Genomic DNA, 57,671 nt, shown 5'->3' on the forward strand with positions numbered 1-57,671 from the left:
CTGGGCTCATCCGGAGCGAGCGACCTCTTCCAGATTTTACGCGACGGAAAGCCGCGCACCCGTGCAGAACTGGCGCACCTCACCGGGCTCGCCCGTTCGACGGTCGCCCTGCGGATGGACTCCCTGACGCAGCTCGGTTTGGTGGGGCCGGCTGCCGATGCCCCCTCCACAGGTGGGCGCCCGTCGTCGCAGGTTGCGCTGGCCACCGGGACCAAGGTCGTGCTGGGCGTCGACATCGGCGCCTCGCATGCGCGCATCGTGGCGAGCGATTTGACCGGGCGCCCGCTGCTCGACGTCGTCGCCGAGATTGAGGTCTCTCTCGGCCCGGAGGCGGTGCTCAATTGGGTGATCGAGGCCGGCGACGCGTTGGTGCGAAAGGCCGGGCATGACCTGGGCGATCTGCTGGCGATCGGCATCGGCCTACCTGGCCCGGTCGAATATAGCAGTGGTCGCCCGATCAACCCGCCGATCATGCCGGGTTGGGATCGTTTCGACGTGCCCGGCTGGTTGCAGGCTCACTTTGACGTACCGGTGCTCGTCGACAACGACGTGAACATCATGGCGCTCGGTGAGCGAGAGGCGGCTTGGCCTGATGTTGACCACCTCATCTTCGTGAAGGTGGCGACCGGCATCGGCGCCGGGGTCATCTCCGGAGGGATGCTGCAGCGCGGCGCCCAAGGAATCGCCGGTGACATTGGGCATGTCCAGGTGGCACGTGGCATCGACGTGCCCTGCCACTGCGGAAACCGCGGCTGTTTGGAAGCGTTGGCCTCCGGACCCGCGATCGCGGCAGCCCTGCGGGCAAGCGGCCTGGAGACGACAACTAGCCACGACGTTGTCGAGCTCGTCAAGCTCGGCAATCTCGAGGCAATTCAGGCCGTGCGGCAGGCCGGGAGGGACATGGGCGAGGTTTTGACCGCCTGCGTCAGTCTGATCAACCCGTCAGTTATCGTGATCGGCGGGTCGATGGCCCGCGCCGGAGAACAGCTGATTGCCGGCATGCGCGAGGTCGTGTATACCCGGTCGATGCCCCTGGCGACCCAGCATCTGCAGATTGTTCCGTCGACAGCCGGTGCGAATGCCGCAGTGCTTGGCGCGAGCATGCTGGCTATTCACCATGCGCTGTCGCCGGCCAGAGTCGACGCAATGGTGCTTGAGTTGCTGGAGTCCGGGGTCGAAGAGCGGTAACCCCGAGTCGTCGAAATGGCCGTGGGTAAACCTGTGATGTTCGCGACCGCGGCGTCGGGCTCGCCGGTCGCGGCGCGCACGTTTCCGGCGAGCTTTCCGGCGGTCGACCGCCGAGCCCTGGTCGCCGGGCGCTGACGGCGGTTGCGAACGGCGGATGCCGCGGCGAAGCTTTTCGCCGTGGCATCCGCCGTTTGTGTCAGCGCGGCGCTCGCCCAACGCGGGAGAAGCGGTCTCCAAAAACGACATCGGGCGATGGATCGACGCGGCCACGCCAATCGTCCTTTGCTGCCATCCTTTCCTGCCAAGTTGACTAGTTACGCAACCATTCGAGAGTGATTGTCATGAGGGGCAATCGTTACGCGGTCATTGATTGTCGGCTTTTGCTTGACCTCTTGTCATCTTTTGCTTGACTGGCGCTGAAAGTTCTCCTACATTCATATTTGGATTCGTGCGCACGATCTCGTGAGCGCAGAAATCGGCATCTGAAACCGACGGAGGTCTCATGCTCGGCAAGGTTCACAATGGCGTGGCTCGATGGCTCGCCGCATCACTCGTAGCGCTGCTCACGATCGGCGTCGTGGTCGGTGGGGCAGCTACTGCCCAGGCGCACGACGGCGCCCACGTGCTGATATTCACCAAGACGACCCAGTTCAGGCACACCGACGCGATCGACAAGGGCACACCCCTGATCACCGCCGCGCTCGAGGCCGAGCACATGGAGGTGACGCACACCGAGGACTCGGCGATCTTCAACGACGCAGACCTCGCCGGATTCGACGCGATCATCATGTTCCAGACGTCGGGCGACCCCTGGAACTCCGACCAGAAGGCGGCGCTCGAGCGCTACCAGCGCGCCGGAGGCGGCATCGTCGCGATCCACAACGCGACCGACATGCGCGGCAACTACCCCTGGTGGGACAACCTCGTGGGCTCGTTGATGCCAGGTCACGCGGCGACCGGGACCGACCCCGGCCAGCCTGGAACGGTACGCATCGAAGATCACACCCACCCCTCCACTGCGCACTTCGAGGAGAGCCGCTGGGATCGTTCCGACGAGTGGTACAACTTCTCGAACAACGTACGCGGCACCGCACACGTGCTCGCCTCGATGGACGAGTCGACGTACACCGCCGGCGGCAATGCCATGGGCTACGACCACCCGATCTCATGGTGCAAGCCCTATGACGGCGGTCGCACCTGGACGACCGCCATGGGCCACTTCGGGTCGCATTTCGAAGAGCCCGCACTCCTCGCGCACATCGTGGGTGGCGTGAAGTACGCAGCCGGCGTCGAAGCAGGCGACTGCGGCGGCACCGTCTGGGAGAGCTTCGAGAAGATCGCCCTCGACCAGAACACCTCGGCACCGTTCGCGATGGACATCGCCGAAGACGGACGTGTCTTCTACACCGAACTCGTGCGCGGACAGGTTCGCGTCGTCGACCCCGCGACCAACAAAGTGACTACCGCCCTCGAACTCGATGTCTACTCGGGCGGCGAAGACGGACTGCTGGGCATCGCCCTCGACCCCGACTTCACCGAGAACGGGCAGCTGTACCTCTACCGTTCCCCTGACGCAGCGGACAACTCCGACCCGTCGAGCTTTTTCAGCCGGGTATCCCGGTTCACGATGCAGAACGGCGTCATCGACCCGGCATCCGAAGAACTCATCATCGAGGTCCCGGCACGCCGGCTTCCCGATGAGCCCGGCCACACCGGCGGCGGTCTCGACTTTGACGCCGACGGCAACCTCTACCTCGGCGTCGGCGACGACGTGAACCCGCACTCCGAGCCGTCCGGGGGCTACGCTCCGATTTCGACTCGCCCGGGCACGTTCCACGACGCTCGTGCGACTTCGGCGAACACGAACGACCTTCGCGGCAAGCTTTTGCGTATCACGCCCAAGTCGGATGGGCCCGGCTACACGATTCCCGAGGGCAACCTGTTCCCCGAAGCCGACGACACCGACGACAAGACGCTCCCCGAGATCTACGCTATGGGCTTCCGCAACCCCTTCCGGTTCTCGATCGACCAGAAGTCAGGAGCGATCAGCCTCGCCGACTACTCTCCCGACAACAGCAACGACGCACCCTCCACCCGCGGCCCCGCTGGAATCGCTGAGTGGAACCTCATCACCTCGCCCGGAAACTACGGCTGGCCGATGTGCATGGGCGACAATGAGCCGTTCCGCGATGTCGAATACACGACGAACCCCGTCACGGTCGGCGACTACTTCGACTGCGCCAACCCCGTGAACGACTCGCCCCGCAACACCGGCCTCACCGAGCTGCCCGCAGCCCGCGCCGCCGACATGTGGTACGGCTACAATCGCTCGTCGGTGCCCGAGGTGATCGCTCAGGGCGGCGGCCTCGCCCCGATGGGTGGCCCCGTGTACAACTTCGACCCGGCGCTCGCGTCAGACACGAAGTTCCCGGCGTCGTACGACGGCAAGCCCTTCTTCTACGAGTGGGCGCGCAACAAGATGTACTCGATCCAGCTCAAGGACCCGGCGGGTACCACCGGATCGCAGGTCGAGAAAGTCACGCCCTTCCTTCCGCAGGAGGAGTTCCTCGCACCCATCGACTCGAAGTTCGGCCCTGACGGGTCGCTCTATCTGCTCGACTGGGGCGGCGGTTTCGGTCGAGACAACCCGAACTCCGGTGTGCACCGCATCGACTACATCTCGGGGTCGCGTTCGCCAATGGCGCGCATCACGACCGATCACGACACCGGCCCCGCGCCGCTCGCCGTGGCATTCGACGGCGCGAGCTCGTCCGACCCCGAGAATGCCGCGCTCGCCTTTGCGTGGGACTTCGAGGGTGACGGCACGGTCGACGCGACCACGCCGCAGGCGACGCACACCTATGCGACCGTCGGCGCGTTCGACGCTCGCCTGACGGTGACCGATCCCGACGGCAAGACCGGCACGACGACCGTCCCCATCACGGTGGGCAACACCCGGCCGAGCGTGCAGTTCGCGCTTCCGCCCAACGGGTCGTTCTTCGACTTCGGAGACGAGATCTCCTGGGACGTCGACGTGACGGATCCCGAAGACGGCACGGTCAACGGGGACGACGTCATCGTCCAGCCCGCACTCGGGCACGATGAGCACGCCCACCCGACCACCCCGCTGAAGGGGTTCACCGGCAGTACCGAGACGACCCTCGGCGGACACGCGCCCGACGAGGACATCTTCTTCGCGCTCGACGCGCGCTACACCGACGGCGGCGGCGCAGGTGGCGAGAACCCTCTGACGGGCTCGCAGACCACGCTGGTGTTCCCCAAGGTGAAGCAGGCCGAGTTCTTCGACTCCGCGTCTGAGAACATGACGACCGCGCCGAGTCGCGATGTCGAGGGCATCCCGAGCGATCGCGTCATCGTAGGCGGAGACGGAGCATGGGCGCATTTCGAGCCCGTGAGCTTCCACAACATCGATGACCTTGCGCTGCGAGTTTCGGCGGTCGCCGCTGGCGGCTCAATCGAGCTGCGCAAGGGTGCCGTCGACGGCGAACTACTCGCGACCGCAGAGGTGGCAGCGACCGGCCCGACGCGCTTCACCGACGTCACCGTCGACGTGAGTGCGTTCCCGCAGGAGACGCTCGACCTCTACCTCGTATTCCGGGGCACCGAGATCAAGCTCAACTTCCTCGAGGCGATCGGGCAGGGCTCGTCGCCCTTCACGACGCCGACGGTGGCGATCACAGCTCCCGCGCAGGATGTCGAGCTGGAGCCCGGCCAGGACGTCACCGTCGAGGCCACAGCGGCCGACACCGGCAGTGACGTCTCGCAGGTCGAGTTCTTCGTCAACGGCAAATCAATCGGCGTCGACGAGAGCGCACCGTACTCGACTGAGTGGGCGACGCCTGAGGAGGGGCTCTACGAGCTCACCGCAGTCGCCACCAACGCTGACCGAAAATCGAAGACATCGCGCATCGTGCTGGCTCAGGTCGGCGAGCTGTTCGGAGACCTCGTGCCGTTCACGAATGCAGACGGCACATTCGAACGCATTGGTGATGGCCGTTTCCGCATCATCGGCGCGGGAGACGACACCTGGCAGGGTGTCGACGAGTACTCGACGCTCTACGCGCCAGCCGGCGGCGACGAGGACTGGGAGGCGGTCGTGAAGATCGACGCCCAGCAGAACACGAACGGCTCGGCCAAGGCCGGCATCATCGTGCGGAACGACATGACGCAGCCGGGCACTTCACCCGGGTACGCGATGGTCGGTATTCGCCCGACCGGCGGCGTCGAGTTCCTCTCGGACCCTGACGGCAACGGGCAGCTGAATGCCTCGACCGCCGGTGGCACCACCAGCTACCCCACCTGGGTGAAGCTGAAGCGCAGCGGTGCCGACTACACGGCGTACTTCTCGAAAAACGGCACGACGTGGACCCAGGTCGGCGGCACCGTCAACCTGACCGGCGCAGCAGCCACGCAGGACGTGGGCATGTTCATGATGTCCCACGCCTCGGGGGTGGGCACGGTCGACTTCGCGGACTTCGCGATCGATACCGATCCGCAGGTTCCCCAGCCGACTGCTCCGCTCGAGCCGCTGATGTGTGTAGCTGCGCCGCTCTCCGACGAGTTCAACGGTCCTGCGATGGCACCGACCTGGGGCCTTCGCACCGCTGAGAACGCCACGATCACGCAGTCCGCTGGTGCGCTGAACCTGCCGGTCACGGCGGGCGACATCAATGAGGCGGAACCGGGTCCGGTGAGCTTCGCGAGCAAGCCGTTGCCTGCCGGCGCATGGGAGGCGACCACGAAGATCACGCTGGCGCACACCTCACACTGGCAGTGGGCCGGACTCGTCGTGCACCAGAACGACAACGAGTACAACAAGCTCGGGTTCGTTCGCAACCAGGCCGGTGGACGGTTCGTGGAGTTCCAGACGGAGACGGGCGGGTCCCGCACCACACCCGCACAGCCCGCACTGCCGTCGAACTTCCCGACGACTATCCACCTCAAGCTGACCAGCAACGGGACGACCCTGACGGGCGCGTACTCGGCTGATGGCGTGACGTGGACGGCCCTAACCGGACAGCTGCAGTTGAAGCAGAACGCCCGCATCGGCATCATGGCCGCCGGCGACCTCGGCACCGCGCCGGTGTCGGCAAAGGTCGACTGGTTCCGATTCAGCCCCGAGCCAGCAGCCAGCGGGCCTGTCGCACCCGGCGACGAGTTCGACGGCACGGCGCTCGACGGCTGCCGCTGGGGTCAGAGCGTGCGGTACGACTCCAACCACGCCAAGGTCGCCGACGGACACCTGAAGATCACGACGCAGCCGGGCGACATCAACGGTGCCAACCCGCTGTCTCCGCGCAACTTCATCCTCACTAAGGCTCCCGAGGGTGACTGGGTCGCGACGACGAAGTTCAAGGCCCCGCTGAAGCACCGCTATCAGCTGGCCGGACTCATGATGTGGGCCGATGACGACAACTACGTCAAGGCTGATATCGTCGCCACCAACAACCCCGGCAGCGCGCTCGACCTTCGCGCCGAGCTCGCCGGCGAGTCGAAGGCCGCGGGTATCGGCAACCACTTTGTCAACATCGCCGATTCGACCGAGAGTGGGTACTGGTACATCCGGGTCACCAAGACCGGCGACGTGTACACGGCCGAGGTGAGCGACGGCGGCGTCAACTGGACGCCGATCGGCGCCACCGGTATCACCTTCGACCAGCCGCTGCGCGGTCTGGGCCTGATGGCGATCGGTCCGGAGCAGGAGGAGCCGGTGGTCGTCGAGTTCGACTCGTTCGAGCTCGTCGGCGACCAGGAGGACACGACGGCGCCGACCACGACCCTCTCGTGGACACCGGCGGAGCCAGCCGGTGACAACAACTGGTACCGGACCGCACCGAGCTTCGCGCTTGAGGCGACCGATGCCGACGGTTCCGGGGTTGCCTCGACCGAGTACGCCATCGGTGACGCAGAGTGGACGGCGTACGACGAACCCGTCGCGCTGACCGGGCAGGGCGAGATCGTCGTGACGTTCCGCTCGACCGATGAGGCGGGCAACGTCGAGGCGACCGGATCCGCGACCGTGAAGGTCGACACGATCGCGCCGACCACGACCGCGGCGGTCGACAACGTCGACGGAGGTGTGCAGGTGACACTGGACGCAGCCGACGAGTCGTCGGGCGTGGCAGCAACCGAGTTCCGTCTAGACGGCGGCGAGTGGACGGCGTACGCCGACCCCATTCTTGTCACCGTCGCCGGCGCGCACACGGTTGAGTACCGTTCGACGGACACGGCCGGGAACGGCGAATCCGACCAGTCGACCGGTTTCACGGTCGTGGGGGACTCGTCTCCTGTTGCTCCGGTGATCACGTCGGGTGATCCTGGTGCGGGCACAGTTGGTTCGGCGTATTCGTTCACGGTTGTTGCTTCGGGCAACCCGGCGCCGACATTCTCGGTGACGGCGGGGAAGTTGCCTGCTGGCTTGGGCCTGCACGCGACGACGGGTGTGATTTCGGGTAAGCCGACGTCGGCTGGGTCTGCGACGTTCACGGTCACGGCCAGCAATGGTGTTGGTTCGCCAGCGGCGAAGAGTTACACGGTCGTGGTGAGTGCTCTGAAGCCGACGGTCAGCTTCGATTCGCAGGGCGGCAGCAAGGTGGCCGCGGTGAGCACGAACTACAACACCGTGATCAAGGCGCCGAAGTCTCCGACGCGCACGGGTTACACCTTCGCGGGTTGGTACACGAAGGCGACCGGTGGCAGCAAGTGGAACTTCAGCGCCAAGGTGACGTCGAACGTCACTGCGTACGCCCACTGGACCGTGCAGAAGCGCACGGTCACGTTCAACGCGCAGGGCGGCAGCAAGGTGGCCGCGGTGAGCACGGACTACAACACCGCGATCAAAGCGCCGAAGTCGCCCACCCGCACTGGTTACACCTTCAAGGGTTGGTACACGAAGGCGACCGGTGGCACCAAGTGGAACTTCACCGCCAAGGTGACGTCGAACGTCACCGCGTACGCTCACTGGACGGTGCAGAAGCGCACGGTCACGTTCAACGCGCAGGGCGGCAGCAAGGTGGCCGCGGTGAGCACGAACTACAACACCGTCATCAAGGCACCGAAGTCGCCCACGCGCACGGGTTACACCTTCTCGGGTTGGTACACGAAGGCGACCGGTGGTACCGCGTGGAAGTTCAGTTCGAAGGTGACGGCCAACGCCACCGCGTACGCGCACTGGACGGTGCAGAAGCGCACGGTGACGTTCAACGCACAGGGCGGCAGCAAGGTGGCCGCGGTGAGCACGAACTACAACACCGTGATCAAGGCGCCGAAGTCGCCCGCCCGTAGCGGCTACACCTTCTCGGGTTGGTACACGAAGGCGACCGGTGGCAGCAAGTGGAACTTCACCGTCAAGGTGACGTCGAACGCCACCGCGTACGCTCACTGGGCGAAGAAGTAACCCACCGGATTCGGACGGCCGCCTCACCGGAGGCGGCCGTCCGATCCAACCCAGATCGGATGAGATACCCTCGACACCGACCCATCCGGTTGGTGTCGAGGGTATTTGTACGGGTGGAGATCCCGGAGCTCAAGCGGTGCGCCGACGGATCGACGCACCGCGACTCGACTCTCGCATCGACCGGTGCCCCATCGACGACGTACTCCCCGCAGCGCTCGCCTTCGCCCTCGCTGGCGCCATGCTCCTCATCGTCGGTCGCCGACGGCGCGCGACATCGATGGCGGATGCCGCGACGACTCTCGCTTCGTCCGCGGCATCCGCTCGCTTTCGACGGGCGGCCTACTGGTTCGAGAACGCGGCGTCGAGCGAGGCAGTCGGCCTCGGGAACAGCGTCGAACGGATGAATCCGACCGCCTCGGCGGCACCGTGCACGCGGTCCATTCCCGCGCCTTCCCACTCGACCGAGATCGGATCCGTGTAGCCGATCAGGCACGAAAGCGACCCCGGCGGGACCAGCCGGGTTACCGACCTGGTCGCGGCGGGGTCGCCGCGTGACGTCTACTGTCTGGCGTCTACTGCGTTGTGAAGGCGGCGTCGAAGCTGGCGGTGGGCTGCTTCCAGAGCAGCGAGCGGATGTAGGCGAGCGCCTCGGGTCCGCCGTGGAGACGATCCATGCCGGCGTCTTCCCACTCGATCGAGATGGGTCCGGTATAGCCGATCGATTCGAGCGCGCGAAATGAGTCTTCCCACGGCACATCGCCGTGACCGGTCGACACGAAGTCCCAACCACGGCGAGGGTCGCCCCACGGGAGGTGCGATCCGAGCACGCCGGAGCGGCCGCTCTGTGGCCGCATTCGTGTGTCTTTGCAGTCCACGTGATAGATACGGTCTTGGAAATCCCAGATGAAGCCCACCGGGTCGATGTTCTGCCACATCATGTGGCTCGGATCCCAATTGAAACCGAAGGCAGGGCGGCGGCCGATGGCCTCGAGCGTGCGCACGCTCGACCAATAGTCGTAGGCGATCTCACTCGGGTGCACCTCGTGGGCGAAGCGCACACCCTCATCGTCGAACACGTCGAGAATCGGGTTCCAGCGGGTGGCGAAGTCGTCGAATCCTGCGTCGATGACCGAGGCCGGAACGGGCGGGAACATTGCGACATACGGCCAGATCTTCGATCCGGTGAAACCGACGACGGTATCGACGCCGAGCTTGCGGGCTACGCGGGCGGCGCGCTTCATATCGTCGGCGGCACGTTGCCGCACGCCCTCGGCCTCGCCGTCGCCCCAGGTGTACGGGCGCACGATGGCCTGGTGCCGAAAGTCGATCGGGTCGTCACAGACGGCTTGGCCGGTGAGATGGTTCGAGATCGCGTAGACCGTGAGCCCATGACGGTCGAGAATCTCAAGCCGCGAGCGCAGGTACGAGTCGTCTTCATCGGCGCGCTTGAGGTCGAGGTGATCGCCAGACGCCGCGATCTCCAGACCGTCATAGCCCCAGTCGCTCGCGAGCCGGGCCACCTCCTCGAAGGGCAGGTCGGCCCATTGGCCCGTGAACAGCGTGACGGGGTGGGTGGATGTCGCGGGCTCAGTCGACCGGTCAGTCATTGGGCGTCCCTTTCATTCTGCAAGGCGTTGAGGTAGGCATAAGAGTCAGCGGCGAGTGCGTCCTGGGTTCTGGCAAGTGGCCGCCACACCGAAGCGGCGACGGCGATCGTGGCGTTGTCGCCGGTGAAGCTCTCGAGCCCGAGAGGCCCGCGGTAGTCGGCGTCATCGAGCGCATCAAGAAAAGCAGACCAGTCAATGTGGTCGTCGCCGACAGCTCCGCGGTCGTTGCCGCACACTTGCACATAGGCGAGGTGCGAGCCCGCACGGCGGATGGCGTCGCCGATGTTCTTCTCTTCGATGTTGAGGTGGTAGCTGTCCAGGGCCAATCCGAGCCCGGCGCCGAGCAGGGGGTCGAGTGCCTCCAGTGCCTGATCGACGGTGTTGATCAGGCTGGTCTCGTACCGGTTGAGCGGCTCGACGGCCAGGCGGATGCCACCGCGTTCGGCCCGGTCGACAAGGGGCTCCAGATTGGCACGCAGTTCTTCGTAGTACGCGGCGCGTTCGACATCCGTCATTCGCCAGGTGCGCCCGGTCGCCGCGTAGAACGGGCCGGCAACGATGCTGGAACCGAGGATTTCGGCAACTTCGATGCAGTGCGTGAGGTAGTCCTGCGTCGCGACGATTTCATTCGCCGACGCGGCGAGAAGGTTGCGACCGGCTCCCATTGCACCGACAACAACGGGGAGCAAGCCGTGCTCAGTGAGCACGTCGCTGGCCCGTTCTGGCGACCAGTCTCCTGGTGTTTCCACCGGCAGCTCAATCGCTCCGAAGCCGAAGGCGGCAGCCTTGGCGGCCAGCAGTTCGAGTGATGAATCGGTGAGCGGGCTGGTCCACACCCAGGTGTTCACTCCGAGAATGCGTCGCATGCTGCCTCCTTGCAGTTGTTGACAACGTGGGTTGAGCCTGTCGAAACCACCGTAGGGGTTTCGACAGGCTCAACGTGGTTCAGGCTCCTTACGGAATCTGGCGCTCCTGCCAGATGGTCGGGAATCCGGCGAGGTCTTCTCCGCCGAACTTGGCGTAGTGGCCGTCGGGCATCCCCTCGTTGGCGGCGAGGTACTGGTCGACCTCTTCAGCCTGGATCGGGTTCTGCGGCAGCACCCACTCCTTGGGAACCTCTTCGCCGGCGAAGATCTTGGCGGCGGCGAGCAAAGGCGTCCGCCACTGGAAGTTGGAGTAGACGGGAGCGAGACCGGTGAGGCCCGTTTCCTTCCACTTGCGCAGGAAGCTCATCTCGTCTTCACCGGTCATGACGGGGTAGTCGGCTCCGGCGTCTTCGAACGCTTCGATCGCTGCAACGGCGCCGTCACCGGCATCCATCCACACTCCCGCGACGTCGCCCTTGGCGAGCTCATCGGAGATGATCTTCTTGATCTCCGCCGGGTCTGCTCCGGTGAAGTAGTCGGTTGCCTCGATGCCGGCCTCCTCGAAGATGCCCTCGGCGGCTGCCCAACGGTGCTCGAGTACGTCGACACCGGGGGCGATGCGCAGCGCGACGACCTTGTCACCCTTCTTGAGGTTTTCAACGAGGAACTCAGAGGTGTCGATGCCCCACGCGAATCCACCAATCGGGTGGATGAACGTGACGGGGCAGTCGGTCTGCACGCCGCGGTCGAACACGATCACCGGCTTGGCTGTGTCACAGGCACGCTCGACGGCCGGGGTCATTGCCGCCGTGCTGTTCGGCGAGATGACGAAGAAGTCGCAGTTGCCCTCGTTGATGAAGTAGTCGATGTCAGCGATCTGCGTGTCGTCGCTGTCCTGCGCGTCACGGGTCTCCATTTCGCTGATCGCACCGGAGGCCTGAAGCGCCTTCAGCTGTTCGTTCATGGTGATCCAGCCGGTCTGGCGCCACGGGTTCGAGATCGAGGCGTTGGAGAAGCAGCCCTTCTTCGCACCCTCAGCCTTGTACTGGCTGGTGTCGACCATCTCCGCGTTGATGTACTGCAGATAGGGCTGACCTTCCGGGCCCTCTGGAGTAACCGAGCGTTCGGCGTACTGCTTGTCGAAGAGTGCCTGGTCGAACCATTCCACCTCCTCCACGGGTGCGGCGGATTCTTCGCTGCCGGCGTCGTTCGGGGCGCTCACGCCTGGGTCAGTCGTGCAGCCGGCCAGTGTCAGCAGCGCAAAAGCTCCGATCATGGCGGACGCTACGTGCATTCGTCGCATCACAAACCTCCTTGGTTGTGTGTGTTGTGGCCCTCGGCGTGCGCCCGATCAGCGCTCAGAGGGAGGTGAGTTGCAGTGTGAGTCGCGCCCACCATCGGGCGCTCCTCCTTCTCCGGTGTGCGGGAAGTTTGTGTGGGGCGCGCACGGCGGCGCGAGCGGAAGGTTGTGGCCGAATAGGCGACGGCCGCGATGATGATGACGCCCTGGATGGCGTCACGGTATGTGGAAGGAACGCCGGCGAAGTTGAGCAGCGTGAAGAGGGCTTCGAGCGCGAAGGCACCGGCGACCGCTGCCACGACCCAGCCGCGGCCTCCGCCGAGTACCACGCCGCCGAGCACAACAGCCGTGATTGCGATGAACTCGTAGCCGCGTCCGACCGAGGGATGCACACCGGCGTAGCCGACCAACAGAATGCCGGCAATGGTGGCCGAGAGCGAGGAGATGATGAAGGTGCTCGTCTTGACCCACCAGCTGCGCACACCGGCGTAACTCACGGCAGTCGGATTGTCGCCGAGGGCGATGATGGTGCGCCCGAACGGACGCTTGGTGAACCAGATGGCCAACGCGAGAACCGCGGCCAGGATGAGAACCGACCAGGGGATGAAGTCGAGAACCGGCACATCCCGGATGCCGCCGCGCCCGATCTGCCGGAATCCGTCGGCCGGATTGCCGGTCGCCGCGCCGCCCGTCCAGAACATGACGGCGCCGAGCAGAGCAAGCATCATGCCGAGAGTGACGATGAACGACGGGACCTTGAGGAAGGAGATGATGAGGCCGTTGATGAGGCCGATGATGGCGCCGAAGATGAACATGAAGATCAGCACGGGGACCGTGCGACTCTCGTCTTGTCCGACCAAGTTGCCGGCGATCACGACCTGCGCGGTGACGAGCGAGCCCATCGACAGATCGAACTCACCGCCCACGATGACGAAGTATTGACCGATGGCCACGATCGCGATCGGAGCGACGCGCTGAATGAAACGCATCAGCTGCCCGGGCTCGGCGAAGTTCGGGTTCAGGATCGTGATGGCCACGAGCAACACCAGGAGAAGCAGGAAAACTGCGCCCCGCGGGCTCACCAGAATCTTCAGCGCGTTCATGCCTGGTCTCCCACGGTTGAGATGAGTTGTGTCGAGACGCTTGCGGGTGCGGAATCCGGCGGTGTCGTTCCCGCTGTCCCCTGGCCGACAGTTGCGTTGGAATCAGTCGACGAGCCGTTCGGGCCGAATCGAGCACGACGCTGCTCGACCTGACGGCCGGCGTAGACGGCAACGGCTGCGACGATCACGATGCCGCGCACGACATCCTTCATGAACGGGTTGACCTGCATCACGCTCATCACGTTGTCGAGAACGGCAAAGATCGCGACGCCGCCGATGGTGCCCCAGATGGAGCCGCGCCCTCCGGAGAGCAACGTTCCGCCGAGCACGACCGCGGCGATCGAGAGTAGATCGTAGCCGCCCTGTACCCCGACTGTCGGGCTACCGACGCCGAGCCGACTGGCCAACAGCAGGCCGGCAAAGGCGGCCGTGACCGAGCAGAGCACGTGGGCGAGGATCACGGGATTGGAGGTGCGGATGCCGCTGAGCCGCGCCACCTGCTCGTTGCCGCCGACGGCGAACATGTGATTGCCGACGCGGGTGCGGCTGAGGAACAGGGACCCGAGGAGTGCGACCACGAGCATGAGGATCGTCGAGACGGGAATCGGGCCGACCCCCGTCGCACCGATCAGCTGGAACTCCCAGGGCACGTTGCCGCTGGTTCCCTTGTAATTCGTGTCGAGATAGCCCTTGACGATGAGTCCCATGCCGAGGGTCGCGATGAAGCCGTGCACCTTGAGCTTGGTCACGATCAGGCCGTTCGCCAGGCCGATCAGCGCGGCGACGCCCACCGCAACGGCGACGGCCATGCCGATGTTGGCGGGATTTCCCTTCATCAGGTCGGCGGCGAGCAGGCTCGAGAGGCTGATCACAAAGGGCACCGAGAGATCGAGCGAACCACAGAGGATCACGAGAGTCTGACCGATTGCCACGAAACCGAGCACGCTCATCCCGGTGAGGATGTCGCGGATGTTGCCGGCGCTGAAGAAGCTGCGGCCGACGGTGGCGACGAGAATCGTCCCGATCAGGATGACGCCCAGCAGCGCCAGATAGACGATCATGGTGGAGTTGAGGCGCCCCGATCGGCGTCGTGTGGTGACCGCGTTCATGCCCGTGTCCCTTCGTGCGCTTCGTGTGCGGATGCCGCGGCGCCTGTTGCCGCCGAGAGCACCTGTTCTTCGCTTGAGCCGGTCGGGAGCTCGGCCACGATGCGGCCGTCGTGCATCACGAGGATTCGATCTGACATGCCGATTACTTCGGGTAGCTCGGACGAAATCATGAGAATCGCAACACCGTCCCGAGCGAGCTGGCGCATGAGTTGGTAGACGGCGATCTTGGCGCCGACATCGATGCCTCGAGTCGGCTCGTCGAGCAGCACGACCCGTGGCTTGGTGGCCAGCCATTTGGCGAGCACCACCTTTTGCTGGTTTCCGCCGGAGAGAAACTGCACCTCTTGATCGAGGCCTTGCGAGCTGATCTCGAGCGAACTGAGCACGCCGGGGATTTCTTTGCGCACGGCAGCCGTGCGCCGAGAGAAGACGCCTCGGATCACCAGAAGCGCGTTATCAATCACCGATTGTCCGAGCGCGAGGCCCTGGGCTTTGCGGTCTTCGGTGATGAGGGCGACGCCGTGCTTCACGGCCGAACGTGGGCTGCCGATGCGCACTGGCGTTCCGTCGAGGGCGACCGTCCCTCGGCTGAACGGCGCGGCACCGAAGATTGCCTCGACAAGTTCGGTGCGCCCGCTTCCTTGCAGGCCGGAGACGCCTACGATTTCGCCGGCGTGCAGTTCAATGTTGATGTCGTCGACGAAGCCGTTGCCGCCGTCGGTGACGGCCAAGCGGAGTTCCCCGACCGTGGTTCCCTCGACGGCGCCGGGGAAGAACGTCTCGATCGAACGGCCGACCATGCGACGCACCAGCTCGTTCGTGTCGAGTTCGGAGGCCGGGCCGCTGCTGACGAGGGCGCCGTCTTTCAGTACCGTGATGCTGTCGCAGAGATCAAAGATCTCCTTGAGGCGGTGACTCACATAGAGAATGGCCACGCCTCGAGCCTGCAGGCGGCGGATGATGCCGTAGAGCAGCACGACCTCGTGATCGGCCAGCGCAGCCGTCGGTTCGTCCATTGAGATGACCCGGGCATCGTAGCTGAGCGCTTTCGCGATCTCGACGATCTGCTGCTCGGCCACGGTGAGACTGCCGACTCGGGCCGTCGGGTCGATGAAGTCGATGCCGAGCTCGTCGAGCAGCGCCTGGGTGGCACGAACCATGCCGCGTTGGTCGACGAAGCCGCGCGAGCGCGGCTCGCGACCGAGATACACGTTCTGCGCAACGCTGCGATCGGGCAGCAGGGTGAATTCCTGGAACACCGTTGCGAGGCCGGCCTTCATGGCTTGTATTGGGTGGCCGAACGTCACCGGCTCTCCAGCGAAGGTCACCTCGCCGGCATCCCGCTCATAGACGCCGGCGAGAATCTTCATGAAGGTGGACTTGCCCGCGCCGTTCTCTCCGACGAGGCCGTGCACCTGGCCCGGCATCAACTCGATACCGACGCCCTTGAGCACGGTGACTCCGAAGAAGCTCTTGGTGAGGCCAGAAGCGGTGAGGATCGGGGCGGTGTTCGCGCCGTTCTGCTCGCTCATTCGGCGACCTCCACCCATGCTCCGGACGCCGCAGACTCGAGAACAGCGGCGGTCACGCGCACGGCGCGTAGCCCGTCGGCGAATGTCGGCAGGCCAGCGGGGGGAGCGTTCGGTGTCAGTGCCGCGGCGTAGCTGTCTGCGACGAAGGCGTTGAAAGCGTCTTGGTAGCCCATCGGGTGACCGGCGGGCACGACGCTGAGCCGGGAGGCATCCGGGGTCAGTGCCTCGGTGTCGCGCAGGATATGTTGCGAGCCGGTACGACGACCGAGCCACAGCTCGTCCGGTCGCTCTTGGTCGAAACGGATGCTCTGCTCGGTTCCGGCGACCTCAAGCACGAGGCTGTTCTTACGACCGGGAGCAACCTGGGAGATGAGCAGGGTGCCGACAGCGCCGCCGCGCAGCTCGACGACGAGGGCCACCAGGTCTTCGGTGGCGATGTCACGATTGCTGGAGCGATCGCCGTAGACAGTGCGGGTTGTGGCGTTGAGTCGGGCGATCTGGTCGCCGGTGACGAATTCGAGCAGATCAACCAAGTGCGAGCCGATGTCGGCAAAGGCTCGAGACGGACCGCCGAGTTCAGCGCTGACCCGCCAGTCGTCGGCGAGGGGCTCCGCCAGCCAATCCTGGAGGTAACCCCCACTGATGGTGAGCAGTCGGCCCGTCTCGCCGGACTTCACTCGGGCACGGGCCTCGCGCACCATGGGGTGAAACCGGTAGACGAAAGGAACTGTCGCTGTGAGCCCGGTTTCCACGGCACGGCGAGCGAGCACGATCGCATCCTCGACCGATGTCGCCAGTGGCTTCTCGCAGATCACGTGTTTTCCTGCGTCGAGCGCGGCAAGGGCGAAGCCTGCGTGGGTCGTGTTCGGCGTGCACACATGAATGACGTCAATGCCGTCGTCGGCCAGGAGTTCCTCGACCGAGTCGTGAGACCGAGTCAGACCGAGGCGCTGTGCTGCCCGTTCGGCGCTTCGGGGACTTGAGGATGCGACACCGGCGAGCTCGGCGCGGGCGGTGCGGGCGGCCCGACTATGCACGGCGGCCATGAAGCCAGAACCGATGAAACCCGCGCGCACGATGGCAGTGCGACCCGCAGACTGGGCTTCTTCCGCTGGGGTGGTTGCTTCCGCGGAGGCGGCAGAGTCAGTGACGGTCTTTGTCATGGGGAGAGTGTGGCACAGATCAGTCGACTTCTGCTAGATGAGAATCAAAAGTAGTTAGTTTAAAATCATCTTCTTTCGGTTTTGGTGATGTAAGTCGTGATCTGGTGTGCGAATGATCGACCGGTCGAGGTCGATGTGGCGGTCTTCGCTCCGCGAAGGGGAACCAACGGTGCGCTCGCTCGTCCAGGCGATTGGCGGTGCGCTCGCCGCGGCGAGCCGGGCCGCGCGAACGTTGTTGGAGATGAGAACCTCAGCTATGCCGACTACCTCGGGAGCATCCGTTCCAGCCCGACCGCTTCATTCTTCAGGGTCGCGGCAATACCCTGAACTATGAACCACATCCCGACGAGGTCGCGCGCCTCGGCTACGACCGCGACGACATCCGCCGCGCCGTGACTGAGATCGTGCACACCTCGACAGGGATGCGTCAATGACGACGAGAAAGGGTAACTGATGAGAATCATCGTGCTGATGAAAGAAGTACCAGATACCTGGGGTGATCGCACCCTGGATCTGGAGACCGGTTTGCTGAATCGGGCCGCGAGCGACCCCGTGCTCGACGAGATCACGGAGCGAGCGCTCGAGGTCGCGCTGACCCATCGTGACAGTCACCCCGACGCCGAGGTCGTTCTGCTCGCGGTCGGCCCGACCGCAACAATGTCGACCAGCCTGCGCAAGGGGCTCGCCATGGGTGCCGACCGCGCCGTGCATGTTGCGGATGACGCCTTGATCGGCGCCGACCTCACTCTGACGGCCGAGACCCTCGCCGCGGCCATCCGTCGCATCGGCTTCGACCTCGTGGTCGCCGGCAACATCTCGACCGATGGTGGCGGCGGGGTGCTTCCTTCGATGGTCGCCGAACTCCTCGGCGTCACCGGTGTGAGTTCGCTGAGCTCGGTCACGATCACGGAGGCCGGCGTCTCGGGACGTCGGAACACCGAGGTGGGAAGCGCCGAGGTGAGCGCAGCCCTTCCGGCCGTCATCTCGATCACCGAGGCTCTTCCCGACGCTCGTTTCTCGAACTTCAAGGGCATCATGGCCGCCAAGAAGAAGCCGTTCGAGACCATCGGCCTCGCCGAGCTGGGCGTTGTCGTCGACGAGGCCACTCCCCGTTCCATCGTCATCGCGGTCTCGCAGCGCCCCGCGCGCACCGCGGGAATCCGCATCACCGATGACGGAGACGCCGGGCAGCAGATCGCAGACTTTCTCGCTCAGAACCAACTCATCAAAGGACGCTCAGCATGATCGACTACCCCACGAACTCCGTTCTTGTGCTCGTCGACGTCTCGCCGTCTGGCCAGCTCCGTTCCAGTGCGGCCGAGGTGATCGGTGCGGCATCCGCCGTTGGCACCCCCGTTGCCCTGGCCGTCGCAACGCCGGGCAGCTCGGCCCGGCTCGGCGCGGAACTCGCGGCGCTCGGCGCCACGCGCGTACTGGTCGTCGAGTCGACTGAGCTGGCCACGGCCGTGGTCGCACCGCTGGTCGATGCGCTCGCGGCGGCTGCGGCGGCGGTCACGCCGGAGGCTGTGCTGGTGTCGAACTCCATCGCGGGCCGGGATGCCGCTGCGCGCTTTGCGGCGCGTTCCGGCTCGGCACTGGCGACAGACGCCGTCGGCGTCTCGCGAGACGAAGAGGGAGTCGTTGCCCACCACTCGGTCTATGGCGGGGCATACTCCGTCGACTCGGCCGCGACCGCCGGGGCGCTCGTGATCACGCTGCGCCAAGGCTCGTCGAGTGTGCGCGCCACGGCACAGACCGTCGAGGTTGAACTGCTCGAGGTTGCGGCATCCGGCGCCCCCGATGCCGTCGTCGTCAGCTACGAAGAGAGCGTTGTTGCCTCGTCACGCCCCGAATTGCGTGGGGCAGAGGTGGTCGTCTCCGGTGGCCGCGGAGTGGGATCCACCGAGAACTTCGCACTCGTCGAGAGCCTGGCCGATGCGCTCGGCGGAGCCGTCGGAGCGTCGCGGGCAGCCGTCGACGCCGGGTACGTGCCGCAGACGATGCAGGTCGGCCAGACCGGTGTGACAGTTGCTCCGCAGCTCTACATCGCGCTGGGCATCTCCGGGGCCATTCAGCACCGGGCTGGAATGCAGACGGCCAAGACCATCATCGCGATCAACAAGGATGCCGACGCGCCGATCTTCGAGATCGCCGACTTTGGTGTGGTGGGCGACCTATTCACCGTCGTCCCTCAGCTGGTCGCCGCCATCGAAGCGAAGCGAGGCTAGTTCATGGTGAGGCAGGGGCTTCCTCGAGTTGCCGGTGCTGCAGGTGGCGAAGCGGCGGCGGAGCGGGTTTCCGCCGCCGGACCGGCGCAGAGTGACGCGACGGATGATGCGTCACGCTCTGCGACGAACCCAGCGGGGGCTGCCGCGACGGATGCCGGCACGACGGGTGTCGCTGCGACGGATGCCGGAGTAACGGATGCTCAGGCGACGGCGCCCGCCGCAACGCCGCCTGCACGTGCAGGCGGGCGCCGGGGTCTGCCTCGCACTGCCAGCACCGACACCGCTGCCCCCGGTGACGCCGGAGATGCCGGAGTGGCAGAAGCCGCCACTGGACCTTCTGCCAACAGTGGTACTGCGGCCGACATCGGTGTCGCGGCAGCCCCAGCTGCACCTGGCCGGCGTCAGGGAATGCCACGCCCGGCCGCCGCTGCGAGTGCGCCCGCCACCTCCCCTGCCTCTTCGACGCCTGGCGTCCCCGCTGCACCCGCTGCATCCGCTGCACCCGTCGTGACCTCCCCGGCCGCCGTCGCGCCGTCGCAGCCCGTGGTGAAGATCACGACGCCAGCGGCACCGGCCACGCCGGTCGACGGTGCGAAATCCGGTCGCAGCCGGCTCGTACGCGGCGGGATGGTGGCCGTGGCACTCCTCGTGCTCATGGCGGCCGTCGTGCTGGTGGCGAGGTGGCTCGTCACCCTTGAGCCCGTGCAGGGCTTTCTCGCCCAGTACCCGGGTGAGAGCGAACTCCCGCACGGCGCCCCGGTCGGCATTCCGGCCTGGCTCGGCTGGCAGCACTTCTTCAACGTCTTCTTCATGGTCCTGATCATTCGATCGGGCTGGCAGGTACGCACGCAGCGTCGCCCCCCGGCATCCTGGACGCCGCGCTGGGGCGCGAATCCGAAGAAGATCAGCATCACCCTGTGGTTGCACCAGTCGCTCGACATCCTGTGGCTGGTCAACGGGGCGATCTTCGTGGTTCTGCTCGCCGCTACCGGTCAGTGGATGCGTGTCGTCCCGACGAGCTGGGACGTCATCCCGAACGCTCTCTCCGCCGCCCTGCAGTACGTCTCGCTGGACTGGCCGACGGAAAACGGCTGGGTCAACTACAACAGCCTGCAGGTGCTCGCCTACTTCGTCACGATCTTCATCGCGGCACCGCTGGCGGCGGTGAGCGGATTCCGGATGTCGGCCATGTGGCCGGCGAAGGCGAAGAGGCTGAGCAGCGCGTACCCGATCGAGGTGGCGCGGGCCATGCATTTTCCGGTGATGCTCTACTTCGTCGGTTTCATCGTCGTGCACGTCACGTTGGTGCTTGCGACCGGTGCGCTACGCAACCTGAACCACATGTACGGCGGTCAGGATGCGGTGAACTGGTTCGGATTCTGGATCTTCTTCGCCTCGCTGCTCGTGATCGTCGGCGGCTGGTTCGCGGCTCGCCCGCTCGTGCTGGCGCCCATCGCCTCGCTCTTCGGCAAGGTCGGGCGATAGCGGTACCTGAAAACTCCGATTCCAGTTGGAGGCGCTAATCTGCGCCCGCAGAGGACGGCGCCGACGACTCCGGCCGCCGATGTTCCCAACCCTGCAGATTTCAGCGGCGGCTCGAGTCGTATCGCGACCGTAGCTTTTGGGTCACCTCATGAGCATGATTCAGAAGTAATCTGCCTAGTTCTGGTTGTCGATCGTTGCCATAGCGGGATTCAACTCCCGTAATGCTCAGCGCCCAGTTTGGGTTTCCAGCTGCGTCAAAGATTGCCGCCCCCATACCCCAGCTGCCCGCGAGGACCAATCCAGAGTTAAGCGCCCACCCCGTTTGCCGGGTGCGATCGATGCGCGACATCACCAACGCACGCGAATGCTGCGGTCCCCAGTCCTCCTTGAGATCATGTCGTGAGAAAAAGGCAGCCACGTCGTCATCAGGCAGGTAAGAAATTATCGCGAGGCCGGCCGATGCAACACCCAACGGGAAGCGCATACCTTCATAAAGAACGAACGATCTGAGGGGGAAACTTCCCTCTTCCCGCACAAGGCAGACCGTTTCATCGCCCCTGCGCGCGGTAAGGAAAGCGCTCTCGCCCGTTTCGCGCGCAAGCGCGCGTACGCTCGACGCTGCAAGGTCGGTGATGTCGTAGCGTGCCGCGGCGACTGAGCCCATCAGATACAGCTCAGGACCAAGTACCCACCGTCCGAGCATTTTGTCGTGATCAACGAAGCCTTCAGTGGCGAGCGATATGAGGATACGGTGCGCGGTCGGTCTCGTTAGCTCGGCTTGCGTCGCGATGTCAGCAGTGCTCATGCCGCGGGGTGAATGCTTACTGACGATCCGCAAAATACGTGCAACTCGAGAAACCACTTGCGCGCCCTGAACAACCATGCCCGCTCCTTTGTCCACTATGTGACCATGGTAGGCGTCGTTGATCACAATCCGAGCGGAATTGGCGTATTTCGCGCTGCGTGAGCTTGACTACTCATGTGTCCACTAAGTGGCGCGATAGTCGACAAGGGAGTGCGATGACAAGCTGGTTTACCTCAGCGACTGAGGCGATCGCTGGGTCAGTCTGTGACGGAAGCGTGATCGTGGTCGGGGGCTTTGGCCTGAGCGGCAATCCGACGGACCTCATCGAAGCTCTCCGTGACACTGGTGCCAAAGACCTCACGATCGTCTCGAACAACATGGGCATCGACGGACAGGGGCTCGGCCTGCTTCTAGAGAATCAGCAGGTGGCAAAGGTCGTCGCGTCTTACGTCGGGGAAAACAAGCTCTTCGCCCAGCAGTACTTGAATGGCTCACTCGAGGTCGAGTTTGTGCCGCAGGGCACACTCGCCGAGCGCCTGCGTGCTGGGGGAGCAGGCATCCCCGGCTTCTACACCGCGACCGGTGTCGGAACCCTCGTCGCAGAAGGCAAGCCTCACGCCGATTTCGACGGTAAGACCTACGTGCTTGAGCGCGGCATCGTCGCAGATGTCGCCCTCATCCACGCGCACACCGCGGACGCCGCCGGAAATCTCATCTACCGACACACCGCGCGCAATTTCAACCCACTGGCCGCGACGGCGGGGCGAGTCACGATCGTCGAGGCAGAGGTCATCGCGGATGAGTTCATTGATCCGAATATCGTCGTGACACCCGGCATCTTTGTGAACCGTCTCGTGCAGTCGCGCCCACGGGAAAAGGAGATTGAACAAAGAACGACACGGCCCCGAGGAGAGATCAGCGCATGAGTTGGACGCGAGATGAGATGGCCGCGATCGCGGCCCTCGAACTGATTGACGGCGAGTATGTGAACCTTGGTATCGGCATCCCGACTATGGTCGCAAACCATCTGCCGCCCGGGGTTAATGTGACGCTGCAGAGCGAGAATGGGCTCCTCGGCATGGGACCGTTTCCGTTCGAGGGTGACGAGGACGCCGACCTCATCAACGCAGGAAAGCAGACGATTACCTTGGCACCCGGAGCGAGCGTGTTCGACTCCGCTGCCTCCTTTGCTATGATCCGCGGCGGACACGTTCGTACCGCGATCCTCGGTGCACTGCAGGTAGCGGCGAACGGCGATCTCGCAAACTGGATGATCCCCGGCAAGCTCGTCAAAGGCATGGGTGGCGCGATGGATCTGGTCGCCGGCACGCCTCGCGTGATCGTCATCACCGACCACAATTCGAAAGACGGCAGCCCGAAGATTGTCGAGCGGTGCACCTTGCCGCTCACCGGCGCGGGAGTCGTGCAGAGAATCATCACCGATATTGCTGTCTTCGATGTCGTCGACGGCTCACTTGTTCTTCGCGCCACGGCGCCGGACGTCACAATCACGCAGGTGCGTGAGCGAACCGGCGCGGCGTTTGCCATTGAGCTCAGAGAGGCGACGTCATGAGCGTGGTCATTGCGTCTTTCGCCCGCACCCCATTCGCGAAGTACCTGGGCGCCTTCGCGACAGTGCCCGCGACGGTCCTCGGAGCACACGCGGCGCGGGCCGCGCTTTCACGTGCAGGCGTCTCCGGTAGCGACATCAACCGAGTCATCGTTGGCCAGGTCGTGCAAGCAGCTGCAGGCCAAAACCCCGCACGCCAAACAGCGGTTGGCGCCGGAGTGCCGTTGAGCGTTCCCGCCAGCACCATCAACGCGGTGTGCCTCTCCGGCATGCTCGCAATCACAGACGGTGTTCGTCTCATCGAGAGTGGCGAAGCCGATATCGTTCTCGCGGTCGGCCAGGAATCTATGTCCCTGGCGCCCCACGCCCAAATCGCCTCTCGCGCGGGCACGAAGTTCGGCGCGATTCAACTCGCCGACACGCTGGAGCTCGACGGGCTGTTCGACGCCTTCGAGCAGAGATCAATGGGAGCGTCGACGGAGTCGCAGAATGAGCCGCTCGGAATCACGCGGGCGGAGCAGGATGCGTGGGCTGCACGGTCGCACCACTCTCTCGCGGCATCCGTCGGATTTCTCGCTGAGGAGATCGAGCCGTTTACAGTTGACGGTCGCAAACCGGTCACGCTCGCATATGACGACGGGCTACGCGCCGAGACGACAGCCGAGTCCCTTGCCAGGCTGCGGCCCGCGTTCGGTGCCGGCGGTACGATCACCGCTGCCACTTCGTCCCAGCTCACGGATGGTGCCGCTGCAGTCGCGCTGATGCGTGAGTCGCTCGCTTCCGAGCGTGGCGTACAGGCACTCGCTCGGATCGTCGCGTCGGCCTTCGTCGCGGGACCCGACGTGTATCTTCACGCTCAACCCTCGAACGCCATCGTGGCTGCGCTGGCTCGCTCTCGTTTCGAAACGACCGACTTGAGTGCGGTCGAAATCAACGAGGCGTTCGCCGCCGTAGCGGTTCATTCGGTGCGTCAGCTCGGAATTGATCGAGGCATCGTAAACACGCACGGGGGCGCGATCGCCCTCGGACATCCGATCGGCGCATCGGGTACACGGATTGTCGGTCACCTAGCGCGGCGACTTGCCGCACTCGGCAGCAGCACCATCGGGGCTGCCGGCATTTGTGGTGGAGGCGGCCAAGGCTCCGCGATCGTGCTTGAAGCAATCTAGGCAAAGGTGATTGACGTGAGAGCGGATGTTCGAGCTGAGTCCGAATCTTCGGCGCGCATTTTCCGGGCGCTGTCCATTTCGCCCACTCGAGTCGAGATACTACGCCAAATAATCGACCAACAGGAGGTTTCCACTGCTGACATCATGTCAAAATTTGGGCTGACCAGAAATGGCGCAAGGAGCCACCTTGTCTCGCTCTCCACGGAGGGCTTGATCACGTACCGCCGCTCAACACATCCAAGAGGTAGCGGCCCAATAACCTACTGGCGCCCCGATGTCGATGAAGTTGCGCTCCTCCTCGACGAGCTATCCCTCTACCTTCACTTGCCAAATTTTCGTTGATGCTTCGAGTCCTAATTCACCGGATCGTGTAACGGCCGTCGATCGCAAGTGTGTGGCCGGTGACCAGCGAGGATGCGTCGCCCAGGAGGTAGGCGACGCCTCCGACGACCTCTGACGGGTCGCCGAAGCGCCCGAGCGGAATCCGGGACAGCAGTTCATTTGCCCAGTCGCCCCGTGCCAGTGTGGATGCCGTCAGCTCGGTTCGAACGAAGGTGGGAGCGACAGCATTCACCCGAATGCCTGCGGAGGCCCATTCCAGCGCCAGGTTTCGAGTCAGTTGGGCGACGGCCGCTTTGCTGGAGCCGTAGGCCGCACGCTCTTCGATGGCGACACTGCCAGCCTGCGAGCCGATGTTGACGATCGATCCGCGGATGCCCCGCACGACCCACTGCCGCGCAACGGCCTGCGAGGTGCAAAACAAGCCGCGCACGTTGGCGGCTTAGACCGAATCCCACTGCTCGGGCTCGAGGTGCAGCGCCGGCGCCGGCGCGTTCACTCCCGCGTTGTTCACCAGTAGGTCGATCGAAATCCCCGACTCGAACAGGGCGTCGACCGACCGGCGCACCGCAGCCACATCCGTTACGTTCAGCATGACCGCAGATGTTCCGTAGCGCTCGGCGATGGTCGTGGCGCTCGCGGCATCCCGCGACGTTCCATAAACCGTTGCTCCGAGTTCCTGCAGTCCGTCAGCGATGGCGAGACCGAGACCGCGGCCGGCGCCGGTGACGAGCGCACTGTGGCCGTCGAGTCGAAAGTTGATAATGGGGTCCTTTCTGGCGAGGACAGAGCGCATCCGGCCGCTGGAGTCCAACATTAGCGACGGATGCGCTCTGTCTCTTGTTCACCGAGTGGTCAGACGGCGGCGGTGATCCAGTCGAATCCGGTACCGCGGTACTTGGCCACGCGGACATCACCGGAGCGGGCGTGCCCTTCGAAGCGGCGCGGCCGATCACCTCGCCAAGCATGGCGCTCGACTCGGTGTTTGTGACCTCCTGGTAGGTCACGGTGCGGAGGTACTTACCCACCCACAATCCACCGGTGTAGCGGGCGGCGCCTCGTGTTGGAAGCACATGGTTCGTACCGATGGTCTTGTCGCCGTATGAGACGCAGGTGCCTTCACCGAGGAATAGCGCGCCGTGGTGGTGCATGGTTTCGAGCGCCTCGCGGGGGTTCTCGGTGAGGATCTGCACGTGTTCGAAGACGTATTCGTCCGCGAGAACAAATGCATGGGCCTCTACGACGTGGATTTCACCGAAGTTGCGCCAGGCGGGTTCCGCGAAGTCTCGGGTGGGCATGTCGGGAAGAATGCGCTCGATGTGACCGAGCACTGCGTGCGCGAGCTCATTGGAAGTGGTGATGAGCACTGCGGGGGAGTCGGGGCCGTGCTCGGCCTGGGAGAGCAGGTCGACGGCGACTATGAACGGGTCGGCCTTGTGGTCGGCGATGATGAGGACCTCGGTCGGGCCGGCGGACAGGTCGATGCCGACCTCGCCGAAGAGCTGCTCGCCCACCTTTGCACCTCCGCTGAGGTTGGCTCTCGCGGTCGCTGTGGAACACGACCCCCAGTGGGTGGTCTCTGTTCAAGAAGCCACCGTCGGTTGCCATGTCGAGGGCATCGGTGATGATGCTCGCACGCATCTGCTCCGCGAGCTGCCAACCCACGACCATACGTGAACACAGGTCGATCACAGTCGAGAGATACAGCCAACCCTCGCCCGTGCGCAGATAGGTAATGTCGCCCACGAAACGGATTCCAGGGGTTCTGGTCTGGAAGATGCGTTTGAGCCTTTCGCGACGATCCAGCAGCCCGGAAGCTTGCACCGTGGTCGTCTTCCAGGCCCGTGGTTGCAGGGCCAAAAGCCCCTCGGCGTGCATGATCTTCGACACCGTGCGAACCGCCACCGGGGTGGCATGCCTGCCCAGCTCGCGCACGATTCGGCGGGCGCCGTAGCGTAAGTTTGTGAGTCGTGAATACGTTCGTCACCGCTGTCGTTAACGAGGCCAGGCGGGCGGCCTGAGCGGATTCTTCCCGCGTCGTGTTCTCGCAAAACGTCGAACGGGAGACACCGAGTAGATCGCACATGAATGTGATGTCATAGCTGGCCTTCTCTTCCAAGATGAGAGCACATTTCTCGCTCAGGGTTGCATCTTGGCGAAGAAGGCCGCGGCTTTTCTAGGAATTCGTTTTCCATCCGCAGCCGCGCGTTTTCGGTCAACGCTTCCTTCAATTCAAGAGCCTGCGCCGGGCTCAGCGCCGGGCCGGGGCGGGCCTCGTTCTCGGTATTGAACTGCTTCACCCAGACGTCCAACGTCTGGTCCGTGATGCCCAGCTCATCGGCGACCTGTTTGATCGGTCGGCCCGTGGACACCACAAGCTGCACCGCTTCCGCGCGAAACTGGGGCGAAAACGTTCGCTTCATTCGTTTTTCACTATTCGACACAACTGTCAACTTCCTCAATCACGAAACCGTGTCCAAGATGTTAACGCCGGCCGAAAATAGGGCCAGAACAGTGAAGCACCCCAAGAGCAGCCGCTGCATCCCATCAGGGGTGCCTTGGCCGGCTCGCTCAGACAAGGTCCAGGAGTTCTTCCGCTCCTCGTCCGAGAGCAGGCCACGAATGTAACTGATCGCGTTGTTCCGCGGTTCCGAGCGTGCAAACTCGCCCAATCAACCCGCGGATCTCCTCGAGGCCCCGCGCCCATTCCTGTGTCTCTGCCACCCAAATATCATCGCTCACCCGTCCTGATTAACAGGATTCACGACCAAAGTCCGATTAAAACGCCGATACAGCCAAGAATAAGCGCGACTGTAGTACTAGGTCCCACCGAGACTCGCCGCGCTGAAAATCCTCATCTACGCCCGTGCGTGCGAATCCGTTGAACCGATTGACGCGTGCGCGAAGCGATGTGGGATCAACGTTGATCGCTGCCGCCAAGTCTTCAAGCGTGCCAGTGGTATGCATCGACTCCACGCCCTTGAACGATGACAACGTACATGTTCGACCACCGTTGGTCGACAACCGAGTGAAATTACTTCAAGAAGTACGAACGAGCGGAGTAGGGTTAGTTACTCAACAGTAACGTTGACGTCGCAGGGAGCTCTCATGTTCATGGTTAGGTCGGCTGTTCGATGATTGATATCGCGTATGCGGAGGTGCCTTTTCTTGCGGATCGGGACCTGGGGTGCTCTGACTGGATGGATGTGGAGCAACAGCAAGTCGACATGTTTGCCGACGCCGTCGCTGATCATCAGTGGATTCACGTCGACCCAGTGAAGGCAGCATCGGGGCCGTACGGTGGGCCGATCGTGCACGGCTACCTCGCGCTCGCGCTTTTCGAGCCTCTGTGGCGCAGTGTGCTCGCGGTGCGCGGCGGGCGATCAGGCGCCATGCTCACCGACAAAGTGCGATTTCTGTCACCGGTGCGAGTGGGATCCCGCGTGCGGCTTGCGGCATCCGTTAGTTCGATTTTGGCGACCGCTGACGGCTTTCGGCTGACTGTTGCTGCTCAGGTGGAGATCCAGGGTATGGAAAAGCCAGCACTAGCGGTGCAGTGCCGTAGGGACGTCTTGCGGGATGACCCGATCGCCAGCTGACGCTCACCATTGACGGCCGGTGTGACGCTCCCACTGCGCTTCGATCGTGATGGGACGGGCCACGACGAAGCCCGCAGGAAGAGCGGCGGCAAGTAACAACATCCACAATGCGAGTGCGGGCGTCCACGATCCGGTCAGGTCGTGCAGAATGCCGAAGCCAATGGGGAACAGAGCCGCGATCAAGTAACCAATGCTCTGAACGAAGCCGCTCAAAGCAACCGCGGTTTCGGCTGAGCGGACTCGCATTCCCAGCAGCATCATCGTCATGGGGAACGTCGTGGTGGCAAGGTTGAGGAGAACGATCCACAGCCAGGTGTTCCACGCGGGCACCCAGATCAATCCTGCGACGCCGATGAAGCCGCAAGCGAGCGACACGAGGAAGAGCGGGAGCACTCTGTTTGACCGCGTCATGATGATGGGTGCGAGAACTGACGTGACCACCGCGACGAGAGCGAAGAGTGCGAGCATCACGCCACCGGCGGCAGGGGAAAAGCCGACGGTGTCTCCCAGAATCGCCGGTATCCATGCAAAGGTGCTGTAGGCGATCCCTCCCGCAGTGGCGAAGACGAGAGTGAGAGCCCAGGCGAGTGGCAGTCGCCACAGTCGCCCGAACGCGCGAGTGTCGATGGGCGTGGGGGAGCCTTCTGCCGGGGATGGGTGTGCAGCACGTCGGCTGCGCACGATCAGGATAATCCACGGAATGACTGCCGCAGCGGCGAATATCGCCCACATGCCCATGGAGAACCGCCAGTTCGCGGCATCGGCGACAGGGACGGCAAGCGCTGCGGGGAGCATCGTGGAGAGCGCCATGGCTACGGTGAAGGCGGCCGTCAGTAGCCCGATTCGATCGGGGAAGTATTTCTTGACGAGTGCGGGCAGCAGAATGTTGGCGACGCCGAGCGCAGCGAAGAGTCCCAGAGTTGATCCGAGAATGGTTAGTTCATCGTTGGCCAAGCTTCGTCCAACGAGTCCGAGCGTGCCTGCGGCCATCGCCATCCAAGCAAGTCGATCGAGACCCACAAAACGCTCGATTATGGGTGTCAGCAACCCGAAAATTGCATAGCAAGCAAGCGGAGCAGCGCCAATCAATCCGACGACCAGCGTCGAGATAGGGAAGTCAGCGCGAACGTGTTCGACCAGGGGTGAGAACGATGCCACGGCGGATCGGAGCGAGAACGCGTACAGCAGAATGCCGAGCAGCGCGGTAATCCTGCCGCGCCATCGTGGGCCGAGATTTGGTGGCGTCGTGTTGGGTCGCGTCGCTGTCATTTGCGTATCAGCGATTGTTTCATTGGACGCTCCCTTGCGTGATTTCTCTAAAGGTGAACCACTCGCTCAGGATTGCATCAATCTAATTCAACGTCAATGTTGATTGATGGCACGCGGAATTCATGTGCTCCTACGTGCCGCATGTCGAACAGCCTCGACCCGGAGTGCTGGTGGTCAACTCAGGCGTTGACTGCACTGACGTACAGTGCTACGTTGAACTCAAATGGGTGTCCAGCGTCGGAGCCCGCGAAAGGGTTTGCGGACATGAGCAGTAGTTTGATCGGGTCCTCTGAGAATGAATGGGATGCCGACTTCATCGTTATCGGCAGCGGGGGTGCCGGGCTGACTGGCGCTCTGACGGCCGCGATCAAGGGTCTTCGCGTGATCGTTCTTGAGAAGACGAGCCTGATCGGCGGAACTACCGCCGTCTCGGGAGGAACCTCATGGATACCGAACAATCACCTCGAGGCTGGAGTTGGCGTTGCTGATTCGCGCGAGGAGGCACTCGCATACCTCAATGCGTGCATCATTGGGGTGGGCGACCCCACTCACATCGATGTGCTCGTAGATCATGGTCCCGAGGTCATCAAATTCCTTGAAGAGGAAGGCGGCATGGAGTTTCTCGCAACGCGTCCCGGCGGGTCGAGCATGGACTACCGCTCGTGGCTCCCTGGCGCGAAGGTGGGGGGTCGCGCACTGGTCGTCGGAAAGACCGCGACCGCACCATTCGGTGAATTCGCCAGCAAGCTGCGAATCACACACACGTCGGCATGGACATTTGATCCCCGTGACTACAACTCCGAGGCAATGCACCTCGATGCGCCCGGGGCGCAGCGCCCGGGCGCAAGCGTATTCGCTCCACCGACGGGCGAGGAAGATGCAATACCCGCGAACCTCGCACGCGGTGCGGCGCTCGTTGCCCAGTTGGTGCGAGGCGGACTGGCTCATGGCGTAGATTATCGCGTCGATGTTCGCGCTGAAGAGATCATCGAAGAGAACGGTCGTGCAGTGGGCGTTCGCGTATCGGGGCCGGACGGTGAAGCGCAGGTTCTTCGCGCATCAGCTGGCGTACTCGTCGCCACGGGAGGCTTCTCCCACGATGAGGAGCTGAAGCGTCTGTGGCTTTCGCGTCGCATCCAATATTCATGCGAGCTTGAGTCGAATAGTGGTGACGGTCACCGGATGGGCATGGCGATCGGTGCACAAACCGCAGGGATCGGTGACGCATGGTGGATGCCTCATTTGCCGCTCGGCTCGGACAACTCGATCGTGAATACGGCAGGAAGTCGCGAGGATCGGGCGCTTCCCCACGTCATGATCGTGAACGACAAGGCCAAGCGCTTCATGAATGAGTCCATCAACTACCACGACGTCGGTAAGTACTTCGATTCCGTAGTGGGCGGTTGGGAGCAGAACTTCCCTGCGTGGCTCGTGTTCGATGGCTACGCAGCCAGGCGCTATGCCGTGCTGGCTTGGAAGGTGCCAGCGGAGGGCGCACCAACACCCGACTGGCTGCGGATTGGCGCCAGTCTCGCTGATCTTGCGCGTGAAATGGAAGTCGACCCGACGGTTTTCGAGGCCACAGTAGAACGATTTAATGGTTTTGCGCAGGCTGGTGTGGACGAGGACTTCCAACGCGGAGAGACCGCTTATGATCGCGCATGGGGAGACCCGGCCAACCTACCTAACCCCTGCCTCGGCGCGCTTTCCGAAGGTCCTTTTTACGCGGTGCGCATGTACGCAGGAGCGCTCTCCACGCGCGGTGGACTCCGCGTTGATGACAAGGGACGGGTATACTCAGCCGCCTCGCAGCAACCAATTCCGGGGCTGTATGCGGCGGGCAACTGCTCGAACGGCGGTCCGACGTCCTGCTATCCGGGCCCTGGCGCTACGCTCGGTGCGGCCTTGACGTTCGGCTATGTAGCAGCAATGGATGCGGCTGACTCCCTCGCTCCCGTCGAAGGCTCATAGGCGCTGCTCCAACGCAACCGTGTGACGGTGCCGAGGAGTTTCATTTGGATCGAAGCCCTGACCAGGAATTTCAGTGACGACGGCCGTCACGTCCCGGGCCTGTGACGCTCGTCAACGCTCGTCAACGCTCGTGTAGAATCTGCAATAGACACATATAGCGTTGCTTTCAACGCTCGATATCCCGCCCGAAGGAGTGCGTTATGTCCCAGTCGACCGCCCCCACCTCAACTCTTCCCACGTTTGAGCAGCGCAAGCGAGCTCGGCGGCGCCTACTCGGTGGCGCGGTTGGCACGTTTGTTGAGTGGTACGACTTTCTCATCTACGGACTGACTGTTCCCGTCTTTGCGGCGCAGTTCTTCGGCGACAGCAATCCCACGGTGGCATTGCTCAGCACTTTCGCGATCTTCGGCGTAGGTTTTCTGGCTAGGCCGCTCGGCGGGATCATGTTTGGCTATCTGGGCGACCGCATCGGACGAATCAAGGTGCTCGCCATCACCATCCTTCTTATGGGTGTGGCCACCGGCCTGATTGGCTTCCTTCCGATCTATGCCAGCGTTGGCATGTTGGCTCCCCTCCTGTTGCTCGTCCTGCGCCTCATTCAGGGGTTCTCGACTGGTGGAGAGCATTCGGGCGCGCTGAGCTTCGTGGTGGAGTCTGCGCCGCAAGGCCGTCGCGGCTACTGGATTGCCATCGTCTACTCAGTCTCGATCCTTCCCGGGGTGCTCCTCGGGTTTGGTCTCATAGGCCTTCGCTCGTGGATCGGCGAGGACGCTTATCTGGAGTGGGGTTGGAGACTTCCGTTCTTCCTCGGGGCAATCCTGGCTGTCATCGGCTTGTGGCTCCGTATGCGTCTTCGCGATCCTGAGGAGTTCACGCGAGCGCAGGAAGAAGAGGGTGTCACCAACCCGTTGAAGGCTGCGATCACAAAAGAATGGCGCTCGCTCCTTGTAGTGCTGGTGATCCTCATTCCGAACCTGGCCGGTTACTACTTCCTCGTGACGTATATGTACTCGTACGCAATTACGACCGTTGGTGTAGACCCCAACATCGCGCTGTTGTCGAACACAATTGCGTCAATCGTGATCATGGTGGGCTCGCTCTTCGGCGGCAAGCTGGCCGACAGAATCGGACGCAAGCCGCTCATGATCACCGGCGCGATTTGGATGGCCGTATCGGCTTTCCCGGCCTTACATCTCTTGAGTTCCGGAACCACGGCAGGAGTCATCTTCGCGCAGATTCTCGTCGCCGTCGGAGTCATGTTCTACGTTTCCGGGGCAGTCGTAACCATGCTCGAGCTGTTCCGTACCTCTTCGCGGTATTCAGCGCACGGTCTGTCGTATGGACTGGGCACGGCAATCTTCGGAGGCGCGACGCCGTTCGTTGCGACAGCGCTCGCATCGTCCATGGGTCCGATCGCACCGGCCATCATTCTCGTCATTGCCGGCGCCCTGAGCCTGGCCGTCCTCATCTTCACCCCGGAGACACGAGACGTGAGTCTTTCTGAGGGTGCTGTTCAGTTCAACGCGGAGTGAGCAGCGGAGTGACATGGCGACCGTAGGAATCCTCGGAGCCGGCCACGTGGGATCGGCGCTCGCGAGAGCGCTCATCCCGCGTGGCTACGAGGTTCTTTTGAGTAACTCGCGGGGGCCAGAGACGCTTCACTCGCTGGCGGCCGGCATCGGCCCGAAGTGCCGAGCTGTCCGAGCCTCTGAGGCTGCCTCACTCGCTGACTGGGTCATCGTTTCGGTGCCGCTTCATGCGCTTGAGAAAATACCCGTCGATGAGCTGTCTGGAAAGATCGTGCTCGATACGATCAACTATTACCCGGACAGAGACGGGCGTGTTCGAGCACTAGATCGTGCCGAGGTTTCTACGTCAGAGCTTGTTCAGCGCCACTTGCCGGGTGCATCGGTAGTGAAGGCGTTCAACCATATGCGCGCGCAGGACGTCCTTTTGCAGGGGCGCTCGTCCGACAGTGCGCGGCGGTGGGCGCTCGTCGCAGCGGGGGATGATCCTCTGGCAGTGGGACTGGTTTGCGAGCTCTACGACGAGCTCGGCTTTGATTCGGTCGTGATCGACAGCCTCGCTGAGAGCTGGCGGATTGAGAGCGACCAACCGGCTTATCAGCGCCTTGAGGGTGCCAGCAAGCTGCGAGAGGAATTGGCGCTGGCATCCCGCGCATCACGGTTTGCCAGCGACACCCTTACATAGAAGGTATAGGTGGGTGTGCGCGCAGCGCCATCAGCCGGTTGGCACCGCTGCGAGCCCGATCGCCTTTTCGCGGAGATCACGCTTATTGACCTTTGTGGCAGACATTGGCCACTCATCAGATTTCATGAAGTAAACGGCCCGGGGGATCTTGAAGGTTGATAGTTCTCCCCGGCAGAACGAGATGAGGTCAGAGGCGTCGACACTCGTGCCTGGAACGAGTTCGACAAAGGCGACCGGTACCTCATCGAGTTGATCGTCGGGTACCCCGACAATCTCAGCTGTGACGACGTTGGGGTGTCGACAGAGAAACGCCTCGATCTCAATCGCAGGAACATTCTCACCACCGACTTTCAACATGTCCTTCACTCGCCCGTTGTAGACCATGTGGCCCGATGCGAGGTGCGTGTAGAGGTCGCCCGTGTGTACCCATCCGTCGGCGTCGATCGCTTCTGCGGTGCGCTCTGGGTCCTTGAAGTACCCATCCATGACGGTGTATGTGCGTACGAGCAGCTCGCCGCGCTGGCCGTCGGGCAGATCTGCTCCGGTGTCTGGATCCGTGACGCGAACTTCTGCGCCCGCAACGAGTTTCCCCGATGTGGTCGCCCGCATCTCGCCGGAGTCGTCTTTAGTCGATATGCAAAACCAGCCGGTTGTTTCGGACATTCCGCCCCCAGATACCAGGGCAGCGTTGGGGAAGAGTTCGAGGAGTTCTCGCATCTCGATTTCTGGGCCTACTGTCCAGATCGAGCGGACCCAATCGAGCTCCGCGGCGTCGAAGCCCGTCGCAGTGCGCAGCGCTCGCATGGGCGGCATAAAACCACTCCACAGTGAGTTTGCGCGCCACTTTCGGATGCTTTCCAACGCTCTATCTGCGTCCAAATAGATATCAGTGATGATTGAGGCCCCAGCACTCACTCCGAACACGAAAACTTGGAGCGCTGCAATATGGAACAGAGGCAACGGAACCCACATGATGTGTCGGTCGTCACCATGGTCATCTGGCAGTGCATCTCCGATGCGTGCCGTGGAGCCGCGGACGATTGCTTCATGGCTAATTACGCAACCCTTCGGGTTTGATGTTGTACCGGAGGTGTACATGATGAGGGCAGGATCAGCCACGCGAACGCGAGTGCGCACAGAATCTACTGCTTCAGCCGAACTGCGAGAAATTGTTTCGTCGAATTGGTCTCGACCAAGCGCGCAGCCCTCGCTCCCGCCGCGCAACATGACGATATGCCGCAGTAATGGAGCGTCCTCGAAACGGAGTGGGTGCGCGCCATCGCAACTCTCGAGCCCGGGGAGGGCGCCTTGCAAACGATCGACAAAATTGACCCGAGGTGCGATCCGGTCTGTTGTGAGGATGAGCTTCAGCTCGGCGTGAGGCACGAGGTATGCCAACTCGCGACTGGTGCTGCGCACATTCAACGGGACGACCACGGCGCCCACAAGCGCGGCGCCGAAGAGGGCAGTCACGTACTCGGGAGAGTTCGGCGCGAGCACACCGATATGGTCTCCGCGTTGAATGCCGAGCCCGAGGAGCCCGCGCGCTACGCGCACAGACTCCTCGAAGAGCTCTTCGTACGTGAGATCCTCCGCAGGAAATGCGATCGCAGGTATCGCGGGCCAGCGCTGGGCAGTGCGTACCAAAAGATCTCCGAGCGGCACGGCTTCACTTCTTACGACCCAGTCCATGTCATCTCCTCGTCGAGAACATTTGGAGCCTCGCCAGAGAGCAAGGCTTACCAACCTCAATCTACGTTGACGTTGACTATTTCTCAAGAGTAGAGGGATTACTGGTGGCCCGGTCTCTGCGCGGTGTGGAGAACGTAGAGGTTTAAGCGAGTAGATCCTCGATCGATGCGGCTGCATGGATGCCAGACCCGCCCGAAAAAAGTACTCCGACCCGCAGAGCCTCCTTGAGTTCTGCGGGTGAGGCTCCTTGCGAGAGCGCGATGGACGCGTATACGCGCATGGCTTCTGCGCTTTTCTGCGCGGTCAGTAGGGCGACGACCATCAGCAACTTCTGGGTTCGTGAGATGGCTCCGTCGCTTAGGCACGTGTCTCTCCAAGCGAGGTAGGACGCAAACAACTCGGGATCGCGCTTCGCATAGGCGACGTGGGATTCAGGTAATGCCGCTCCAACCTCGGACAGCATCGCGTCGATGGTTTCGGATTTTTCTACCATGGTGTTGTTTCCATTTCTTTTGTAGTTCTCTGCTTCGTCCCTACAGCGCGTCGGCTCTCAGGAATACTGGCGCACCTATCCAGCGATTCGCTGGCGGATCTGCATGGCGACGTGCGACCTCAAATGCCGTGTCGTCCGTAGCGAAGCTGCCGCGCCGCCAGGAGTTCCCTGCTCGCAAAATCTTGCTGGGTCACGTCCGCAACAGCGCGCCACCCCCCCCGTTTGGTGGGCGAATGAAAATTGGTTTGCGTCAGCCAGTGCAGGTTGGCACTAGCTCCGGACGATGCTTGTCCTGACTGTAGCGTCGTTGTTATCGTGGGTCAATCATTGTGTTGACGCACAAGAATTTGCCTCAGTGCCTTCGGGTGAGGCTCGAAAGGATCCAAAATTATGAATGGGAAGCGGCCACCCGGTGCGTTTAGAATCGATCCCGCGTTCGCCTCCGCCCTCGCGCAGAGAGACCAGGTAACGGAGCATGAAGTTGATCCGATGTCGTCGATTCCAGCTCTTCGCGAGCGGGCGGCCAAGCGCTATCCCTACTTTTCTGCGCTGATTCCGGAACGACAAGGCGTAAGTAGATGGGATGCAACGGGTGTTCGCCCCGATGGATCGGAGATTGCCCTGCGCTGGTACTACAACGAAACCGACACATCCGTCTCGATGACGGCCGGAGTTGTCTACATGCACGGTGGCGGAATGGTCCTCGGAGAGCTGTCTTACTACGACCGCATCATCGAGCGGTATGTCGAATCCAGTGGGGTGCCGATGCTGGCGGTTGACTACCGCCTCGCACCCGAGAATCCTTTTCCGGCTGGCATGGATGACTGCGTCATGGGGGTTCGGTGGTTGATAGACAACGCGGAACGACTTGGCGTGGACCCTGATCGCATCGCAGTCATGGGCGACAGCGGTGGCGGCGGGCTCGCCGCGAGCGCGGCGCTCTTCTGCCGCGATCATGGGCTGAGTCTCTCCGCCCAGTTGCTGATTTATCCGATGCTCGATGATCGAACAATCCGACCGGACAAGTGGCTAGAGCCATACATTGGTTGGAATTATGGCGACAATGCTGCGGCTTGGAGTGCAGTTTTGAGCGCCCGTGGTCAAGATCAGCAGAATATGCGCTACGCCGTCCCGGCCCGCGAGGCTCATTTGGAAGGGCTGCCTCGCACATATCTCGATGTCGGGGAGTTGGACATATTTCGGCGGGAGGTGTTGGAGTATGCAACTCGTCTGACCGACGCTGGCGTCTCGACAGAACTTCACCTTCATCCTTCAGTGCCGCACGGGTATGACCTCGCGGCGCCGCAGATCGAGCTCACGCGACGGACGCTCGCTGATCGAATCCGTATGTTGCGAAGCCTCTAGGCATACTGCCCGGAGAATTTGGCTGACGCGCTGACGCGCTGACGCGCTGACGCGCTGACGCACTGACGCGCTGACGCGCTGACGCGCTGACGCGCTGACGCGCTGACGCGCTGACGCGCTGACGCGCTGACGCGCTGACGCGCTGACGCGCTGACGCGCTGACGCGCTGACGCGCTGGCGCGCTGGCGCGCTGACGCGGAGCCGTCGTGGCGTGGGAGCGCCCATCCCTCGGCGCCGCGCTCTGGAATCAACATCTGGACGGATGCGGCGCGCCAACTCTTGACGCAGATCTAATAAACGAATATGTTGACGCTGGACGTTGGGGTCAACGAGTTTGTTGATTTCTGCCGAAATTGTCTAATCACATGATCGTCAAAGGAGACAGCTAAGTGAGTAAGAACATCGAGAGCGAGCGGCGAGAAAATGCTAGGTCCGGTTCGCCGGACAAGACTAAGACGGCGATCGCCGCGTCCATGGGAACGATGGTTGAAAACTATGACTTCCTCGCCTACGCCACTGCCTCGGCACTATATTTCGGGACCGTATTTTTCCCCGATAATGATCCTGTCATCGGAACGCTTCTCGCATTCGCGACTCTTGCCGTGGGATTCGTAGTACGTCCACTTGGTGGCATCATCGGCGGATACATGGGCGATCGCTATGGCCGTAAGCCGGTTTTGGTAACGGCTCTTGTCGTCATGGGTGTCGCGACGGCAGCCATCGGCTTGCTTCCCACATACGAGAACGCTGGTATTTTGGCACCGATTCTGCTGTTAGTACTACGGGTTGTGCAGGGGTTGTCGTTTGGTGCCGAGTGGGGCAGCGCAGTCACCATGACGTACGAGCATGCACCTTGGCGTCGGCGTGGTTTCTTCACGTCGATCCCGCTTGCAGGCGGGCCTCTCGGCGTCGGCTTGGCGAGCATAGTGTTCCTCGCTTCTGCGTCTCTACCTGGCGACTGGGCTTGGCGAGTGCCGTTCCTGGCATCGACGGTTCTGATCGTCATCGGACTCATCATTCGTGTCGGAATCAGCGAAACGCCGGAGTTTACGACCTTGAAAAAGGACGGAAATGTGGTCAAGAATCCACTGGCCAAGGTTCTCCGAGAAAATTGGCGAGATATTCTTCGGATCATCGCAATGCGAATCGCGGAAGGAACGGGCTACTACGTCATTGCGACGTACCTCCTGAGCTATGTCACAAGTAACGAACTCGTCACGCGTGATGTCGCCTTGACGGGATCCCTTATCGGTTCGGCTGTGGCAGTTTGCCTGATCTGTTTCATCGGACGCCTCTCCGATACCGTGGGACGCAAGCCAATCTATATCGTTGCCTGCCTTGGTGTGATTGCATACGCATTCCCCGCGTTCGCGCTGGCTAACAGCGGGAGCCCCTTCCTCATCGCGCTGGCGTTCGTCATCGGGATTGGCGTTGTGTGGGCGATGTTCGGGGGTGCCCAGGGTGCATGGTTCTCTGAGCTCTTCAGCACCGGCGTGCGAAGCTCCGGTGCCTCTCTCGGCTATCAGCTTGCACCTGTCATCACAGGATTCTCGCCCTTCATCGCAGCTCTACTCGCAGCGCAGTTCGGCTGGGTTGGCCCTGCCCTTCTGATGGTCCTCGCCGGACTCATCGGGCTCGTAGGGGTTCTTACAACGCGAGAGACCTGGGGTGCAGAGCGCCGAGCGCAGGTTGACGCCTTCATTGCTGGCGTAGATGAGAGCGTGCTCGAGACTTCTCCGCAGAAGTAGGTAGCAAGCCTTGCTGCATGGATGAATGTCCCTCTTTAGCGCGAGTTCCGCGAGTCGATGAATGGGGAATGGCAAATATTGGACGCAAGCATTGAAGCTGGGCCCCTCACGCAGGTGAGGGGCCCAGCTTCAATCGCAGAGCGCGCGAATGTTGTGTGCCTGGCGCGTCGAGGTCGGTACAGCAGGTCAGGTCAGGCGGGCTCGCGGTACTCGAACGACGTTGAGTCATCTGCCGCGGCCAGTAGTTCTCGCGCCCTGGCTGATCCCTTCAGCGCCTGGTTTAGCCGGCGGCGTACCAGCCATTCGCCGTCTGTCGTGCGCGCGAATTCCCGCCGTGCTGCGACGGATCGAAACACTCGGAATTGACCCTCAGCGTGCTCGATTGTCAACGAATAGTTAGTCGCAACGGCTCGATCTCCTTCGATGACAACTTCGGCAGGCGCGAGGACGTGGGAGCTGCCGCTCTCCCGTAGCCCCACTGCGAGCGGACTCTGCAAGAAGCCAACGATGCCAGCGTGGCCGTCAAAGGCTCCCAGGTCGATGCCATAGACGCCAGAGGGCTCCCACAGGGAGGCCGCAAGTTCAGCTTCGCCCGAATCGGCGAGAGGCCCGTAGCGGCTGATGAGGTGATTGATCGCGAGGTGATCCTCGATGCGTCTCAGGCGTGTTTCACATGACTCCATGAGAGTTCCTTTCTCGCCTAAATCCACAGCTGTGTTGCCGAGCATAACCTCGCAGGAACCCGCCATCGACGAGAAAATGCGCTCGCTTATCTGGCAACCTCAACGTTTATGTTGACGAAATTGAAAACGTCCCGTAGCCTCAGATCTCGACCTGATTGAGTGGTGGGCCCTGGTGGGGAATCCCGCACGAGAGGGCAACTTCCTAGGAAAATGAACTGACCTTCAGCGCCACCCCGCTGGGCGGGTGCAAGCGGAACAGTTCGCGACTGATTACTATCAACATTAGAGTTGACAATCTCTCTTTAACTTGATTTCATGATCTGACTCGCGGCTAACGAGTCGACAAATTCGTTCTAATTCACTCGACGAGGAGTGCGAAATGATGCCCATCACTGACGACCGGAACATGAGTTCGCGGACCGCAGATTCCCAAGGGTTGGGGGCTGGGGGTCCAGCCACAGCGACAATCGTGAACGCGGCGATGGCACAGGCAAAACCTGCCCTTTCATCCCGTCGACGCATTCGCACGGTCCTGTGGGGATCGATCCCCGTTCTTGTCTTTGTGGCCCTTGTCCTTTGCTGGGCCGCGGCGGTCGAATTCTTGAAGATTCCGTCGTACCTGTTGCCCGGTCCTTTCGCGGTCTTCGAGCGAATGTTTGCCGACGCCGGCAGTTTGTGGGTACACACCCTCGCGACGCTCAATGCGCTTGCTATCGGTTTTGTGCTGAGTGTTTTGATCGCCGTTCCGCTCGGCCTGCTCCTGTCGCTTTCGCGAATCGCCCGCCAGGTCTTGTACCCGCCGACCGTTGTCATGCAGCTCATCCCGAAGATTGCAATGGCACCTCTTCTCCTGGTCTGGCTGGGATTTGGGATTGAGACGAAGGTGATGCTTGTCGTTCTCATCTCGTTCTTCCCCCTGCTGCTGGCGAGTATGACCGGATTCGCGATCTTGGATGAACGACTGCTTTACCTGACGAAATCGATGGGGGCAAGCGGCTGGCAGACCTTCTGGTACCTGCGTGTTCCTGCAGCGATGCCGGTCATTTTCTCGGGCCTCAAGACGACGGCGACGATGGCAGTCACCGCTGTCATCGTGGCAGAGTTCCTCGGGTCAAATAACGGCCTTGGCTACGCCCTCCTTCGTGCCAGCGGTGCGCTGGATACGGAGTACATGTTTGCCGTGATCGTTGTTATGACCCTGATTGGCGTGATTTTGAACTACATCATCGAGATCGTCGAGTGGCTGGCCTCTCCGTGGCAGCGCCGCGACCGGTAAAGCCGAGCGGCGAACGCCCCTCCCGCAAGACTTCCTTTGTGTGACCCCCTGTAATACCACCCTTCGTAATACACACCCCTTCAACAAGGAGCACAGCAATGCAACGACGCATGATCAAGCTCGCGGTGGCCGTAGCCGCCACCGCCCTCGCCCTCGTAGGCTGCGCGGCCTCGGGTGGGTCAACAGATTCCAATGCTGATGGAGTAGCGAGCGTAAAACTCCAGCTGCAGTGGACCTGGTCTGGCGCCACCGCCGGCGCCGCGGTGGCCGTCGAAGATGGCTTCTATAAAGACGCCGGAGTTGCTGTCAACGTGGAGCAGGGCACCGGCTCCGGGCCCGCGGCGCAGCTGGTAGCTGGTGGTGGTGCCGATATGGGCATCGCTGACGCGACAGTCATCGCCCAGCAGGTGGAAGCAGGTGCCCCGCTGGTCATCGTCGCGGCCCAGAACCAAATTTCCGTTATATCCGTCCAGTACCTCAACTCCACAGGAATAAAGACTCCTGCGGATCTTAAAGGTAAGAAAGTTGCGGTTCCTCAAGGTGGTGGATCAGGTGCATTCCTTTTCCCGCTTTTCTTGGAGCGTAACGGTCTTACGGAGGCGGACGTCGAGGTTGTGAATATGGCGCCGACGGCCATGGTCCCTTCGATGCTTGAAGGGAAGGTCGACGCGATGGTCGGCGACATCCAGATCCATGCAGCGACGTTAGACAAGCAGAAGGTGGATTGGGATCAGTTCATCTTTGCTGACTACGGCGTCGCTACTCCTTCGCAGTCGATGTTCACGACGCAAAGCTACCTCAAGAAGAACCCAGAAGGCGTGCGTAGGGTAGTAGCGGCGACGCTCAAGGGCTGGGAGTCTGTTCTCAAAGATCCTGCACATGCCGGTGCTGTCGTAAAGAAGCTCCTGCCGGACTCCGTCGAGGCTGTCACGGTGGCTGAGCTTGCACCACTCAAGGTCCTGATGTGCGCTGATGGTTCCACTCACATGGGCGTCTTGACCGATGAATACATGGCAGACGCCAACGCAATTCTCGTAGAGGCGGGCCTGCTCAAGGCCAAGCAAGACACGACGACGTTCACAAACTGGGACTACTTGCCCGCAGAGTCAGAACTGCCCGCCTGTTCCTAAGCTGTTTTCCTGCCACCGGATCCGTTCCGGTGGCAGGAAAACAACCCGCGACTGCAAGCCTCAACGGCCCGTAGAAAGTGAAGATCATGAACGCAACAACTACCGCGGACGCGGCCGTAACGTCGGTCGGGCGCAACATCATCATCGACAACGTGACCAAAGTCTTTGGCGGGGACACTGCGACGCCTTTCCAAGCGTTGAGTCCCGTGTCAATAGATATTAGGCCTGGGGAGTTCGTGTCGATCGTGGGGCCCTCGGGCTGTGGCAAGAGCACGCTCATGCTTATGGTTGCTGGGCTGCTCGCAAAGTCTCAGGGCGGAATCTCCATCGGCGGGCAGGCAATCAGTAAGCCCTTTACCGACGTTGGTATCGCCTTTCAAGATCACCTCTTGTTGGATTTCCGTACGGCGATGGACAACGTCCTGGTTCAAGCTGACGTACGCCACCTTGATAAGAAGGAGATGCGCGAGCGCGCCAGGGAGCTCTTCGTAAAGCTCCACATGGAAAAGGCAATCGACAAGTATCCTCGACAGCTGTCGGGTGGCATGCGTCAGCGTGTCTCGTTGATCCGCTCGATCATCCATGACCCCGCTGTGTTGCTCATGGATGAGCCATTCGGTGCGCTGGATGCGTTGACGCGACTACAGGTACGTGCAGACCTCGAATCTCTGTGGTTGCAACGTCGGCCGACGGTCATGTTCATCACTCACAGTGTGGAAGAAGCGGTTGGTCTCTCTGACCGCATCCTTGTCATGAGCCCGAGCCCCGGCGAAATCGTTGACGAAATCATCGTGGATCTCCCGCGACCACGGCCACTCGCTATGGTCGAGTCGGCTGATTTCGCGAAGTATGCCGACCGTATTTACACGCACTTTGAGCGTATGGGCGTTCTTCATGACGTCGGTAGCGCGCACAATGAAGAGTGACATCAAGCGTCGAGCGCTCGTCACAGGAAGCGCCAGCGGTATTGGTGCAGCGTGTGTAAAGCGGTTGCGTGCCGACGGCGTTGACGTCGTCACCCTCGATCGCGACGGGCAGGCTGAGGTCGTCGTCGATGTCACCGATGCGAAGGAACTGAGTGCCATCGCGCGCTACCTTCCTGCTGTTGACATCGTTATTAATTCGGCGGGAATCGTTGGCCCGAGTTCCTCTTTTCTCGATACCCCGATTGACGAGTGGCGTGCACCGATGGAGGTCAATCTTTTCGGTGCGATTAATGTCATGCGCGCATTTGTCCCTGCGATGATCGATCGCGGGTGGGGGCGGGTGGTGAATATCGCGTCTGTCGCTGGAAAAGAGGGAACGCCGGGACTTGCGGCATACTCGGCCTCTAAGGGCGCATTGCTCGCAGCGACGAAGGCGATTGGTAAAGAGCTCGCGGCGACCGGCGTGCTCGTCAATGCCATTGCCCCCGGCACGATCCAGACGCCCATGACGGCGGCGACTGCACCGGAAGTGATTGCTCATACTTCCAGCCTGATTCCGATGAACCGCTTGGGTCAGCCAGAGGAAGTGGCTGAGCTCGTGGCCTGGCTGGCCTCCGCCGCTGTGAGCTTCTCCACCGGAGCGGTGTATGACATCAGCGGTGGCCGAGCAACGTATTGAGCCGGGGTGGTGGTGACCGTTGTCGGGCGTAATGGCAGATCAAGACGTGTCGCAAGCGGTGGGAGTTTCTCAATTCGGTGGTCCTGAAGTCCTCGAGATCTTCGACCATCCAGTTCCCGTTCCGAGCCCTGATGAGGCGCTGATTGAGGTCACTGCAGCGACGGTCAATCCAACCGATGTATTGCTACGCTCGGGAGCGCAGGCTGAGATGCTTCGCCACAGTTCGCCTCCGTACATTCCTGGTATGGAAGTTTCCGGAGTGGTGACGACGCTGGGGCGTCCCAGCAATCGGCTCGCCGTTGGAGAGATGGTCATTGCGATAGTTGATCCGATTGGGCCGCGGGGTGGCGCACAGGCGCGCCATATTTGCGTGCCTGTCGATTCGGTTGTCAGAGCCCCACGGGGGCTGGATTATTTCTCGGCAGCAACCATTCCGATGAATGGCCTCACCGCCATGTTGGCGCTAGATTATGGCGCCCTGGAGCCTGGCTCTACTCTGCTCGTGACAGGCGCCGTAGGCGCGGTGGGCGGGTACGTCGTTCAGCTGGCAACGGCCGCAGGGATCAGGGTGATCGCTGACGCGTCGCCGGCAGACGAACAGCTCGTTCGCGATCTCGGAGCTGATGTCATTGCCCCGCGAGGCGCGGGCTTTATCGCGAGTGTTCGTGCGGCGGCTCCCGAAGGTGTCGATGCCATTGTTGATGGAGCGACGCTGGGTGCGGCGATTGACTCGCTGCTGATGGACGACGGGATCCATGTCTATTTGCGTGCTTGGGGTGATAGCGAGGCTAACACCGACCGCATCCGACGGAGGCGCGTCGCCGTGCGCGAACATGTGCGTGATACCGAACGCTTGCTCGAGCTCGTTACGAGCGCCGAAGAGGGCGCTCTCACGCCTCGCGTATCGCAGATCCTGCCCATGCGTCGCGCTGCTGAAGCCCACCGCTTGATTGAGGGTGGCGGCCAACGCGGACGGCTCGTACTCGACATGAAAAGCGAGGCCGGGGGAGATTGACCCCGGCCTCGCCCTCTATCTATGCACGGCTATGCGGACGCAGATTATGCGGATTCCGCGTCCAATGAAAGCCCGCTGGCGGCCAACGTTTGGCCGGCAACGTAACCGAAGACCAGGCTGCGCCCAACGGCTTGGCCACTGTTGTATCCGGCGCCAAACTCGAGCCGTGCCACAGAGTTTCCCACAGCGAAGAGCCCCTTGATCGGGTTGCCATCGATGTCCATAACCTGCGCTTGAGTGTTGGTCTTGAGCCCCGCGGATGCTAGGCCCGTCCCCGTGCGCTCCAGCTTGATCGCGTAGAACGGGGCTCGGTCGACTGGTCCGATATTCGGATTTGGCTTTATCGCAGGATCGCCAAGTATCTTTCGGACGAAGCCGCGCGACCCGCGACCGAAGTCTTCGTCAATGCCAGTAATGGCAAACTCGCCGATTCGTTCAGCCGTCTGCTCAAGCCCGTCCGGATCGATTCCGCAGACTTCGGCAAGCTCGCGCAGACTCGATGCCTGTACCGCCATGCCCTCTGGCAGCTCCACGCCGGCGGCAATCGGCCCCAACGGATACTTTGTGCGGAAAGACTCGTCGAACACGAGCCACGCCGGCCAGTTGGGGAACTCCTGCTTGTCGCCGTCGAAGGTGTACAGCGCCGCGGCATAGCTGTGGAAGAACGACTCATCGCCGAAACGAGCTCCGGCGCGGTTGACGACAACACTGTGGGGTAGAGCGGGGATCATATGCCGATACATAGGGCGGCCGCCCCACATCTCGCCGGGGATATTGATCGAGACGTGCGTCGGATTGCCTGCGGGCAATGTCGTCGCGGTTGCGGCGCGGAAGTCGGATGCCAGCCGGAAATGGTCTCCCGTCACCGTGGGAAGGGTGACGCTGTGTAGATCCTTGATGTGCTCGAAAGTCTCCCGAAATACCGGATCCCAGTCGTAGGAGCTTGTCGCGAGCACGACACCTTGTCGCGCTCGTATAGACCGTGATCCTTCTGGTGTCGTTACGATCACGCCCTCGACACGATCTTTACCGACTAATTTGACGGCTGCTGTTTCGGCTCGAAATTGGACTCCCTGCTCGAGAGCGACGGCGATGAGGTTCGCCATGAGGCCGGCGCCCTGGGCCCTTTCAGATTTTGCCGCTCGCATCGCTGCTCTTTGAGCGAGCATCTGTTGGTCGGCGCCACACTCCAGGAGGTCAAGATTGCTCAGTGTGCTTGAACCGAGCGCGCCAGTGCTGACGCCAGCACCAGCGACTGTGCGGTGTTGCCATTCGCCGAGCCGCGTGGCCGGGAAAGGAACAGCCTCCAGATAGCGACCGTCCTCTTTCGAGCCAGGCGCATCGGGGTAGTAGTAGTCCGTGAGTCCCGGAATTATCTGCATTCGTAAGCCGAGGGCGGTTAGCGAATCGAGCGCTTCTGCCCCTCGGTCGATATACGTTTGCCGATTGTCGAGGTCGCCAAAGCCTGCGCTGAGGTGATCGAGATAGCTGCGTACTTCTTCGGGGGAGTCCTCAAACCCCGCCTCCCGAGCGTGTGTCGTCGGCCCCATCCACACCTGACCGGCAGACAACGAGGTGACGCCGCCAAGCTGGTGGTATTTCTCGATGACTAATGCCGAGGCGCCTTCAGAGGCTGCGGTGAGAGCCGCAACAACTCCGCCAGCACCAGAGCCGACTGATACGACGTCGAATTCTTCGTCCCATTCCGTGACAGATTCCATGAGAAACGCTCCGTCCTGAATGCTCATGCCCGGCCTTCAAATAGACGCATCGGGTCGCCTGATCGCAGCACTTCGCCGCGCTCATCGTGGCCACTGTATTCGTACGGGTAGGTCAGGATGGCCTGCGAGTCCTTTTCGATTCCGGCAATGACCAGATCTCCCACGACATCGGATTCCGCGGGGAAGCGGACGAAGTAAGGCACGGGGAATGTAGATTCGTACGCGATCACGTCGCGAGCCGAGGACTGCGTTGCCGCAGGACGAAGTTTTTCCGTCGTTTTGATGTTGGTGTGCACTGCGCCTGGATACAGAGTGGTTACGCCGAAATCAGGGTCTTCTTCAGACAGTTCAAATCGCAACACATCTGCCAGCGTTGTTACCGCACCCTTGGTGGCTCCGTACGGGCCGTGCCCGGGGTGGAACTGCAATGCGTCAACGGAGGACGTAAGCAAGATCTGGCGCCGGCCAGTCTGCTCGAGCATGCGGGGCACAAAACTGCGAATGCAGTGAACAAAGCCGAAGTAGTTGATGCTGGCGAGCCACTTGTAGTCGTCAAGGGATGCGTTCCATGTTGTGCGGAACGGGCGGATCGATACACCAGCGTTCGAACAGAGCACGTCGATGTGTCCGAGTCGTTCGAACGAACGCGCGGCCCAGTCGTCGACTGCTGACTGGTCGCTCACATCTACGACGTCGGCGTATGCTTTGCCGCCCTCGTTGATAATTTCTTCGACGACGGCGTTTGCGGCATCCTCCACCACGTCGGCAACGACGATAGTGCATCCGCGGCGCGCGAACGAACGGGCCATTGATGCGCCCATGCCGCTGCCGGCACCGGTGATTGCGACAGTGGTTGACTCTGACAACTCCATGGAGATCCCCTTCGTGGAGGAAGCGACCTCGCTTCCCATTCAACATCTTCGTTGACGTTGATTGTATCAGTGCATTAGGGCGAGAGATAGAAGTGACTGCAAAGAAATCCTGGGCGGGAGAGCTTCTGGGTAGACAGATGTTCGTCATCGACAGCGGCGTGGTTCAGATGCAACACTAGTGTTGACGCGGCCGTGATCGGACGGATCGCGGCTATGTGATCGGAGCCCGCTATGTTACCTCTGGAAAAACGAATCGCGCACATCGAAGACCAGCTCGCCATCTATCAGATCATCAGCGGCTACGGCCCATCGGCTGACAGTGGGAGTACGCAGTCCACCGTTGACCAGTGGAGTGAGGATGGCGCCTATGTCGTTGACGGTGTCGGCGAATTTCGTGGGCATGCGGCTCTAGAGAGTCTCTTTGAAGGCGAGCTCCACCAGGGATATATCCACCAGGGTTCCGCTCACGTGAATTCGCTCCCGCACGTCGTTCTTGATGGAGACCGGGCGATCGCAACGAACTACCAGCACCTGTATATCTGGGAGGGCGCCGGCGCCCGGGTGGTCCGCAGCGTCGCCACTCGCTGGGAGTTCGAGCGCAGGGAAAACGGGTGGAAGGTTGTCGTTCGTGCGAATGCCTTGCTCGACGGACGAGAGGCCGGACGCACACTTTTGGGGCGCGCGAGTGAGGTTTCTCCGACTCCCGCGCGCTAAAGCTAGGCGACACAAATAGAGTTCGCTCCGCCCCGGATTGATCGTATGGGGACGGAGTGAGACTCAATTAGGGCCGGGTTGACGAGACCTGGTGCTCACGCGCTTCAACGCGCAATGCCACCTTGCTGATCTTTGTCGATGACATCGGCCAGTCGGTCTCTTCCTTAAAGAAGATCGCTCGCGGAGTCTTAAATGACGCGAGCTCGCCTTTGCAATACGCGATCAGATCGTCGGCTGTTGCCATCGAGCCCCGAGAAAGTTGCACGAAGGCGACCGGAACCTCGTCGAGACGCGCATCGGGAATGCCGACAACCTCGGCGATCAGGACATCGGGGTGTTCACACAAGAAAACTTCGATCTCAGTGGTGGGAACATTTTCGCCACCAACTTTGAGCATGTCCTTGATGCGACCCTCAAAAATGAGATGACCGGTCGGGGTGCGAGAAACGAGATCTCCGGTGTGCAGCCACCCATTTTCGTCGATTGCTTCGCGGGTCTTCTCCTCGTCGTGGAAATAGCCGAGCATTACGGTGTAGGTGCGAATGAGGAGTTCACCCGGAGTATTATCAGGGCGATCCTCTCCGGTCTCTGGATCGATCACTCGGATCTCTGCGCCTGTGACTGGTTTGCCCTGGGTGCGGGCTCGCTGTTCGGGGGTATCTGCGCGATCGGACAGCGCGAACCATCCGGTCACCTCAGTCATGCCGAGCCCATTCACCAGAAGGGCCTGCGGGAACACTGACTGAAGTTCCATGAGATCTGCGGGTGTGCCGACCGACATCATGGAGTGAACGTGCGAGAACTCTGCCGGGTCAAACCCCTCTGCGTCCATGAGTGAACGCATCGCCGCCATGAACATGCCCCACAATGAGTTTGCCCGGTATTTGCGCGCGAGTGCGAGGGCGCGGTCTCCGTCCAGATGTACGTCTGTCAGGAAGGTTCCGCCGAGGTGAATGCAGAAAAGGAGCCCTTGGATTGCGGCGCTGTGGAACAGTGGGGGTGCGCACCACATCACCATTGGCTCGGTGAATTCTTCAGCCGAGAAGGCTGCCCCTGGGCGAGCAAAAGTGCCGCGCGTGATGTTCTCATGGGACAGCAAGCAACCCTTGGGATTCGAGGTTGTTCCCGAAGTGTAAAGAACAAGCCCGGCATCGCGAATACGCACGCGGGAACGCGCGATGTTTACCGCGTCGCTCGAAGACTGATCCGCCAGCTTCGCGAAGGCAACCCTGCCAATAGTGCCAGGACGATCCTCGCCCTGCAGCATAACCACGTGTTGCAAATGCGGCGCAGAAGCCAGGTGTAGTGGTTTCGATGCGTCGCTGTCGCTTAGGCCAGGAAACGCGTCGGCAATGCGCTGAACACTGTCGGCATGGGAGCGGATCAGGTCAGTGGCGAAGATGACCTTGAGCTCTGCATGGGGGATTACGTACGCAAGCTCTCGGGGTGTGCTTCGCACGCTCAGCGGCACCGAGACTGCTCCGACGAGGGCCGTGCCAAACAAAGCCGCGACGAATTCGTAGGAGTTTGGCGCCACGATGCCGACGTGGTCTCCCCGCTCGATGCCCAGCGAGAGGAGTCCTCTCGCGATGAGAATCGATTCGTTGAGGAGCTCGGCGTACGTGTGCTCCTCGCCCGGAAGTGCGATGGCGATACGATCAGGCGTTCGCGAGGCGGTACGGACAAGCAGGTCGCCGAGCGGCATGGCTTCACTGTTCACGGACCACATAGTCAAATTCTCTTCCCTGCGTTGGGTGTCGTCGGCGTCGTTGCGTGACGAGTTTTGCGGATGTGCGAGCAATCTACACCTGCGTTGATGAAATCTATGTCAGCATTTGCAGAATTGTCAACCGTCATACTGGCTTTCCGGCGACAACGAGAACGCTTCCCGTTACGTAGCCAGCGGCATCTGACGCGAGATATGCGGCGGCAGCACCGATGTCTTCCGGTGTGCCAACTCTCGTGACCGCGTTGGTTTCAATTCGCTTCTTGCGAATATCTTCATAATCGACACCGAGGCGATCGGCGACGCCACGGGTCATCTCGGTCTCGATGTGGCCAGGAGAAATGACATTCACCGTAATATCGTACCGGCCAAGCTCTAGAGCCATGGATTTTGCCAACCCGATGAGACCCGCTTTCGCGGCCGCGTAGTTCACTTGCCCGCGGCTACCTTCGGACGCGATTGAGCCGATGAAGATAATGCGTCCGCCTTCGCCCTGGCTCACCATGTGTCGCTGTGCCGCGCGGGACAGCCTGAATCCACCCGTCAGCGTGGTCTCAATCACGGTGTCCCAGTCGTCATCGGTCATGCGATGCATGCCGGCATCGCGAGTAATCCCCGCGTTGTTTACCAGGACGTCCAGCCGGCCGTATTGAGCAATGGTCGCGTCGACGACGGCTGTGATGGATTCGCCGTCACGCACGTCGCACACGATCGCAATTGCGTCGCCGCCCGCCTCGCGAATTGATCGGGCGGTATCTTCGGCGCCCTCGATTGTGCGCGCGGCAGCGACGACCCTGTGATCTGTATTCGCGAGAGCGAGAGCAATTGCCCGGCCCAATCCGCGCGATGCACCTGTGACAAGTGCCACCTTCGAATCCATTGCTCCTCCTTTGGCTTGCAACGCAAGTGTTGACAGCATAACGGAGACCTGGCAGGGTGACTGCCCATGCGAGAACTAGAAGGTCCGGCGGCAATGGTGGCGGCCGTCGGGGAACTGATTGGCATGAGCCGCTTTGTCGAACTGGGTGAGCGTGACGTGCGCCTGTACAACGAGTCTGTCGGTGCAGAACCGTCGGAATCTACCGTTCCGGAGGGGTTGATCGTTGCGCGGACGGCGTCTTTGATGATGGAACTTATCGTTGTCGCCGGGCGCAAGTTCGGGCTGAACTATGGCATTGACGACGTTCGCCTTGACGAGATTCTGATCGGCTCCCGTATTCGGCTGCGGCTCGTTCTCGCTGAGTGTGAAATGCGTGACGAGCATACGGTCGATGCCGCCTGGGCTATTGGGGTCGAGGTTGACGGGCGCGGCGCCGTGGGCGGATTCACCGCGCGCACGAGGTACATTTTCTGACCCGACCGCAGGAAAGTGCACTTCAAGCCCGATGTCAACGTAGGTATTGACAGTTTAGTCAACGCTGTAGTTGACTACACGTACGTGGCCACTTGATTAGGGCCGGACAGGATAGGTGAGGCGATGTCAGAGTCGACGGAGCGCGAGATTCGCGAAGCCGTGAAGGTAGCAACCGTTCCAGTGCTACTGATGGTTGTGTATCAGGTGACGGGCGATGAGAAGTGGCTCTCGGATAGGTATCGGCCGAGCAAATTCCGCGGCGTTGCGCCGCGCATCACCGGCGAGCTTCCGGAGGAGGTCCAAGAGGAGATCCGAGAGGCGGCAGTCCGAGCTGTCATGTCGTTGCTAGCGGGCGATAAGCCGGCCATCTCGATGGAGACTGAAGAAGCTGTCAAGCACGTCGCGAGCTTCTTTGTTGGTGAGGCGATCAGTGACCGCCACGCAGCCATTCTGCGCGAAGAGCTCGAGCGGCGCGCATCGGTGACGGGAGAGGTTCTTCAGCAGAGCGCTGATGTGAAAGCCCCCGCGGGATTCACGGCTATCGTCATCGGCACGGGGGTCTCCGGCCTCGCTGCGGTCCGAGTGCTTCAGCAGCTGGGCATCGAATTCGTCATCTTCGAACGCGGCGCCGAGGCGGGTGGCGTTTGGTTCCAAAATACCTACCCCGGTGCGGGCGTTGACACCCCGAGCCACCTCTACTCCCTCTCTTTCTCGTACAAAGACTGGATCCACCACTACGAGTTGCGTGACGAGCTCTATGGCTACTTCAACGATGTGTTGGACGACCTCGGTGCGCGTGATCGAGTTCAGTTCAACACCGAGGTTCTCAGTGCGCACTACAACGACGAGACTCTGAAATGGACCGTCACTACGCGTGATCCCGATGGTGGGCTTACGGAACACATCACAGATATGGTGCTCAGCTGCGTTGGGTCTCTGAACCAGCCCGTGCTCCCGAATGTCGCCGGTCGCGAGACTTTCTCAGGGGTTCAGTTTCACTCCAACGAATGGGACCACGAACTTGACCTGACGGGTAAGCGGGTGGTGATCGTTGGAGTTGGGGCGAGTTGCCAACAGATTGCTCCGCGTATTGCGAAAACTGCCGCGCATGTGACGATCGTGCAGCGCTCGCCGCAGTGGGTTGCACCGTTCGAGCAGTTTCGCCAACCGATCGCGGAGGGTGAGCGCACTCTACTGGATCAGGTGCCGCTGTATCGGTCATGGTACTGGTTGGGCTTGTTCTGGCAGCATGGTGACAAGGTCATCGATGCGCTTCGGGTTGACCCGGAGTGGCCGCACCCCGAGCGTTCGATTAACCGGCGCAACGACCGCCAGCGTGAGTTCTTGACGAACTACATCAATGAGCAGCTCGCCGCGCATCCCGATCTCATCGAAGCATCAGTGCCCGATTACCCACCTTTCGGTAAGCGGATGCTGATGGACAACGGCTGGTACAAGAACCTGACCAGGGAGAACGTCAGTCTTGTTACCGGGGCTGTTGCCGGCGTTGATGCGGAAGGCCTTCAGATCAAGGACGGGCAGCACCTCGATGCCGATGTGATTATTTGGGCGACAGGCTTTGCTGCGTCCCGCTTCCTTAGCTCCTATGAGGTCAAGGGCGAGAACGATCTTCTGCTCAGTGAGTACTGGGAAGACGACGATCCACGTGCCTATCTTGGCGTGGGTATTCCGCACTTCCCCAACCTCTTCATGGTTGGGGGCCCGCACTCGCTTCCGCCGAGCGGTAGCTTCATGTATTTCACTGAGCTTCAGGCGCGCTACCTGCGTGAGCTGCTCAAGGAGATGTTCACGGCGGGTGTTCGCGCGATCGATCCGACCGAGGAAGCAACGAATCGCTACAACGATCTCGTCGACGATTACCACTCGCGAACGGTCTGGAGCCACCCGGGGTTCAGTACGTACTACCGCAACTCGAAGGGGCGCGTCATTTTCGTGATGCCGTTTCTCAATGTTGAGTACTGGGAGCTTGTCAAGACTCCGACGCTCAATGACTACGTCACCCACGCGTCCATCTTGGCGCAGAATCACATCTCTGCTTGACGTTTCGTCAATACATCTGTTGACAACTGAAGATCTTGATCTACGATGATGTTGACGATGCTGGTTTGGCTCTTGATGGAGCCACTCGCGTAACACTCAATGAGGAGTAAAAATGAAGAGGAACAAATTTCTCGCAACGCTTGCGTTGGTTAGCGTCGGTGCAATAGCGCTCGCGGGATGCTCTGCCGAAACCGGAGGCGCAACGACTGACCCCAGTTCGAGTACTGCGTCGATCGACCTCGCTTCATTCGAGCAGCGGGTCGATGCCTGGTCGACAGCGCCGCAGCCCTGGGCGGGCCCGGACTCCACGCCGACACCGCCGAAGGGAACCAAGCTGGCGATCGTCTCGTGTAGCGGGATCGTCGCCGGATGCGCGGCGCAGGCCGCCGGTGCGGAGGAAGCAGCGAAAGCACTCGGCTGGGATGTGACCGTCTATGACGGTAAGGGCGACCCCGTAACGCAGAACCAGGCAGTCGTACAGGCAGTCAATAGCGGAGTCGATGCGATTATTCTCGCCTCAACCGACCGTGTGCTGGTGCAGTCAGGTCTGGCGCTCGCATCAGAAAGGGGAATTCCGGTCGGCTCGACGGGCCTTGGCTCGGCTGCCAGCGACAGCGTGCTGTACGACGTGGGTCCAGACTTCTTCGAGATGGGCCGGGCCATGGCGGCTTGGGTCGTCGTCGACTCGGGCGGAAAAGCGAACATCCTTTTCACCGATAACAAGGAATTCGAGTCCACTGGTCAGATCACCAGCGCGTTTGCTGAAGTCATCAAAGAGTGCAGCACCTGTGTTCTGAGTGACCCTGTACAGTTCACGGTGTCTGAGGTCGGAAACGGGCTCGGCTCCCGCATTGCCGGACTGCTCCAGACGATGCCGAATGTCGACTACGTCATGGGCGCGTTCAATGCACCCGCGGCCGACATGGTCAACGGCATTACCAACTTTGGACTCGCGGATCGCGTCAAGGTTGTCGCAGCCGTCGGCGGTGAACAGAATCTACAGTTCGTCAAGGAAGGCAACGTTCAGGCAATGGACGCGGCACAAGACAACCGGTACATGGGATTCGCGGCCGTCGACCAGATGATTCGCGTGCTTACGGATAACCCTCTGTGGGAAGACCCCCAGGCAACGAGCGAAGAGACCAAGTACGCACAGCACGTGCCGATCAAGCTCTTCACGACCGATAACATCACGTCCACTTCTGAGTGGGTCGCTGATAACGGTTACGACAAGGAGTACTTCGCTCTCTGGGGTGTGAAGCCGTAATGAGTGCGCGGCTCGCAGTCTCAAACCTTGGCATCTCGTACGGCGCTTATCGGGTTGTACGAGACCTGAACCTAGAAATTGGAGGTGGCGAGATTGTCGGGCTGCTCGGCTCAAACGGATCGGGCAAATCTACGACGGTCAAGGTTTTGACCGGCATTAACCAACCCGATTCTGGCAGCGTCATCACCTTCAACGGCGATGTCCTCGGCGCCCGCGACTTCAACGCAGTGGCATTGCGACGTCGCGGTATCCGGGTGGTGCATCAGGAGTCTCCGCTCGTTGACGACCTCACCGTGGCAGAAGCGATCGCCATCCACATCGGATTTCCCAAGAAGTTCGGTGTTGTGCGCGTGCGAGAATTGAACGCGCGCGCACAACAGATGCTGGATGACTTTGAGATTCCGGTAGACGCAGCCGCCCTGTGCGGTTCTTTGACAGCCGGCCAGCGTGCGCTGACATCGTTCACGATCGCGCTGGCCGGTATCCAACCAGACAAGGCTCTTCTCATCCTTGATGAGGCGACTGCCTCGTTGCCGACACGTGATGCTGAACGGTATCTGCGCCGCGTTCGAGAAGCTGCGCGTCGGGGGCTTTCGGTATTGATGGTCACGCACCGACTGAGCGAAGTTCGTGACTTCTGTGACCGCAGTCTGGTCCTTCGCAACGGTGAGAACGTTGCGGAATTCACTGCGGAGAGTTTTGATGAGTCGGCCGTCGTGCACGCGATGGTGGGCGGTAGCGTCGAGCTGTATGCTTCGAGGCACGAGAACGCGGGCGCGCGTGATGGTGCGGCAGATTTGTCGGTGAGCGGGCTTTTCGGCCCGGGTCTCGAGGGGGTAAGCCTCACTGCGTCCAGCGGGCAGATCGTCGGCATTACGGGTCTGTCTGGAGGCGGTGCATCAGAAGTTCTGCGTGCGCTGGGCGGTATCGAACAGGCAAGCCAAGGCACGATCAGCATTGATGGCCGCGAGGTCGTTATTCGTGAACCTCGAGACGCGATCGATCATGGCGTGTACTACCTGTCCTCCGACCGGATTGCCGAGGGCGGGGTGATGGAGCTGACTGTCGAAGACAATCTCACTCTTCCCAAGACCGAACGATATGGCTGGGGAGCGAAGCGAGGGGTTGATTCTGACCGAATGATTGATCAGATGGGAGTTCATCCCACTGATCCCTCGGTGGGCTTCGGCTCATTGAGCGGTGGAAATCAGCAGAAGGTACTCATGGGGCGCTGGCTACTGCTGGACCCCAAGATTCTTCTGCTCGATGACCCCACAGCGGGCGTTGATCCCAACGCTCGAGAAGCAATTTTTGCTGCGCTGGAGAAGGTGCGCGCGAGCGGCGGAACGGTCCTTATTCGATCGACCGAACCCGCTCAGCTGGCCCGCCTCTGCGATGTCGTACTTGTGTTCAGAGACGGCCAGGTAATTCAGGAACTTCGTGGCAGTGAACTGACGACAGAGGAGATTAGCCTTGCAACCTACGCGTGAAAACGTAATGGCCGACGGTGAGGCGGCCCCGGCCATCACGACGACGGTCTATCAGTCGACGTCGCGTCGAAGCGGGGGAGAGAAGTTTCGCGATGGCGTGAGTCGAGTGTTCCGGAACTACAGCATCCTCATCCTCGCGGCTATGCTCTTCGTCGTGTTCTCGATCCTGCGACCGGAGACATTCCCGACCCTCGCCAATCTTCAGGGTATTGCTCTAGGGCAGGCGGTCGGTGCGCTCCTCGCGCTTGCGGTTCTCCTCGTTGCCGTCACCGGTGAGTTTGATCTTTCGCCCGGCTACATCCTGGGATTCTCTGCAATGCTGGTCGCCGTACTATGTGTGGCTGGCGTGCCCGCCCCTCTTGCGATTATCGTGGGGCTGGTTGCTGGTGGGATCTTTGGGTTTGCCTCTGGCTTCCTCGTGGCAAAGCTCGGATTCAACTCGCTGATTGCCACGCTCGGCATTGGTCTGGCGATCAGTGGATTGACTGCAGGTATTAGCGGTGGGCAGACGATCGCCACGGGCATCCCGCAGATCATCTTTCAGATTGCTCGCTTCCCGATTCTGGGTTTCCCGATGTCCGTCTGGATTGTCCTGGTGGCAGCCATCGCCATGTATATCGTTCTGGCGAAGACCTCAGCCGGTCGCAAGATTTATGCGACGGGTGGAAATGAGCGTGTTGCTCGTATGGTTGGCATCCGAACGGGTCAGCTGAAGATTGTCATGTTCATCCTCGCTGGCGTCGTGGCGGCGCTTGCGGGTGTGCTTCAGTTGGGACTATCGGGAGCAGCCAACCCGGGATTTGGCTCCAACCTGCTACTGCCTGCATTCGCAGCGGTGTTCCTGGGATCAACGACGGTGCGGCCCGGCTTCTTCAACGTCTGGGGCACGATGTCTGCTGTTCTGTTGTTGGCAGTCGGATTCTCAGGTCTGAGCCTGTTGGGTGTTCCTTTCTGGACTCAGCCCGTGTTCAGTGGCGTAGCTCTCATCGTCGGTGTGCTGCTTTCGCGGTGGACAAAGACGCACAAGAGTTGAGGGTGAAGACATGGATCGTAACGACGCTATTGACGAGATGCTGGCTGAACGGGCCATCACGAAGGTAATTTTCGACTATTGCCAGGGCGCTGATCGGCGAGATTGGGACCTGGTTCGTGCCTGCTATCACGATGATGCGCAGGATTCGCACGGGGCGTTCGTTGGCAGGCCTGACGAACTGGTGGATTGGTTGCAGAACCGACACCAGCACTTGCCTTCGTCGACGCATGTGGTGACCAACGTCAGCATCCGATTCCGCGAAGGGCGGGAGCAGGCGCGCGTTGAAAGCTACATCCTCAGTTTGCAGATTGTGGATCCTTCGGGTGGCGACTCGTTTGCTGGCGATATCGAGGGACAGGTCTTCACGAGGATCATGGCCCGATACGTGGATACGTTTCAGTTGCGTCCGGGGATCGGGTGGAGGATTCAGCAGCGCACAGTTGCATACGACTGGATGCTCCCGCCTGTTCCTGCCAATTTTGCCGCGCTGGATCC

The 57,671-nt window shown here is 61.7% G+C and carries 47 protein-coding genes and 3 pseudogenes (1 of these 50 running past the window's edge); 28 read left to right on the forward strand and 22 right to left on the reverse strand.

Annotation, left to right across the window (positions count from 1 at the left end; all coding sequences use genetic code 11):
• The 3 genes from ABD791_RS14820 (at nucleotide 1) to ABD791_RS21270 (ending at nucleotide 9,086) form a co-directional block, all read left to right on the forward strand.
• Complete coding sequence (locus tag ABD791_RS14820) at nucleotides 1-1,188, forward strand: ROK family transcriptional regulator (RefSeq protein WP_345068114.1); 1,188 nt, start codon at nucleotides 1-3, stop codon at nucleotides 1,186-1,188.
• 502 nt (nucleotides 1,189-1,690) lie between these two features.
• On the forward strand, nucleotides 1,691-8,605 hold the full coding sequence (locus tag ABD791_RS14825; protein ID WP_345068115.1) for an InlB B-repeat-containing protein: 6,915 nt from the start codon (nucleotides 1,691-1,693) through the stop codon (nucleotides 8,603-8,605).
• 136 nt (nucleotides 8,606-8,741) lie between these two features.
• Nucleotides 8,742-9,086, forward strand: coding sequence for a hypothetical protein (locus ABD791_RS21270; RefSeq protein WP_425562259.1), 345 nt, complete (start codon nucleotides 8,742-8,744; stop codon nucleotides 9,084-9,086).
• Nucleotides 9,087-9,177: 91 nt separating this feature from the next.
• Here ABD791_RS21270 and ABD791_RS14835 read toward each other — a convergent pair whose 3' ends face one another.
• From ABD791_RS14835 to ABD791_RS14870, 8 genes are all read right to left on the reverse strand, one after another.
• Nucleotides 9,178-10,212 (reverse strand): sugar phosphate isomerase/epimerase family protein, encoded by a 1,035-nt coding sequence (locus ABD791_RS14835; protein ID WP_345068117.1) that lies wholly within the window; start codon nucleotides 10,210-10,212, stop codon nucleotides 9,178-9,180.
• Nucleotides 10,209-11,078, reverse strand: a complete 870-nt coding sequence (locus ABD791_RS14840; RefSeq protein ID WP_345068118.1) for a sugar phosphate isomerase/epimerase family protein — start codon at nucleotides 11,076-11,078, stop codon at nucleotides 10,209-10,211. Before ABD791_RS14840 ends, ABD791_RS14835 begins: the two co-directional genes overlap by 4 nt.
• A gap of 88 nt (nucleotides 11,079-11,166) precedes the next feature.
• Nucleotides 11,167-12,381: a substrate-binding domain-containing protein gene (locus ABD791_RS14845; protein WP_345068120.1), complete on the reverse strand. Its 1,215-nt coding sequence runs from the start codon at nucleotides 12,379-12,381 to the stop codon at nucleotides 11,167-11,169.
• Nucleotides 12,381-13,481, reverse strand: a complete 1,101-nt coding sequence (locus ABD791_RS14850; RefSeq protein ID WP_345068122.1) for an ABC transporter permease — start codon at nucleotides 13,479-13,481, stop codon at nucleotides 12,381-12,383. The genes ABD791_RS14845 and ABD791_RS14850 overlap by 1 nt, the downstream gene beginning before the upstream one ends.
• Entirely contained in the window at nucleotides 13,478-14,590 is a 1,113-nt protein-coding gene (locus ABD791_RS14855; protein WP_345068124.1) for an ABC transporter permease, read from the reverse strand. The genes ABD791_RS14850 and ABD791_RS14855 overlap by 4 nt, the downstream gene beginning before the upstream one ends.
• Nucleotides 14,587-16,122, reverse strand: a complete 1,536-nt coding sequence (locus ABD791_RS14860; RefSeq protein WP_345068126.1) for a sugar ABC transporter ATP-binding protein — start codon at nucleotides 16,120-16,122, stop codon at nucleotides 14,587-14,589. The genes ABD791_RS14855 and ABD791_RS14860 overlap by 4 nt, the downstream gene beginning before the upstream one ends.
• Nucleotides 16,119-17,285: a Gfo/Idh/MocA family protein gene (locus ABD791_RS14865; protein ID WP_345068128.1), complete on the reverse strand. Its 1,167-nt coding sequence runs from the start codon at nucleotides 17,283-17,285 to the stop codon at nucleotides 16,119-16,121. The genes ABD791_RS14860 and ABD791_RS14865 overlap by 4 nt, the downstream gene beginning before the upstream one ends.
• Before the next feature lie 263 nt (nucleotides 17,286-17,548).
• Nucleotides 17,549-17,695, reverse strand: a complete 147-nt coding sequence (locus tag ABD791_RS14870; protein WP_345068130.1) for a hypothetical protein — start codon at nucleotides 17,693-17,695, stop codon at nucleotides 17,549-17,551.
• Nucleotides 17,696-17,738: 43 nt separating this feature from the next.
• Between ABD791_RS14870 and ABD791_RS14875 the strand changes: the two genes are divergently transcribed.
• Genes ABD791_RS14875 through ABD791_RS14885 form a run of 3 tightly spaced genes read left to right on the forward strand, consistent with a single transcriptional unit; the run spans nucleotide 17,739 to nucleotide 20,998 of the window.
• A complete protein-coding gene (locus ABD791_RS14875) occupies nucleotides 17,739-18,530 on the forward strand; it encodes an electron transfer flavoprotein subunit beta/FixA family protein (RefSeq protein WP_345068132.1) in 792 nt (263 codons plus the stop codon).
• A complete protein-coding gene (locus ABD791_RS14880; protein ID WP_345068135.1) occupies nucleotides 18,527-19,513 on the forward strand; it encodes an electron transfer flavoprotein subunit alpha/FixB family protein in 987 nt (328 codons plus the stop codon). The genes ABD791_RS14875 and ABD791_RS14880 overlap by 4 nt, the downstream gene beginning before the upstream one ends.
• A gap of 3 nt (nucleotides 19,514-19,516) precedes the next feature.
• Nucleotides 19,517-20,998, forward strand: a complete 1,482-nt coding sequence (locus tag ABD791_RS14885; RefSeq protein WP_345068137.1) for a cytochrome b/b6 domain-containing protein — start codon at nucleotides 19,517-19,519, stop codon at nucleotides 20,996-20,998.
• Between the two features lie 100 nt (nucleotides 20,999-21,098).
• On the opposite strand, the gene ABD791_RS14890 is transcribed toward ABD791_RS14885, so the two are convergent.
• Complete coding sequence (locus ABD791_RS14890) at nucleotides 21,099-21,881, reverse strand: IclR family transcriptional regulator (RefSeq protein ID WP_345068139.1); 783 nt, start codon at nucleotides 21,879-21,881, stop codon at nucleotides 21,099-21,101.
• A gap of 137 nt (nucleotides 21,882-22,018) precedes the next feature.
• On the opposite strand from ABD791_RS14890, the gene ABD791_RS14895 reads away from it, so the two are divergent.
• The 4 genes from ABD791_RS14895 to ABD791_RS21275 are packed head-to-tail and all read left to right on the forward strand — an operon-like array spanning nucleotide 22,019 to nucleotide 24,884.
• Nucleotides 22,019-22,729, forward strand: a complete 711-nt coding sequence (locus tag ABD791_RS14895; protein WP_345068141.1) for a CoA transferase subunit A — start codon at nucleotides 22,019-22,021, stop codon at nucleotides 22,727-22,729.
• Nucleotides 22,726-23,376: a CoA transferase subunit B gene (locus ABD791_RS14900; protein ID WP_345068143.1), complete on the forward strand. Its 651-nt coding sequence runs from the start codon at nucleotides 22,726-22,728 to the stop codon at nucleotides 23,374-23,376. The genes ABD791_RS14895 and ABD791_RS14900 overlap by 4 nt, the downstream gene beginning before the upstream one ends.
• Entirely contained in the window at nucleotides 23,373-24,542 is a 1,170-nt protein-coding gene (locus tag ABD791_RS14905) for an acetyl-CoA C-acyltransferase (RefSeq protein ID WP_345068145.1), read from the forward strand. Before ABD791_RS14900 ends, ABD791_RS14905 begins: the two co-directional genes overlap by 4 nt.
• A 15-nt stretch (nucleotides 24,543-24,557) precedes the next feature.
• Nucleotides 24,558-24,884, forward strand: coding sequence for a FaeA/PapI family transcriptional regulator (locus ABD791_RS21275; protein ID WP_425562260.1), 327 nt, complete (start codon nucleotides 24,558-24,560; stop codon nucleotides 24,882-24,884).
• Nucleotides 24,885-24,900: 16 nt separating this feature from the next.
• Here ABD791_RS21275 and ABD791_RS14910 read toward each other — a convergent pair.
• From ABD791_RS14910 to ABD791_RS14925, 5 genes and pseudogenes are all read right to left on the reverse strand, one after another.
• Nucleotides 24,901-25,677 (reverse strand): annotated as a pseudogene (locus ABD791_RS14910) (SDR family NAD(P)-dependent oxidoreductase).
• A complete protein-coding gene (locus tag ABD791_RS14915) occupies nucleotides 25,571-26,395 on the reverse strand; it encodes a histidinol dehydrogenase (RefSeq protein ID WP_345068147.1) in 825 nt (274 codons plus the stop codon). The pseudogene ABD791_RS14910 and the gene ABD791_RS14915 overlap by 107 nt, the downstream one beginning before the upstream one ends.
• 28 nt (nucleotides 26,396-26,423) lie before the next feature.
• Nucleotides 26,424-26,825: pseudogene (locus tag ABD791_RS21280) on the reverse strand (DDE-type integrase/transposase/recombinase); the annotation flags it as partial.
• A gap of 152 nt (nucleotides 26,826-26,977) precedes the next feature.
• On the reverse strand, nucleotides 26,978-27,304 hold the full coding sequence (locus tag ABD791_RS14920) for a transposase (protein WP_345068149.1): 327 nt from the start codon (nucleotides 27,302-27,304) through the stop codon (nucleotides 26,978-26,980).
• A gap of 105 nt (nucleotides 27,305-27,409) precedes the next feature.
• Nucleotides 27,410-27,553: pseudogene (locus tag ABD791_RS14925) on the reverse strand (IS701 family transposase); the annotation flags it as partial.
• Nucleotides 27,554-28,081: 528 nt separating this feature from the next.
• On the opposite strand from ABD791_RS14925, the gene ABD791_RS14930 reads away from it, so the two are divergent.
• Nucleotides 28,082-28,480 carry a MaoC/PaaZ C-terminal domain-containing protein gene (locus ABD791_RS14930; RefSeq protein ID WP_425562261.1) on the forward strand — a complete coding sequence of 133 codons (399 nt, stop codon included), beginning with the start codon at nucleotides 28,082-28,084 and terminating at the stop codon, nucleotides 28,478-28,480.
• Between the two features lie 3 nt (nucleotides 28,481-28,483).
• On the opposite strand, the gene ABD791_RS14935 is transcribed toward ABD791_RS14930, so the two are convergent.
• The gene (locus ABD791_RS14935; protein ID WP_345068153.1) at nucleotides 28,484-29,749 is read right to left on the reverse strand and encodes an MFS transporter; all 1,266 of its coding nucleotides are present in this window, start codon (nucleotides 29,747-29,749) and stop codon (nucleotides 28,484-28,486) included.
• A 276-nt stretch (nucleotides 29,750-30,025) separates the two neighbouring features.
• Between ABD791_RS14935 and ABD791_RS14940 the strand changes: the two genes are divergently transcribed.
• From ABD791_RS14940 to ABD791_RS14950, 3 genes are all read left to right on the forward strand, one after another.
• Entirely contained in the window at nucleotides 30,026-31,720 is a 1,695-nt protein-coding gene (locus ABD791_RS14940) for an FAD-binding protein (protein WP_345068155.1), read from the forward strand.
• 200 nt (nucleotides 31,721-31,920) lie between these two features.
• On the forward strand, nucleotides 31,921-33,252 hold the full coding sequence (locus tag ABD791_RS14945) for an MFS transporter (protein WP_345068157.1): 1,332 nt from the start codon (nucleotides 31,921-31,923) through the stop codon (nucleotides 33,250-33,252).
• Nucleotides 33,253-33,265: 13 nt separating this feature from the next.
• Nucleotides 33,266-33,931: an NADPH-dependent F420 reductase gene (locus ABD791_RS14950; RefSeq protein ID WP_345068158.1), complete on the forward strand. Its 666-nt coding sequence runs from the start codon at nucleotides 33,266-33,268 to the stop codon at nucleotides 33,929-33,931.
• Between the two features lie 30 nt (nucleotides 33,932-33,961).
• On the opposite strand, the gene ABD791_RS14955 is transcribed toward ABD791_RS14950, so the two are convergent.
• Both ABD791_RS14955 and ABD791_RS14960 read right to left on the reverse strand, forming a co-directional pair.
• Nucleotides 33,962-35,623, reverse strand: a complete 1,662-nt coding sequence (locus tag ABD791_RS14955) for a class I adenylate-forming enzyme family protein (protein WP_345068159.1) — start codon at nucleotides 35,621-35,623, stop codon at nucleotides 33,962-33,964.
• A gap of 142 nt (nucleotides 35,624-35,765) precedes the next feature.
• Nucleotides 35,766-36,116 carry a carboxymuconolactone decarboxylase family protein gene (locus tag ABD791_RS14960; protein WP_345068160.1) on the reverse strand — a complete coding sequence of 117 codons (351 nt, stop codon included), beginning with the start codon at nucleotides 36,114-36,116 and terminating at the stop codon, nucleotides 35,766-35,768.
• Nucleotides 36,117-36,506: 390 nt separating this feature from the next.
• On the opposite strand from ABD791_RS14960, the gene ABD791_RS14965 reads away from it, so the two are divergent.
• Both ABD791_RS14965 and ABD791_RS14970 read left to right on the forward strand, forming a co-directional pair.
• Nucleotides 36,507-37,481, forward strand: coding sequence for an alpha/beta hydrolase (locus tag ABD791_RS14965; protein WP_345068162.1), 975 nt, complete (start codon nucleotides 36,507-36,509; stop codon nucleotides 37,479-37,481).
• Nucleotides 37,482-37,870: 389 nt separating this feature from the next.
• Entirely contained in the window at nucleotides 37,871-39,229 is a 1,359-nt protein-coding gene (locus ABD791_RS14970; protein ID WP_345068164.1) for an MFS transporter, read from the forward strand.
• 191 nt (nucleotides 39,230-39,420) lie between these two features.
• Here ABD791_RS14970 and ABD791_RS14975 read toward each other — a convergent pair whose 3' ends face one another.
• Entirely contained in the window at nucleotides 39,421-39,912 is a 492-nt protein-coding gene (locus ABD791_RS14975) for a nuclear transport factor 2 family protein (RefSeq protein WP_345068166.1), read from the reverse strand.
• 379 nt (nucleotides 39,913-40,291) lie between these two features.
• Between ABD791_RS14975 and ABD791_RS14980 the strand changes: the two genes are divergently transcribed.
• The 5 genes from ABD791_RS14980 (at nucleotide 40,292) to ABD791_RS15000 (ending at nucleotide 44,938) form a co-directional block, all read left to right on the forward strand.
• Complete coding sequence (locus ABD791_RS14980; RefSeq protein ID WP_345068168.1) at nucleotides 40,292-41,188, forward strand: ABC transporter permease; 897 nt, start codon at nucleotides 40,292-40,294, stop codon at nucleotides 41,186-41,188.
• Nucleotides 41,189-41,286: 98 nt separating this feature from the next.
• Nucleotides 41,287-42,318, forward strand: a complete 1,032-nt coding sequence (locus tag ABD791_RS14985) for an ABC transporter substrate-binding protein (protein WP_345068170.1) — start codon at nucleotides 41,287-41,289, stop codon at nucleotides 42,316-42,318.
• Nucleotides 42,319-42,404: 86 nt separating this feature from the next.
• A complete protein-coding gene (locus ABD791_RS14990; RefSeq protein WP_345068172.1) occupies nucleotides 42,405-43,244 on the forward strand; it encodes an ABC transporter ATP-binding protein in 840 nt (279 codons plus the stop codon).
• A complete protein-coding gene (locus tag ABD791_RS14995) occupies nucleotides 43,168-43,923 on the forward strand; it encodes an SDR family NAD(P)-dependent oxidoreductase (protein ID WP_345068174.1) in 756 nt (251 codons plus the stop codon). The genes ABD791_RS14990 and ABD791_RS14995 overlap by 77 nt, the downstream gene beginning before the upstream one ends.
• 31 nt (nucleotides 43,924-43,954) lie before the next feature.
• Nucleotides 43,955-44,938 (forward strand): NADP-dependent oxidoreductase, encoded by a 984-nt coding sequence (locus tag ABD791_RS15000; protein ID WP_345068176.1) that lies wholly within the window; start codon nucleotides 43,955-43,957, stop codon nucleotides 44,936-44,938.
• 44 nt (nucleotides 44,939-44,982) lie between these two features.
• Here the strand turns inward: ABD791_RS15000 and ABD791_RS15005 are convergent, their stop codons facing one another.
• Nucleotides 44,983-46,686 (reverse strand): FAD-dependent oxidoreductase, encoded by a 1,704-nt coding sequence (locus ABD791_RS15005; RefSeq protein WP_345068178.1) that lies wholly within the window; start codon nucleotides 46,684-46,686, stop codon nucleotides 44,983-44,985.
• A complete protein-coding gene (locus tag ABD791_RS15010; protein ID WP_345068180.1) occupies nucleotides 46,683-47,570 on the reverse strand; it encodes an SDR family NAD(P)-dependent oxidoreductase in 888 nt (295 codons plus the stop codon). The genes ABD791_RS15005 and ABD791_RS15010 overlap by 4 nt, the downstream gene beginning before the upstream one ends.
• A gap of 192 nt (nucleotides 47,571-47,762) precedes the next feature.
• Between ABD791_RS15010 and ABD791_RS15015 the strand changes: the two genes are divergently transcribed.
• Complete coding sequence (locus ABD791_RS15015) at nucleotides 47,763-48,245, forward strand: nuclear transport factor 2 family protein (RefSeq protein ID WP_345068182.1); 483 nt, start codon at nucleotides 47,763-47,765, stop codon at nucleotides 48,243-48,245.
• 67 nt (nucleotides 48,246-48,312) lie between these two features.
• On the opposite strand, the gene ABD791_RS15020 is transcribed toward ABD791_RS15015, so the two are convergent.
• Nucleotides 48,313-49,965, reverse strand: coding sequence for a class I adenylate-forming enzyme family protein (locus tag ABD791_RS15020; RefSeq protein WP_345068183.1), 1,653 nt, complete (start codon nucleotides 49,963-49,965; stop codon nucleotides 48,313-48,315).
• Nucleotides 49,966-50,098: 133 nt separating this feature from the next.
• On the reverse strand, nucleotides 50,099-50,851 hold the full coding sequence (fabG, locus tag ABD791_RS15025) for a 3-oxoacyl-ACP reductase FabG (RefSeq protein ID WP_345068185.1): 753 nt from the start codon (nucleotides 50,849-50,851) through the stop codon (nucleotides 50,099-50,101).
• A gap of 66 nt (nucleotides 50,852-50,917) precedes the next feature.
• Between fabG and ABD791_RS15030 the strand changes: the two genes are divergently transcribed.
• From ABD791_RS15030 to ABD791_RS15055, 6 genes are all read left to right on the forward strand, one after another.
• Nucleotides 50,918-51,325: a hotdog family protein gene (locus ABD791_RS15030; RefSeq protein WP_345068186.1), complete on the forward strand. Its 408-nt coding sequence runs from the start codon at nucleotides 50,918-50,920 to the stop codon at nucleotides 51,323-51,325.
• Between the two features lie 123 nt (nucleotides 51,326-51,448).
• A complete protein-coding gene (locus ABD791_RS15035) occupies nucleotides 51,449-53,386 on the forward strand; it encodes a flavin-containing monooxygenase (protein WP_345068188.1) in 1,938 nt (645 codons plus the stop codon).
• A gap of 112 nt (nucleotides 53,387-53,498) precedes the next feature.
• The gene (locus ABD791_RS15040; protein WP_345068189.1) at nucleotides 53,499-54,653 is read left to right on the forward strand and encodes a sugar ABC transporter substrate-binding protein; all 1,155 of its coding nucleotides are present in this window, start codon (nucleotides 53,499-53,501) and stop codon (nucleotides 54,651-54,653) included.
• Nucleotides 54,653-56,143, forward strand: a complete 1,491-nt coding sequence (locus ABD791_RS15045) for an ATP-binding cassette domain-containing protein (protein ID WP_345068191.1) — start codon at nucleotides 54,653-54,655, stop codon at nucleotides 56,141-56,143. Before ABD791_RS15040 ends, ABD791_RS15045 begins: the two co-directional genes overlap by 1 nt.
• 7 nt (nucleotides 56,144-56,150) lie before the next feature.
• Nucleotides 56,151-57,176, forward strand: a complete 1,026-nt coding sequence (locus ABD791_RS15050; protein WP_345068193.1) for an ABC transporter permease — start codon at nucleotides 56,151-56,153, stop codon at nucleotides 57,174-57,176.
• 10 nt (nucleotides 57,177-57,186) lie between these two features.
• Nucleotides 57,187-57,671 carry the 5' portion of a nuclear transport factor 2 family protein gene (locus ABD791_RS15055; RefSeq protein WP_345068195.1) on the forward strand. The gene runs 85 nt beyond the window's last position, so 485 of the gene's 570 nt are visible here — the first part of the coding sequence; the start codon lies at nucleotides 57,187-57,189; the stop codon falls past the right edge of the window.

It is taken from the genome of Glaciibacter kafniensis, from assembly GCF_039538945.1.
Classification (GTDB): domain Bacteria; phylum Actinomycetota; class Actinomycetes; order Actinomycetales; family Microbacteriaceae; genus Cryobacterium; species Cryobacterium kafniensis.

What these genes read in the sequence shown, in the direction of transcription:
- ABD791_RS15000 (WP_345068176.1), top strand. Translation starts at nt 43,955, where the DNA reads ATGGCAGATCAAGACGTGTCGCAAGCGGTGGGAGTTTCTCAATTCGGT.
- ABD791_RS14920 (WP_345068149.1), bottom strand. Translation starts at nt 27,304, where the DNA reads ATGAAGCGAACGTTTTCGCCCCAGTTTCGCGCGGAAGCGGTGCAGCTT.
- ABD791_RS14930 (WP_425562261.1), top strand. Translation starts at nt 28,082, where the DNA reads ATGGATGTGGAGCAACAGCAAGTCGACATGTTTGCCGACGCCGTCGCT.
- ABD791_RS15035 (WP_345068188.1), top strand. Translation starts at nt 51,449, where the DNA reads ATGTCAGAGTCGACGGAGCGCGAGATTCGCGAAGCCGTGAAGGTAGCA.
- ABD791_RS15005 (WP_345068178.1), bottom strand. Translation starts at nt 46,686, where the DNA reads ATGAGCATTCAGGACGGAGCGTTTCTCATGGAATCTGTCACGGAATGG.
- ABD791_RS14835 (WP_345068117.1), bottom strand. Translation starts at nt 10,212, where the DNA reads ATGACTGACCGGTCGACTGAGCCCGCGACATCCACCCACCCCGTCACG.
- ABD791_RS14855 (WP_345068124.1), bottom strand. Translation starts at nt 14,590, where the DNA reads ATGAACGCGGTCACCACACGACGCCGATCGGGGCGCCTCAACTCCACC.
- ABD791_RS14950 (WP_345068158.1), top strand. Translation starts at nt 33,266, where the DNA reads ATGGCGACCGTAGGAATCCTCGGAGCCGGCCACGTGGGATCGGCGCTC.
- fabG (WP_345068185.1), bottom strand. Translation starts at nt 50,851, where the DNA reads ATGGATTCGAAGGTGGCACTTGTCACAGGTGCATCGCGCGGATTGGGC.
- ABD791_RS15040 (WP_345068189.1), top strand. Translation starts at nt 53,499, where the DNA reads ATGAAGAGGAACAAATTTCTCGCAACGCTTGCGTTGGTTAGCGTCGGT.
- ABD791_RS14935 (WP_345068153.1), bottom strand. Translation starts at nt 29,749, where the DNA reads ATGACAGCGACGCGACCCAACACGACGCCACCAAATCTCGGCCCACGA.
- ABD791_RS14995 (WP_345068174.1), top strand. Translation starts at nt 43,168, where the DNA reads ATGCCGACCGTATTTACACGCACTTTGAGCGTATGGGCGTTCTTCATG.
- ABD791_RS14840 (WP_345068118.1), bottom strand. Translation starts at nt 11,078, where the DNA reads ATGCGACGCATTCTCGGAGTGAACACCTGGGTGTGGACCAGCCCGCTC.
- ABD791_RS14865 (WP_345068128.1), bottom strand. Translation starts at nt 17,285, where the DNA reads ATGACAAAGACCGTCACTGACTCTGCCGCCTCCGCGGAAGCAACCACC.
- ABD791_RS14850 (WP_345068122.1), bottom strand. Translation starts at nt 13,481, where the DNA reads ATGAACGCGCTGAAGATTCTGGTGAGCCCGCGGGGCGCAGTTTTCCTG.
- ABD791_RS14895 (WP_345068141.1), top strand. Translation starts at nt 22,019, where the DNA reads ATGACAAGCTGGTTTACCTCAGCGACTGAGGCGATCGCTGGGTCAGTC.
- ABD791_RS14885 (WP_345068137.1), top strand. Translation starts at nt 19,517, where the DNA reads ATGGTGAGGCAGGGGCTTCCTCGAGTTGCCGGTGCTGCAGGTGGCGAA.
- ABD791_RS15015 (WP_345068182.1), top strand. Translation starts at nt 47,763, where the DNA reads ATGTTACCTCTGGAAAAACGAATCGCGCACATCGAAGACCAGCTCGCC.
- ABD791_RS14975 (WP_345068166.1), bottom strand. Translation starts at nt 39,912, where the DNA reads ATGGAGTCATGTGAAACACGCCTGAGACGCATCGAGGATCACCTCGCG.
- ABD791_RS15045 (WP_345068191.1), top strand. Translation starts at nt 54,653, where the DNA reads ATGAGTGCGCGGCTCGCAGTCTCAAACCTTGGCATCTCGTACGGCGCT.
- ABD791_RS14985 (WP_345068170.1), top strand. Translation starts at nt 41,287, where the DNA reads ATGCAACGACGCATGATCAAGCTCGCGGTGGCCGTAGCCGCCACCGCC.
- ABD791_RS14955 (WP_345068159.1), bottom strand. Translation starts at nt 35,623, where the DNA reads ATGGACTGGGTCGTAAGAAGTGAAGCCGTGCCGCTCGGAGATCTTTTG.
- ABD791_RS15050 (WP_345068193.1), top strand. Translation starts at nt 56,151, where the DNA reads ATGGCCGACGGTGAGGCGGCCCCGGCCATCACGACGACGGTCTATCAG.
- ABD791_RS14860 (WP_345068126.1), bottom strand. Translation starts at nt 16,122, where the DNA reads ATGAGCGAGCAGAACGGCGCGAACACCGCCCCGATCCTCACCGCTTCT.
- ABD791_RS14980 (WP_345068168.1), top strand. Translation starts at nt 40,292, where the DNA reads ATGATGCCCATCACTGACGACCGGAACATGAGTTCGCGGACCGCAGAT.
- ABD791_RS14875 (WP_345068132.1), top strand. Translation starts at nt 17,739, where the DNA reads ATGAGAATCATCGTGCTGATGAAAGAAGTACCAGATACCTGGGGTGAT.
- ABD791_RS14990 (WP_345068172.1), top strand. Translation starts at nt 42,405, where the DNA reads ATGAACGCAACAACTACCGCGGACGCGGCCGTAACGTCGGTCGGGCGC.
- ABD791_RS15010 (WP_345068180.1), bottom strand. Translation starts at nt 47,570, where the DNA reads ATGGGAAGCGAGGTCGCTTCCTCCACGAAGGGGATCTCCATGGAGTTG.
- ABD791_RS14945 (WP_345068157.1), top strand. Translation starts at nt 31,921, where the DNA reads ATGTCCCAGTCGACCGCCCCCACCTCAACTCTTCCCACGTTTGAGCAG.
- ABD791_RS14825 (WP_345068115.1), top strand. Translation starts at nt 1,691, where the DNA reads ATGCTCGGCAAGGTTCACAATGGCGTGGCTCGATGGCTCGCCGCATCA.
- ABD791_RS14965 (WP_345068162.1), top strand. Translation starts at nt 36,507, where the DNA reads ATGAATGGGAAGCGGCCACCCGGTGCGTTTAGAATCGATCCCGCGTTC.
- ABD791_RS14845 (WP_345068120.1), bottom strand. Translation starts at nt 12,381, where the DNA reads ATGCGACGAATGCACGTAGCGTCCGCCATGATCGGAGCTTTTGCGCTG.
- ABD791_RS14890 (WP_345068139.1), bottom strand. Translation starts at nt 21,881, where the DNA reads ATGGTTGTTCAGGGCGCGCAAGTGGTTTCTCGAGTTGCACGTATTTTG.
- ABD791_RS14880 (WP_345068135.1), top strand. Translation starts at nt 18,527, where the DNA reads ATGATCGACTACCCCACGAACTCCGTTCTTGTGCTCGTCGACGTCTCG.
- ABD791_RS15030 (WP_345068186.1), top strand. Translation starts at nt 50,918, where the DNA reads ATGCGAGAACTAGAAGGTCCGGCGGCAATGGTGGCGGCCGTCGGGGAA.
- ABD791_RS14905 (WP_345068145.1), top strand. Translation starts at nt 23,373, where the DNA reads ATGAGCGTGGTCATTGCGTCTTTCGCCCGCACCCCATTCGCGAAGTAC.
- ABD791_RS14900 (WP_345068143.1), top strand. Translation starts at nt 22,726, where the DNA reads ATGAGTTGGACGCGAGATGAGATGGCCGCGATCGCGGCCCTCGAACTG.
- ABD791_RS14960 (WP_345068160.1), bottom strand. Translation starts at nt 36,116, where the DNA reads ATGGTAGAAAAATCCGAAACCATCGACGCGATGCTGTCCGAGGTTGGA.